The sequence below is a fragment of the Rhizobacter sp. SG703 genome (assembly GCF_012275445.1).
In the GTDB taxonomy this organism is placed as follows: Bacteria; Pseudomonadota; Gammaproteobacteria; order Burkholderiales; family Burkholderiaceae_C; genus Rhizobacter.
This window is the reverse complement of sequence record NZ_JAAZQK010000006.1, coordinates 320,496-376,431: the sequence shown is the minus strand read 5'-3', so window position 1 is coordinate 376,431 and position 55,936 is coordinate 320,496. Positions and strand designations below refer to the sequence as shown.

Annotated in this window: 57 protein-coding genes (2 of these 57 only partly in view); 31 read left to right on the top strand and 26 right to left on the bottom strand. The window is 68.0% G+C overall.

Features of this window, described 5'->3' with window-relative positions:
- On the top strand, positions 1-769 hold the 3' portion of the coding sequence (locus FHT26_RS15030) for an LTA synthase family protein (protein ID WP_168560915.1). The gene continues 632 nt to the left of window position 1, outside the view; 769 of the gene's 1,401 nt are visible here — the last part of the coding sequence; its start codon lies off the left edge, out of view; its stop codon occupies positions 767-769.
- An 18-nt stretch (positions 770-787) separates the two neighbouring features.
- Here the strand turns inward: FHT26_RS15030 and FHT26_RS15025 are convergent, their stop codons facing one another.
- From FHT26_RS15025 to gmd, 14 genes are read right to left on the bottom strand one after another with little or no spacing between them, the layout of a single operon-like run.
- Positions 788-1,891 (bottom strand): MraY family glycosyltransferase, encoded by a 1,104-nt coding sequence (locus FHT26_RS15025; RefSeq protein WP_168560914.1) that lies wholly within the window; start codon positions 1,889-1,891, stop codon positions 788-790.
- Positions 1,888-3,090: a hypothetical protein gene (locus tag FHT26_RS15020; protein ID WP_168560913.1), complete on the bottom strand. Its 1,203-nt coding sequence runs from the start codon at positions 3,088-3,090 to the stop codon at positions 1,888-1,890. The genes FHT26_RS15025 and FHT26_RS15020 overlap by 4 nt, the downstream gene beginning before the upstream one ends.
- Before the next feature lie 13 nt (positions 3,091-3,103).
- Positions 3,104-3,676, bottom strand: coding sequence for a D-sedoheptulose-7-phosphate isomerase (locus FHT26_RS15015; RefSeq protein WP_168560912.1), 573 nt, complete (start codon positions 3,674-3,676; stop codon positions 3,104-3,106).
- Between the two features lie 3 nt (positions 3,677-3,679).
- Entirely contained in the window at positions 3,680-4,666 is a 987-nt protein-coding gene (locus FHT26_RS15010; protein WP_168560911.1) for a GHMP family kinase ATP-binding protein, read from the bottom strand.
- A complete protein-coding gene (locus FHT26_RS15005) occupies positions 4,663-6,588 on the bottom strand; it encodes an HAD-IIIA family hydrolase (protein WP_168560910.1) in 1,926 nt (641 codons plus the stop codon). Before FHT26_RS15005 ends, FHT26_RS15010 begins: the two co-directional genes overlap by 4 nt.
- A complete protein-coding gene (locus FHT26_RS15000; RefSeq protein ID WP_349238153.1) occupies positions 6,585-7,502 on the bottom strand; it encodes a glycosyltransferase family 2 protein in 918 nt (305 codons plus the stop codon). The genes FHT26_RS15005 and FHT26_RS15000 overlap by 4 nt, the downstream gene beginning before the upstream one ends.
- A complete protein-coding gene (locus FHT26_RS14995) occupies positions 7,427-8,371 on the bottom strand; it encodes an NAD-dependent epimerase/dehydratase family protein (RefSeq protein WP_210427402.1) in 945 nt (314 codons plus the stop codon). The genes FHT26_RS15000 and FHT26_RS14995 overlap by 76 nt, the downstream gene beginning before the upstream one ends.
- 52 nt (positions 8,372-8,423) lie before the next feature.
- Complete coding sequence (locus tag FHT26_RS14990; RefSeq protein WP_168560909.1) at positions 8,424-9,329, bottom strand: glycosyltransferase; 906 nt, start codon at positions 9,327-9,329, stop codon at positions 8,424-8,426.
- A gap of 14 nt (positions 9,330-9,343) precedes the next feature.
- The gene (locus FHT26_RS14985; RefSeq protein WP_168560908.1) at positions 9,344-10,579 is read right to left on the bottom strand and encodes a class I SAM-dependent methyltransferase; all 1,236 of its coding nucleotides are present in this window, start codon (positions 10,577-10,579) and stop codon (positions 9,344-9,346) included.
- The gene (locus FHT26_RS14980; RefSeq protein ID WP_168560907.1) at positions 10,576-11,550 is read right to left on the bottom strand and encodes a GDP-mannose 4,6-dehydratase; all 975 of its coding nucleotides are present in this window, start codon (positions 11,548-11,550) and stop codon (positions 10,576-10,578) included. Before FHT26_RS14980 ends, FHT26_RS14985 begins: the two co-directional genes overlap by 4 nt.
- The gene (locus FHT26_RS14975; RefSeq protein WP_168560906.1) at positions 11,547-12,581 is read right to left on the bottom strand and encodes a glycosyltransferase family 2 protein; all 1,035 of its coding nucleotides are present in this window, start codon (positions 12,579-12,581) and stop codon (positions 11,547-11,549) included. The genes FHT26_RS14980 and FHT26_RS14975 overlap by 4 nt, the downstream gene beginning before the upstream one ends.
- An 11-nt stretch (positions 12,582-12,592) precedes the next feature.
- Complete coding sequence (locus tag FHT26_RS29945) at positions 12,593-13,333, bottom strand: acyltransferase (protein ID WP_168560905.1); 741 nt, start codon at positions 13,331-13,333, stop codon at positions 12,593-12,595.
- 12 nt (positions 13,334-13,345) lie between these two features.
- Positions 13,346-14,881 carry a lipopolysaccharide biosynthesis protein gene (locus FHT26_RS14965; protein ID WP_168560904.1) on the bottom strand — a complete coding sequence of 512 codons (1,536 nt, stop codon included), beginning with the start codon at positions 14,879-14,881 and terminating at the stop codon, positions 13,346-13,348.
- A gap of 10 nt (positions 14,882-14,891) precedes the next feature.
- A complete protein-coding gene (gene gmd / locus FHT26_RS14960) occupies positions 14,892-15,977 on the bottom strand; it encodes a GDP-mannose 4,6-dehydratase (RefSeq protein ID WP_168560903.1) in 1,086 nt (361 codons plus the stop codon).
- Between the two features lie 42 nt (positions 15,978-16,019).
- Here gmd and FHT26_RS14955 point away from each other — a divergent pair, with 42 nt between their 5' ends.
- Both FHT26_RS14955 and FHT26_RS14950 read left to right on the top strand, forming a co-directional pair.
- Entirely contained in the window at positions 16,020-16,289 is a 270-nt protein-coding gene (locus FHT26_RS14955; RefSeq protein ID WP_168560902.1) for a hypothetical protein, read from the top strand.
- Between the two features lie 15 nt (positions 16,290-16,304).
- Positions 16,305-17,813: a DEAD/DEAH box helicase gene (locus FHT26_RS14950; protein ID WP_168560901.1), complete on the top strand. Its 1,509-nt coding sequence runs from the start codon at positions 16,305-16,307 to the stop codon at positions 17,811-17,813.
- A 19-nt stretch (positions 17,814-17,832) separates the two neighbouring features.
- On the opposite strand, the gene FHT26_RS14945 is transcribed toward FHT26_RS14950, so the two are convergent.
- Both FHT26_RS14945 and FHT26_RS14940 read right to left on the bottom strand, forming a co-directional pair.
- Positions 17,833-18,591 (bottom strand): SAM-dependent methyltransferase, encoded by a 759-nt coding sequence (locus FHT26_RS14945; RefSeq protein WP_168561037.1) that lies wholly within the window; start codon positions 18,589-18,591, stop codon positions 17,833-17,835.
- A 6-nt stretch (positions 18,592-18,597) separates the two neighbouring features.
- Entirely contained in the window at positions 18,598-19,191 is a 594-nt protein-coding gene (locus tag FHT26_RS14940; protein ID WP_168560900.1) for a Maf family nucleotide pyrophosphatase, read from the bottom strand.
- Positions 19,192-19,232: 41 nt separating this feature from the next.
- Here FHT26_RS14940 and FHT26_RS14935 point away from each other — a divergent pair, with 41 nt between their 5' ends.
- From FHT26_RS14935 to nagZ, 22 genes are all read left to right on the top strand, one after another.
- Positions 19,233-19,778, top strand: a complete 546-nt coding sequence (locus FHT26_RS14935; RefSeq protein ID WP_168560899.1) for a YceD family protein — start codon at positions 19,233-19,235, stop codon at positions 19,776-19,778.
- 163 nt (positions 19,779-19,941) lie between these two features.
- On the top strand, positions 19,942-20,124 hold the full coding sequence (rpmF, locus tag FHT26_RS14930) for a 50S ribosomal protein L32 (protein ID WP_056815814.1): 183 nt from the start codon (positions 19,942-19,944) through the stop codon (positions 20,122-20,124).
- 201 nt (positions 20,125-20,325) lie between these two features.
- Positions 20,326-21,429: a phosphate acyltransferase PlsX gene (gene plsX / locus FHT26_RS14925; protein WP_168560898.1), complete on the top strand. Its 1,104-nt coding sequence runs from the start codon at positions 20,326-20,328 to the stop codon at positions 21,427-21,429.
- Complete coding sequence (locus tag FHT26_RS14920; protein ID WP_168560897.1) at positions 21,426-22,418, top strand: beta-ketoacyl-ACP synthase III; 993 nt, start codon at positions 21,426-21,428, stop codon at positions 22,416-22,418. Before plsX ends, FHT26_RS14920 begins: the two co-directional genes overlap by 4 nt.
- 69 nt (positions 22,419-22,487) lie before the next feature.
- On the top strand, positions 22,488-23,426 hold the full coding sequence (fabD, locus tag FHT26_RS14915) for an ACP S-malonyltransferase (RefSeq protein WP_168560896.1): 939 nt from the start codon (positions 22,488-22,490) through the stop codon (positions 23,424-23,426).
- Positions 23,423-24,184, top strand: a complete 762-nt coding sequence (gene fabG, locus FHT26_RS14910) for a 3-oxoacyl-ACP reductase FabG (protein ID WP_168560895.1) — start codon at positions 23,423-23,425, stop codon at positions 24,182-24,184. Before fabD ends, fabG begins: the two co-directional genes overlap by 4 nt.
- 163 nt (positions 24,185-24,347) lie before the next feature.
- Entirely contained in the window at positions 24,348-24,587 is a 240-nt protein-coding gene (gene acpP, locus FHT26_RS14905) for an acyl carrier protein (protein WP_009552529.1), read from the top strand.
- A gap of 28 nt (positions 24,588-24,615) precedes the next feature.
- Entirely contained in the window at positions 24,616-25,860 is a 1,245-nt protein-coding gene (gene fabF / locus FHT26_RS14900; protein WP_168560894.1) for a beta-ketoacyl-ACP synthase II, read from the top strand.
- A gap of 21 nt (positions 25,861-25,881) precedes the next feature.
- On the top strand, positions 25,882-26,361 hold the full coding sequence (locus FHT26_RS14895; RefSeq protein ID WP_168560893.1) for a hypothetical protein: 480 nt from the start codon (positions 25,882-25,884) through the stop codon (positions 26,359-26,361).
- A 2-nt stretch (positions 26,362-26,363) separates the two neighbouring features.
- A complete protein-coding gene (rpoE, locus tag FHT26_RS14890; protein ID WP_168561036.1) occupies positions 26,364-26,972 on the top strand; it encodes an RNA polymerase sigma factor RpoE in 609 nt (202 codons plus the stop codon).
- A gap of 42 nt (positions 26,973-27,014) precedes the next feature.
- A complete protein-coding gene (locus FHT26_RS14885; protein WP_168560892.1) occupies positions 27,015-27,668 on the top strand; it encodes a sigma-E factor negative regulatory protein in 654 nt (217 codons plus the stop codon).
- 17 nt (positions 27,669-27,685) lie between these two features.
- The gene (locus tag FHT26_RS14880) at positions 27,686-28,705 is read left to right on the top strand and encodes a MucB/RseB C-terminal domain-containing protein (protein WP_246867888.1); all 1,020 of its coding nucleotides are present in this window, start codon (positions 27,686-27,688) and stop codon (positions 28,703-28,705) included.
- 58 nt (positions 28,706-28,763) lie between these two features.
- Entirely contained in the window at positions 28,764-30,239 is a 1,476-nt protein-coding gene (locus FHT26_RS14875; RefSeq protein WP_168560891.1) for a Do family serine endopeptidase, read from the top strand.
- Positions 30,240-30,787: 548 nt separating this feature from the next.
- A complete protein-coding gene (gene lepA / locus FHT26_RS14870) occupies positions 30,788-32,596 on the top strand; it encodes a translation elongation factor 4 (RefSeq protein WP_168560890.1) in 1,809 nt (602 codons plus the stop codon).
- 11 nt (positions 32,597-32,607) lie between these two features.
- Positions 32,608-33,573 carry a signal peptidase I gene (lepB, locus tag FHT26_RS14865; protein WP_168560889.1) on the top strand — a complete coding sequence of 322 codons (966 nt, stop codon included), beginning with the start codon at positions 32,608-32,610 and terminating at the stop codon, positions 33,571-33,573.
- 23 nt (positions 33,574-33,596) lie between these two features.
- Entirely contained in the window at positions 33,597-33,998 is a 402-nt protein-coding gene (locus FHT26_RS14860) for a DUF4845 domain-containing protein (RefSeq protein ID WP_490362790.1), read from the top strand.
- A gap of 58 nt (positions 33,999-34,056) precedes the next feature.
- The gene (rnc, locus tag FHT26_RS14855) at positions 34,057-34,761 is read left to right on the top strand and encodes a ribonuclease III (protein ID WP_168560887.1); all 705 of its coding nucleotides are present in this window, start codon (positions 34,057-34,059) and stop codon (positions 34,759-34,761) included.
- Positions 34,762-34,791: 30 nt separating this feature from the next.
- The gene (era, locus tag FHT26_RS14850) at positions 34,792-35,769 is read left to right on the top strand and encodes a GTPase Era (RefSeq protein ID WP_168560886.1); all 978 of its coding nucleotides are present in this window, start codon (positions 34,792-34,794) and stop codon (positions 35,767-35,769) included.
- 9 nt (positions 35,770-35,778) lie between these two features.
- The gene (gene recO / locus FHT26_RS14845; protein ID WP_168560885.1) at positions 35,779-36,594 is read left to right on the top strand and encodes a DNA repair protein RecO; all 816 of its coding nucleotides are present in this window, start codon (positions 35,779-35,781) and stop codon (positions 36,592-36,594) included.
- A gap of 6 nt (positions 36,595-36,600) precedes the next feature.
- Positions 36,601-37,425 (top strand): pyridoxine 5'-phosphate synthase, encoded by an 825-nt coding sequence (locus FHT26_RS14840; RefSeq protein ID WP_168560884.1) that lies wholly within the window; start codon positions 36,601-36,603, stop codon positions 37,423-37,425.
- The gene (acpS, locus tag FHT26_RS14835; protein WP_168560883.1) at positions 37,422-37,820 is read left to right on the top strand and encodes a holo-ACP synthase; all 399 of its coding nucleotides are present in this window, start codon (positions 37,422-37,424) and stop codon (positions 37,818-37,820) included. The genes FHT26_RS14840 and acpS overlap by 4 nt, the downstream gene beginning before the upstream one ends.
- A 17-nt stretch (positions 37,821-37,837) precedes the next feature.
- Positions 37,838-38,887, top strand: coding sequence for a beta-N-acetylhexosaminidase (gene nagZ, locus FHT26_RS14830; protein WP_168560882.1), 1,050 nt, complete (start codon positions 37,838-37,840; stop codon positions 38,885-38,887).
- Positions 38,888-38,889: 2 nt separating this feature from the next.
- Here nagZ and FHT26_RS14825 read toward each other — a convergent pair whose 3' ends face one another.
- The 3 genes from FHT26_RS14825 to FHT26_RS14815 all read right to left on the bottom strand — a co-directional run bounded on the left by FHT26_RS14825 (position 38,890) and on the right by FHT26_RS14815 (position 43,308).
- The gene (locus FHT26_RS14825; RefSeq protein ID WP_168560881.1) at positions 38,890-39,540 is read right to left on the bottom strand and encodes a methylamine utilization protein; all 651 of its coding nucleotides are present in this window, start codon (positions 39,538-39,540) and stop codon (positions 38,890-38,892) included.
- A gap of 5 nt (positions 39,541-39,545) precedes the next feature.
- Positions 39,546-39,980 carry a nuclear transport factor 2 family protein gene (locus tag FHT26_RS14820; RefSeq protein WP_168560880.1) on the bottom strand — a complete coding sequence of 145 codons (435 nt, stop codon included), beginning with the start codon at positions 39,978-39,980 and terminating at the stop codon, positions 39,546-39,548.
- 163 nt (positions 39,981-40,143) lie between these two features.
- Positions 40,144-43,308 (bottom strand): Rne/Rng family ribonuclease, encoded by a 3,165-nt coding sequence (locus tag FHT26_RS14815; protein ID WP_168560879.1) that lies wholly within the window; start codon positions 43,306-43,308, stop codon positions 40,144-40,146.
- A gap of 685 nt (positions 43,309-43,993) precedes the next feature.
- Here FHT26_RS14815 and FHT26_RS14810 point away from each other — a divergent pair.
- From FHT26_RS14810 to FHT26_RS14795, 4 genes are read left to right on the top strand one after another with little or no spacing between them, the layout of a single operon-like run.
- Positions 43,994-45,007: an RluA family pseudouridine synthase gene (locus FHT26_RS14810; RefSeq protein ID WP_349238152.1), complete on the top strand. Its 1,014-nt coding sequence runs from the start codon at positions 43,994-43,996 to the stop codon at positions 45,005-45,007.
- Positions 45,004-45,666, top strand: coding sequence for an HAD family hydrolase (locus FHT26_RS14805; protein ID WP_168560877.1), 663 nt, complete (start codon positions 45,004-45,006; stop codon positions 45,664-45,666). Before FHT26_RS14810 ends, FHT26_RS14805 begins: the two co-directional genes overlap by 4 nt.
- On the top strand, positions 45,659-46,078 hold the full coding sequence (locus FHT26_RS14800) for a Rieske (2Fe-2S) protein (RefSeq protein ID WP_168560876.1): 420 nt from the start codon (positions 45,659-45,661) through the stop codon (positions 46,076-46,078). The genes FHT26_RS14805 and FHT26_RS14800 overlap by 8 nt, the downstream gene beginning before the upstream one ends.
- Before the next feature lie 23 nt (positions 46,079-46,101).
- Positions 46,102-47,121: a S49 family peptidase gene (locus FHT26_RS14795; RefSeq protein ID WP_168560875.1), complete on the top strand. Its 1,020-nt coding sequence runs from the start codon at positions 46,102-46,104 to the stop codon at positions 47,119-47,121.
- 42 nt (positions 47,122-47,163) lie between these two features.
- Here the strand turns inward: FHT26_RS14795 and ureG are convergent, their stop codons facing one another.
- From ureG to ureE, 7 genes are all read right to left on the bottom strand, one after another.
- Entirely contained in the window at positions 47,164-47,808 is a 645-nt protein-coding gene (ureG, locus tag FHT26_RS14790) for an urease accessory protein UreG (protein ID WP_168560874.1), read from the bottom strand.
- A gap of 64 nt (positions 47,809-47,872) precedes the next feature.
- Positions 47,873-48,166 carry a hypothetical protein gene (locus tag FHT26_RS14785; RefSeq protein WP_168560873.1) on the bottom strand — a complete coding sequence of 98 codons (294 nt, stop codon included), beginning with the start codon at positions 48,164-48,166 and terminating at the stop codon, positions 47,873-47,875.
- A 25-nt stretch (positions 48,167-48,191) separates the two neighbouring features.
- Entirely contained in the window at positions 48,192-49,112 is a 921-nt protein-coding gene (locus FHT26_RS14780; protein ID WP_168560872.1) for a dioxygenase family protein, read from the bottom strand.
- Between the two features lie 130 nt (positions 49,113-49,242).
- Positions 49,243-50,412, bottom strand: coding sequence for an ATP-binding protein (locus FHT26_RS14775; RefSeq protein WP_168560871.1), 1,170 nt, complete (start codon positions 50,410-50,412; stop codon positions 49,243-49,245).
- The gene (locus FHT26_RS14770; protein WP_168560870.1) at positions 50,409-51,113 is read right to left on the bottom strand and encodes a response regulator; all 705 of its coding nucleotides are present in this window, start codon (positions 51,111-51,113) and stop codon (positions 50,409-50,411) included. Before FHT26_RS14770 ends, FHT26_RS14775 begins: the two co-directional genes overlap by 4 nt.
- A gap of 2 nt (positions 51,114-51,115) precedes the next feature.
- Positions 51,116-51,826, bottom strand: a complete 711-nt coding sequence (locus FHT26_RS14765) for an urease accessory protein UreF (protein WP_168560869.1) — start codon at positions 51,824-51,826, stop codon at positions 51,116-51,118.
- Positions 51,827-51,832: 6 nt separating this feature from the next.
- Positions 51,833-52,411, bottom strand: a complete 579-nt coding sequence (gene ureE / locus FHT26_RS14760; protein WP_168560868.1) for an urease accessory protein UreE — start codon at positions 52,409-52,411, stop codon at positions 51,833-51,835.
- A gap of 95 nt (positions 52,412-52,506) precedes the next feature.
- On the opposite strand from ureE, the gene FHT26_RS14755 reads away from it, so the two are divergent.
- Entirely contained in the window at positions 52,507-54,153 is a 1,647-nt protein-coding gene (locus FHT26_RS14755) for a methyl-accepting chemotaxis protein (protein ID WP_168560867.1), read from the top strand.
- Between the two features lie 393 nt (positions 54,154-54,546).
- Positions 54,547-55,936 carry the 5' end (the start) of a di-heme oxidoredictase family protein gene (locus FHT26_RS14750; protein ID WP_168561034.1) on the top strand. The gene runs 1,904 nt beyond the window's last position, so 1,390 of the gene's 3,294 nt are visible here — the first part of the coding sequence; it begins with the start codon at positions 54,547-54,549; the stop codon falls past the right edge of the window.

Genomic DNA, 55,936 nt, shown 5'->3' with positions numbered 1-55,936 from the left:
CGACGCCTGGGCCGCAGCGCATCCGAACCGCAGCATCCTGCTCGTGATGGTCGAGTCGATGGGCCTGCATCGCGACACCGGTGTCCGCGAGTGGTTGCGTGCCGGGCTGGTCGACGCCGGCATGTCGGCACGCTACGAGGTGGTCGAGCGCCAGCTGCCGTTTCGCGGCGCGACGGTTGCCGGCGAACTGCGTGGTCTGTGCGGGCTTGCCGGCGACTACCGCAGTATCACGCCCGAGCTGGCGGGGCGCTGCCTGCCGGCCAGATTGGCCGCGCAGGGCTGGCACAGCGTCGGGCTGCACGGCTTCTCGGGCAACATGTTCGATCGTCGCGACTGGTGGCCGCGCATCGGCCTGCAGCAGATCGAGTTTGGCGAAGAGCTGTCACCGTCGGGGGCCCGGCGCTGCGGCGGCGCCTTTCGCGGGGCCTGCGATACCGACCTCGTGCAACGCGCTGGCACCGAACTTCGGCGCAGCCGGCAGTTCGTCTACCTGTTGACACTCAACAGCCACTTGCCGGTGCCGATCGAAGCAGGCGTGTCGCCTGACGCCCAGGCACGCTGCGACGCAGCGCATACCGGCCGGGATGTCTGCCAGCTGATCGCCATCCAACACGCGCTGCTGCGTAGCCTCCACGATATGCTGCTGGGCCTGGACGACACACCGCTGGTCCTGCTGGTCGGCGACCATGCGCCGCCGTTCGTCGGCACGGCCCTGCGCGATCAGTTCATCGTCGACCGCGTGCCGGCCGTGGTACTGGTTCCGCGCTGAGGCAACGCCCGGCGTGTGTCAGGTGACGCGGCGGAAGATGAGCCACTTGGGCGTCTTGAAGCGCACGATGCGGCTGTAGATCCAGACGTAGAGCACGACGAAGAGCAGCAGGAACCACGACAACACGGCGGTGTCGTTCCACCACAGCAGGCTCGGGATCACCGAGGTCAGGCACAGTAGCCACAGGTAGGGCGAGGTCATCGAGTTGCGGCGCGTCAGGCGCCTGCCCTCCAGGTTGTCGCTCAGCGTCCAGCGGATCAGCCGGCGGTGGATCAGCGTGTGAAGGTGGATGCCGTCGGGCTGTGCCGTCGCCACGCCCCGCACCACCTTGCGCCGGTAGATCGTGAAGATGGTCTCGAAGATCGGATAGGCGCACAGCAGCAGCGGAAAGATCGGCGAGATGGCCGCGTTGCGTCCCAGCAGCAGGATGCTCAGTTCGCCCAGCAGGAAGCCGAGCAGGTAGGCCCCGCCGTCGCCGAGGAAGATGAGTCCGGCGGGGAAGTTCCAGATGAAGAAGCCGAGTACCGCACCGGCGACGATGAGGGTGGAGGTCAGCACGAAGGCATCGTTGACCTGGAACGACACGTAGCTGAGTGCCAGCATCATCATCAGCACGCACATCGATGCGAGTCCGTTGAACCCGTCGATGATGTTGACAGCGTTGGCCACGCCGGTGATCACGAACACCGTCAGCAGAACGGACACCATCGGCAGCCACCGCAGCAGCGGATCCACGACCGGGATGGCCGTGCGCGTGATCACCGCATCGAGCAGCCAGATCGCGAGCGATGCTGACACCGCGGTGGCGATCAGGCGCCGGCGCGGCGAGACGTTCTTGGTCAGGTCCTCGGCGATGCCGGCGGCGAACGCGGGCACGCTGCAGACGATCAGCAGCCACAGCGCACGGGCCACCGGCGAATCGCTCCATTCGGCGATGCCGGCGCCAACCAGCACCGCCAGCATGATGCCGCCGCCGCCGACGCGCGGCACCGGCCGCGTGTGGAATTTCTGCGGTCCGCTCAGGTCGTGGTCGGCCGACAGGTGCCCATGGCGCAGCGACGAGCGCATGATGAACAAGGTGGCGAGCAGGCCTGCGATGAAGCAGCTGGCGAAATAGGTCATGGAGTCGGAGGTGAGGTCGGGACGCGTGTCCGCCGGGGGAACAGGCACACCAGCAGCATCGCCGCGATGATCTGGTTGGTGTCGAGGATGTACGGGTTCGTGATGCCCGACAGCATGTAGAGCCAGAAGATGCGTTGCCCGTCCTTGTTCAGGCATTCGCGTGCGCTGAAGGCGAGGGTGGCGAGGTAGATGGCCGAGCCGAGAACGCCCAGCTGCACGAACAGGTAGAGCGATTGCAGCTCGATGTACTGCGATTCGGAATACGCGCGCTCGCGTCCGTCGGGGAAGCTCGAACCCAGCCCGCTGCCGAACACGAAGCGCGACGACGATTCGCTCCACACCGAGACCGCGACGTCGATCTGGTCGAAGCGCACGCCCATCGACGAATCGTTTGCACCGAACTTCTTGCTGAAGGCGTCCGAGGCGATGTCCCCGGCGACCGCGAGTCCGGCGCAGATCACGACGCCGATCATGACGCGGGCCGCGAGGCTGCGGCGCGCGATTTGCCAGGTGCGCATCAGGATCGCGACCAGCGCGACCACCACGTAGGTGAGGTTGCCGGCGGCCACCAGCCCGAGCAGGGCCACCGCGGTCGCCACGCGGTAGTACAGCCCCTGTCGCCAGCGCCACAGCGACACCAGGAACAGCAGCGGGATCAACGCGTTGCCGATCAACTGGACGCGGTAGTAAAGGCCGTCGAACGAGTAGATGTCGCCCCAGTTCGATTCGAGCACCATCGAGCGGATGGCGCTGGCCGCCTCGATGTCCTGCAGCACGGCGAGGCTCAGCGAAATGGCGACGATGAGCGCGGACTGCATGATCAATGGAACCAGCGCGAGCCGCGCCGAGATCGCCGCTGGTGCCATGTGGAAGGCCAGCAGCGTGCCCACGGTGACGAGCAGGAAGCGAATGGTGTTGGCGAATTCCACCCCGAGCATCAGCGAGGCGAGCAGCGACAGGCTGCCGTAGGCACACATCGGCAGCAACCAAGCCATCGAGCGCTGCCAGCGCAGGCCGAGCACGGCGACCAGCAGCGACCACGGCGCCGCCAACCCTCCCAGCGCGGGCACTTGCGTCTGGCGCGTCACGAGAAAGCTGGCGATGAACAGGCCGAGCGTCATCGCCAGGGCACGGCTACCGCCTGCGCGATCGGCCGATGCCGTCGCGGGCGTCACCTTCTGCTGGCCCAGCGCCATCATCAACCGTGGCCGTTCAATGCTTGATCGACGTGCCGCACAGCGTCTTCATCACCATGTGGCCGAACATCAGGTGCGCGTCTTCGCACAGCTGCATGTCGAAGGACGGGATCAGCACGCAGTGCTGGGCAATCTGTTTGAGCTTGCCCCCGTCGTAGCCGGCGACCGCGAGGGTCTGGCCGCCTGCCTGGTTCGCGTACTCGACCGCCTTCAGCACGTTGGGCGAGTTGCCACTGCCGCTGATGGCCACCAGCAGGTCGCCTTCGTCGAGGATGGCACGCAGCTGCCCGGCGAACACCTCGTCGTAGCTTAGGTCGTTGCCGTAGGCGGTGATCAGCCCGACGTTGTCGGCCAGCGACAGGCCGCGAAAACGCTTGCCGGTCGCCAGGTTCACCATCTTGTTCCAGTCGGTGATGTAGTGCGAGGCGGTCGACGCGCTGCCGCCGTTGCCGCAGGTGATAATCTTTCGGCCGGCGTCGAAGGCCGCCCGGATCACGTCGATGCCGTGCTGGATCGCGGCGGTGTCGAGTTCCTTGGCTAAGCGCGCGTGCGCCGACAGGTAGTTGGAAACCGAGAATTCTGTGCTCATGAATCACTCATAGGGTTGAAAAAAGACGATCTGCGCACCATTGCGATCGAACCTGAACCTGACCGGCTGCAGGCCGGGCAGTGCCGCGGTGATCCGGGCATGGCTGTGTTCGGGGGCATGGAACATCATGAAGCCGCCGTTGCCGGCACCGAGCAACTTGCCCCCGAGCGCCCCATGGGCAATCCCGGTGGCATACCAGTCGTCGATCTGCGGGTCGCTGATGCCAGCGGTCATCTGCGCCTTCAGTCGCCAGTTCTCGTCCAGCAGGCTGCCAATGTTGTCGAGGCGGCCGGACTCGAGCTCGCGCTTGAACTCGAAGGCGAGCTCCACCATGCGCCGCATCAGCACGCGGCGGTCGAGTTCGCGCAGCGCGGCCGATTGCTGGGCCAGCACGGCCGATGCGCTGCGGGTGCGCCCGGTGAACAGCACCAGCGTCGACGCCTCGAGTTCGGCCAGCAGCTGCGGCTTGCAGATCACCGGGTCGACGGAGACCGTCTCGTCGGGATGGAAGCGGATCAAGTTCATCCCGCCGAAGGCGGCGGCGTACTGGTCCTGCTTGCCGATCGGTTCCTTGCAGCGGCCGATCTCGATCTCGCAGGCGAGCCGCGCCAGCTCCTCCTTGGAGGCGTAGCGACCCCGGTAGGCGAACAGCGCATTCAGCAGGCCGACGGTGTAGGTGCTGGACGAACCGAGCCCCGAGCCGTGCGACGGGATGTCGGCCATCGACGCGATCTCGATGCCGCCCGGGATGCCGACCATGTCGAGCGCCTCGCGCACCAGCGGGTGCTGGACGTCCGCCGGCGACGAGACCTCTTCGGTGCGCGTGTAGCTGACGCGGATGCTGCCGTCGAACTTGCGGTTGACGCAGATGTACATGTACTTGTCGATCGACGTCGACAGGACCGCGCCGGTTTCCTCGCGATAGTAGGCGGGCAGGTCGCTGCCGCCGCCGACGAAACTCATGCGAAGGGGCGTCTTGCTGACGATCACGCGGGTGCTCCTGAAGAAATGATGTGCTGTGCGCGTTCGCGCGCGGCGACGACGACGGGCTGTTCGTCGACGGCTCGCGCCACGAGCCGCCGCTCGATTTCTGTGGCGTCCACGCCGCGCCACGCGTAGTCGGCGCGCAGGCGGTCGAGGCGTTGCGGCTCGGGGGTCTCGACGTACAGGCGCAGTTGAGCCAGCTGCAGCAGCGGCTCGGACAGCAGCGCCGTCACCCCTTCGACGATCAGCACGTCGTCCGGGCCGATGGAATGACGCAGCGGATGGCGATGCATGACTCGTGCCTTGCGATCGTGCACCAGCGTGTCCAGCGTGACGCGCTGCGCGGACCGGGCCAGGTCCCCCAGCACCCGCTCGGCTTCGGCCATGTCGTAGCGCTGCAGCACGCCCTGGCCTTCCGGCCGGTCGGCGCCCGGCCGCAGCCAGCTGTCGAGACCGATGACATGGGCGGTGACGCCGAGCGCTGCCAGCAGCTCCTTGAGAACCTGGGCGGCGGAACTCTTGCCGGCATGGGACAGGCCACCGACCAGCACGCTGCGCACACCGCTCGTGCAAGCCGCTGCCAGCGGCGCGAGGCGGCGGCTCATCTGAGCGTGCCCGTGCAGGATCCAGTCGGTGGCCGCGGCCAGGTCCGGGGCGGTGTAGTCAGGGCGCAGCGGCTGCTTATCGTCGCGTCCGGCGTGGCCGGTGCGCACCAGCACCGACCGCAGGCCGGCACGGCGGGCTGCCTCGATATCGGCGGTCGAATCGCCGACCATCCAGGACGTGTTCGAGCCGATGCCCAGCTCGCGGCGTGCCTGCTCGATCAGGCCGATGCTGGGCTTGCGGCACGCGCAGTCGATCTTCAGCGCCGGCACCTCGCTGGCGAAGCCGCGCTCGGGATGGTGCGGGCACACGTAGATGCGGTCCAGGAAGGCGCCGCTCGCGCCGAGCAGCGACTCGAGCTTGGCGTGGATGCGGTCGAGGCCGGCCTCGGTGAGGTCGCCGCGCGCCAGCACCGGCTGATTGGTGACCACCACCGCGAGCCGGCCCGCCCGGTTAATGCGGCGGATCGCCTCCGCGGCGCCAGGCAGCAACTCGAGCTGTGCGGCATCGCGCAGGTGGTCGACCTCGCGGTTGATTGTGCCATCGCGGTCGAGGAACACGGCGCTGCGCAGGGCGCGCGCCGACAGGCGGTCGACCGTGCCGTTGTTGATGTCGCGTTCGATCTTGTCGAGGCGCTCGGGCGTGCCGCAGTCCTTGATGTACTCGGGCGTCACGTGGCCGTACAGCCGCCGGCCGTCCGCCAGCAGGGCCGGGAACAGGTGCTTGGCGATGTCGGACAGGCCCTGCTCTGGGACGTGCCGGGCCAGTCCGTCGCGCTCCATCACGTACAGCGCGGCGTTGACCTGGTTGTGCAGCACCGCGTCCGGCGCGTGCGGGTACGGGAAGATGCCGCGCACGAAGCCGTCGGCCGCGAGGGCGACCAGGTCGGAGTCCTGCGGGTGGTCGTTCGGGTGCAGCACCAGCGTGGCGTCGGCACTGTGCGCGAGGTGGGCGTTCCACAGTGCGCGCAGGTCGACGTCGACGAAGGTGTCGCCATAGAGCACCAGGAAGCGGCTGTCCAGCCGCGGCAGCACGTCGCGCAGTGCGCCGGCGGTGCCCCGCGGCACCGCCTCGATCTCGTAGCCCAGCCGCACGCCCCAGGCCGAGCCGTCGCCGAAATGGTCGATCACCGCCTGCGGGCGGTAGTGCAGCAGCATCACGATGTCGGTGAAGCCATGGGCGCGGCACAGTTCCACCTGGTGCTCCAGCAGCGGCCGGCCGAGCACAGGCACCATGGGCTTGGGCAGGTCGCCGGTGCGCGCGCGCAGGCGCGTGCCCTGGCCGCCGGCCAGGATGACCACCTGGTAGTGCCGGTTTTCGGTCATCGGGGGCTCGCCTTCGCGGATTGCCGGCGCTTGAGCAACAGGCTTCGGAACACGCCTTCCTGCACCGATGCCGGCAGCGTCGACCAGAGCGCGATGCCACAGATGCCGACACTGCGGCGCAGCAGGTGCCGGCCCGCGAAATTGCGGGTGCGCGCCTTAAGGTTGAAACGCCAGTGGTCCTGGTGGCGGCGGGTGTTCTGCTGGCGGTAACGCACCAGCATGTCCGGCAGGTTGCCGAACACCACGCCCGCATTCAGCCAGCGCAGCCAGAGGTCAAGGTCTTCGGAGAAGCGGAAATCGGGATCGTAGGTGCCGTGCCGGCCGGCCAGCTCGCGCCGGAACATCACCGTGGGGTGCGCGATGGTGGTGGTCATGTGCATGCCGCGTGCAATCGCGGCATGCGTGCCGGGATAGTGCCGGAAGGCGAGCGTCGTGCCGTCCTCGTCCATGATCTCGAGCGCGCCACCCACGACGCCGGCCTGCGGATGGGCATCGAGCCAGGCCACCTGGGCGGCCAGGCGCTGCGGCATGCAGACGTCGTCGGAGTCGAAGCGCGCGATGAATTCGCCGCGTGCGCGCGAGATGCCGAGGTTCAGGCTGCGCGCGAGCCCGAGCCGCTCGCTCGGGTGCACGTAGATGAAGCGGGCGTCGCGCTCGCACAGTTGCCGGCAGGCTAGCGCCCGCTGCGCATCGGTGCTTTCATCGATCACTAGGCATTCGAAGTCGGCCAACGTCTGCGCGCGAACGCTGTCGAGGCTGGCACGCACGATCTCCGGTGCTTCGTTGAAGCACGGAACGACCAGGGAAACGCGTGGGTTCGTCGTCATGAGGCCGGCGATCAGACCTGTTCCTGCGTCGCGATCTCGTCGATCGAACGGAGCACGGCGGCGCGGGAGTCCATGGTCGGTTGCCACCCGAGCGCATGCAGCTTGTCGACCGCGTAGCGAAAGCGCGGAACATCGCCGACCCAGCCCTTGTTGCCCTGGCCATAGGCGATCGTCGCCTGCGGCGAAACCCGCGCGCAGACCTGCTCGGCAATCCAGCGCACCGTGACGCCATCGTCGACCGGGCCGATGTTGAGCACATCGCGCACGGTCGTCTGGCGCGCTGTGGCGAACAGCATCGCATCGACGAGGTCCGACACATGCAGGTAGGCTTTCTGCTGCGTGCCGTCGCCCAGCACCTCGAGCCGGGACATGTCCTGCTTGAGCTTGCGCACGAAGTCGAGCAGCACCCCATGGGTGGCCGGCGTGCCGACCACGTTGGGAAAGCGGAAGATGCTGGCGCGTTCGAGGAAGCCTTCGGCGGCGGCCGAGATCTGCGCCTCGGAGGCGAGCTTCATCGCGCCGTAGTTGGAGATGGGCATCAGCGGCCCAAGCGTCTCGGCGATCCGTTGCGATCCCCAGTCGCCGTAGACGGCCGAACTGGAGGCGAACATAAAGCGGCACACGCCGATGCGCTTGCTCAGCTGGAGCAGATGGAAGGTGGTCATGAACGTGTCGCGCAGGTCGACGTTCGCATCCTCGACACCGGCCGGAATGTCCGAGTTGGCGGCGAGGTGCCAGATCTCGTCGACGCCGCGCCCTTTCAGTGCCGACTCGAGCGCCGCGACGCACCCGGTGTGCGACAGGTCCATCTCTATGCACGGCACGCTGTCGGGCAGGTTCGCACGCAGGCCGCGCGAGAAGTTGTCGACGACCAGCAACTCGTGGCCCGCCGCAGCGAGGCGGCGGGCGAGGTTGGGGCCGATGAAGCCGGCACCGCCGGCAAGGAGGATGGTCATGATCAGCAGGGCAGGCGTTGCAGGCGGGTGAAAGGGGGGCGCGACGGAGAGGTCATTGGCTCAGCTTCTCGCGGGCCGCGCCGATGCCGCCGACGCGGCGCAGCGCATCGCCGACGCCACGCCACATCCAGCCGGCCCGTTCCAGGCCGCGGTCGAGCAGGAACGGGTAGGCCAGCGCCTTCAGCGGCAGCAGCCCAGTCAGCCGGACCTTGGCATAGATTGGCACATAGGAGCGCACGCTGAGGCGCAGCGTGTCGCGGAATTGGAAGTAGTGCCGATACGGTGCCGGAACGTGGTACCTGAGCCCGAACAGCTGTCGCTGCGCCAGGCCCAGCCGATGCGGCATAACGACGTCCATGGCGCGCAGGAAGCGCCAGCCGCGCCGGCCCAGCCTCCAGCACCAGTCGAAATCGACGAAGTCGAGGAAGAATTCCTCGGTGAAGAATTCATCGGGCTGCAGCGATCCGACGGGAAACATCATTCCCGATGTTGCCAGGCAGGACACGGGGTGCAAGGACGGCGCAAGCCGCGGCTCCGCGAGCGCGGCTTGTGGATCGCTGTCATCGACGTGGCGCGGGCCGATGCACACCGCCGCATGGGCGTTGGCATCACGGGCCTCGCCGAGCCGCTGCAGCATGTCGCGCAGGAAGGCCTCGCTGGGCGAGCTGTCCTGGTCGAACAGCGCCACCACCTCGAAACCGGCCTCGCGAACTGCCGCGATGCCCAGGTTCAGCGCCGCCCCGAGACCCTTGTTGCACCCGTCCTGCAGGATGCGGACATCCGGGGTCGGTCCCGGCGGATCGAACCGATGCCCACCCGGCGTGTTGTCAACGATGACGAACAGCCCGCATGACGCGCGCGTGTCCGCGAAGCGGGCGAAGAACTGCCCGTCCGGCTTGTAGGTCGTGACGACGACAGCCAGGCGCGAGCGCATCGGCAGGGCAGTGGCGGGGTTCATCGGCGCGGGCGGGCTCAGCAGGCGACCACGTCGAGGCGCGGCAGCGGGAACACCAGGGTCTTGCCCTTGTACTTGCCGTTGCCCAGGAAGAAGGCACGGAAGTGCCAGGGCAGCACGAGCAGGTAGTCCGGGTTGGCGGCCAGCAGGTCCGGCTCGGGAACGATCGGGATGAAGGTGCCGGGCGTGAAGGCGCCGAACTTCTCGGCGTTGACCTCGCCGACCTGGCTGATCAGGCTCGCATCGAGCCCGCAGTACTGCAGCAGCACGTTGCCCTTGGTCGAGGCGCCCAGCACCGCCACCGTCTTGCCGGCGGCGCGGGCCGACAGCACGAAGTCGCGCAGTTCGGTGCGCAGCTGCGCCACGCGCTGCGCGAACTGCTCGTACGGGGCGAGCGTGTCCAGCCCGCGCTCGCGTTCGGCGTCCAGCAGCTGCTGTACGGCCGCGACCGGCGCTACCTTGCCGTCCGCCTTGGCCACGGTCACCGAGAAGCTGCCGCCATTAACGTCGTTGAACTCGACGTCGACGATGCGGAACCCGACCTTGTCGGCCATCCACTGGATCTGCCGCAGCGCGTAGTACTCCAGGTGCTCGTGGCAGGCGGTGTCGTACGAGTTCATCTCGAGCATAGTCGGCATGTAGCTCTGCTCGAAGACCCAGATGCCGTCGTCGGCCAGCACCTCGTGTACCTCGCGCATGAACTGCAGCGGATCCTCGAGGTCGTAGAACATCGAGAACGACGTGACCACGCGGGCCTTGCGGCCGGGGAAGCGCTCTTTCACGAGGCGTCCCGAGAAGAAGTCGGGAATTAGCTGCACGTGCGCCGGGTAGTAGGTGTGGAACTTCACGCCGGTGGGGTCGACGCCGACCAGCGTCAGGTCCTTCGGATAGGCCTGCAGCGTCGTGCTGTCGTTGCTGCCGATGTCGACGACGAGGTCACCGGCCTGCAGGCTCACCGTGCGCATGATGCGCGCCACCTTCTCGTGCAGATGCTTGACCATGCTGGCGTTCAGGCCCGAGCGGTAGCCGTAGTTCAGGCCGTACATCTCGGCTAGGTCGTAGGAGTGCTCGAGCTGGAGCAGGCCACACACCTCGTCGCCGCCGACGCATTTGACGAGTCGCAGTGGGCCTGTCGTGACCTTGGCATCCGTTGACCGCGGGAACACGCCCGTGAGCATCTGCCCGCCGAGGTCGAGCACCAGGTGGAGATGGGTGTTGCCGCAGACGCGGCACTTGCTGATCTTGTTGATCATTGCTGGCTTGCCTTTTCGAGTAACCGATCTTGAATTGTCTTCAGGTCCGAATCCACCATATCGGTCACCATTTGCCGGAAGCTGACGCGCGGCGACCAGTTCAACGAACAGCGGGCACGGGATGCATCGCCGACCAGCGCGACGGCCTCCGGTGCACGCGCAGAGTCCCCGTTCTCGCGAACGAAATCGCGGTAGTCCAGTCCGACGTGGCCGAATGCGATAGCGCACAGCTCCCGCACCGAATGGGTCTGTCCGCTGGCGACCACGTAGTCCTGCGCATGCGGGTGTTGCAGCATGAGCCACATTGCCCGCACATAGTCGCCTGCGAAGCCCCAGTCGCGCCTGGCCTCGAGGCTGCCCAGCGTCAGTTCGGACTCGAGCTGCAGCTTGATGCTGGCGGCTGCGTGCGTCACCTTGCGGGTGACGAACTCCAGACGCCGTCGTGGGCTCTCGTGGTTGAAGAGGATGGCCGAGCAAGCGAACATGCCGTAGCGTTCGCGGTAGATGCGAACCATGGTGTCGGCGTAGAGCTTGGCCGCACCATACGGGCTGCGTGGACGAGGCGGCGTGTCCTCGGACTGCGGTGAGGTCTGCACGTTGCCGAACAGTTCGCTGCTCGATGCCTGGCACAGGCGGATGCGAGGCTCGACATTGCGGATGGCCTCCAGGAGCCTTGCGACGGCCAGTCCGTTGACTTCGCCGAGCCGGATGGCTTCGTCGAACATTCCGGCGCCCGATGACATCGCAGCGAGGTTGTAGACCTCCGCGGGACGATGCTCGCGCAGCAGTTCTTCGAGCGTCGGCGTGTCGGTGACCTCGCAGCTGCGCCACAGCAGCCGCTCGTGCCGGGGGCCGCCTGCGGTGCCACGGCCGAGCCCGACGACCGTGTAGCCTTGGTCGAGCAGCAGTTCCGCCAGATAGCTGCCGTCCTGTCCGCTGACGCCGGTGACAATGGCGGTGCGAGGATTCACCGTAGCCCTCTCAGCGCCGCCGCACGACGGGCCAGCGCAGTGGCGTTCTCGCTGCGCGAAAGGTCATACAACTCCATTTTTGCGGCTTTTCCCGATCGAATGATGTAGTAGAGCGCGCAGAAGAAGTTGGCCGCCTTGGCTGGAAGGCGTGCTATGGCAGCGGCGGAAAGCCGGGAAAGGTGCGTGCCGCAAGGAAGCAGGAACTTGCGGTACTCGGCAGCCGTGTAGCCGCCGATCGCGCGAAACCACAGCAGCCGCTTGATGCTGAGGTAGGGCATGGGTGCAGAGATGGCGGCCCGTGCTGCCTGCGAAAAGTGCTTGAACGACCAGATCAGCGTCGGCCACTTGAACATCCAGATCTCGAAGCTTCTGGCGCTCCACATTGCGTTGCCGAAGCGGATGATAAGCAGCGGGTCTGCGATCGCCTGAACTCGCGTCACCGGCGGATTCTGGAACAGCACACCGATGTGCACAAACAATGTGCCGTAGTACGGTGTGCGTTCCCGCTGGAGCCACCAAGCCCGACGGACCACGACACCGCCGATGAAGGACAAGTAGTCCGCCATTTCGCGGAAGACCGCTTCGCCGGATGGTTCGTCGAAGTGCTTGTCGTGCGATATGCGCAGCAGGCGCGGGCGCAGCTGCGAACTCAGATCCTTGTTGCGCACTTCGGAGTTCACGACGACGACATCAACGTCATCCAGGTGCGCCAGTACGCGGGCGACCGCATCGCCGACCATCAGATCGTCGTCGGTCATCAGCCAGCAATACTCGCCCCGGGCATAGCCAACCGCCTTGTCATAGTCGGCATCGATGCCTGAATTCACCGCCTCACGGATGTAACGCACGCGTGGGTGTCGCTCGCAATACGCGCGCATGATCTGCTCGGTGTGGTCCGGCGACGCACCGTCGACCACGAGCAGCTCGACGGCATCAGTCAACTGGCCGACGATGGAGTCCAGTGTCTGGACAATGAAGTCGCCACGCTTGAACGTGGCGATGCAGATGGACAGTCGAGGAGATGTCGTCATGATCGGAGCCGTCAGATCCAGCCGAAGCGCGGGCTGGCGGACAAGAGCGAAGGGGACAGTCCGGTGCCGCGTGCCGCGAGTTGCGCGCGGTGCTCGGCTTCGGTGGGAAAGTGGTATTCCAGATCTGCAGACCACTGCTCGATCGGTATCCAGCTCTGGCGCACGAAATCGAAGCGCTTGATCACTTTGCACGGGTTGCCGGCGGCCACGCTGAACGGCGGGATATCGCACGTCACGACCGAGCGTGCGCCGATCACGCTGCCGCGGCCGATGCGCACGCCATGCATCACGGTAACCGAGGTGGTCAGCCAGCAGTTCATGCCGAGTTCGATCTCGGCCCCGGCACTTAGCCCGGACGCGATGTAGGGTGTGAGCGGCGAACTGATGTCGTGCCCGCTTCCGAGGAACAGGCAGTCGATGCCCGTGAAGCAGTAGTCGCCGATTAGGATCCGGGGGCCGCAGGAAAAGAAGTTGCGCCGACCGATGTGGCAGAAATCGCCGATCACGATGCGCTCGGTGCTCTCGTCCCGAAAGTTGACATTGAGCCAGCACTGCGCAGAAAGGGTGGAGTTGCTGCCAACCCGCACATTGCGCCACCCCGCCACCTGGACGCTGGGATCGACATAGGAATGTTTGCCGACCCGCTGCCGGCGGAACCGAGAGCGCTGACCCGGCCGGCTGGTCACTAGTCGGTAGAGCGGCCCCCAAACGGACCATGGCAGGCGGGCGAGTAGCTGCTGGCGAATTCCCATGCTCGTCTTCTTCTACTTCCCGATCAAGGGTTCGGCATCAGAGCCGATCGATCCAGTCCCTAAGGCTGACGAAAGGCTTTGGCGGACGACGCCACGCAGGCTGGAAGAGGCAAGCACGGCTATCGTGGCGGCGCAAAGCGACGCCACGACACCCACCACGATGTTCAACGGGTGCGTCAACTGGAGGGCTACTCCGGCCCACAGGGCGATGGCGCCGCACAGTCCCGAGATTCCCAACGGCATTCCGACGTCGCGCAGTAGCCAGCGCGAACGGATCCCCACGAGCAGCCTGCGATGGGTCAGCCAGGCGCCCAGCGCCACATACAGCACATGCAGCACGAGCCACGCGATCGCGCCGCCCAGGGCTCCATGGTGCAGGGCCAGTATGGCGATCAGCGGAACCATGATCACGATCAAGATGCCGTTGATGGCCAGCGGCAGCCGCGTTTCGCCATGGGCCAGCTGCAATGCGTGCGGGATGTGCATCACGCCATGCAAGGCCGAGCCGGCCGCCATCACCGCCACCACCGGTGCAGTGGCGAGCGCGAGTGCGTCATCGCGGGTCCACAGCAGGATGAGGTCGCGGGAGGATACGACCAGGAACATCGCGAGCGGGAACAGGCCGCAGCCAACTGCCTGGGTGCACAACCGGTACAGGCGCAACGTACCGGCGTGGTCGCGCAACGCCGCCAGGCTGGTGAAGCGCGGGTAGAGCGCGTTGAACATCGGCGTTATCAAGACATAGAGGCCGCTGACCACGGTGGCAGCCAGCATGTAGTGGGCGAAGCTGCGCAGATCGAGGATACGGCTGAGCATGACCTTGTCCATTTGCGTGAACACCAAGCCGAGGACGGCAATGCCACCCATGCTGGCCGAGAAGCGCCAGATGCGCCGCAATTCCGGCCAGCTGAAGGCTGCGCCCGGCTCGCGCCCGACGGCATTCCACGCGGCATGGCGCATCAGCATCGCATGGGTGAGGCCGACCGTCACCTGCCAGGCAAAGAAAGCCTCGATGGTGGCCGACACGAGGGCCAGCACCGTCACGGCGCCCACGCCGCCGAGGGTCGCCATCGCGATATTGATGGCACTGGCGGCCGGTATCCGTTGGGCACCGAGCAGGACGCCCTGGTAGAGCCCGATGGGCCAGCGGCACGCAATGACCACGCCGAGCAGGGAGACCGCATGTTGCAGGGTCGCGGGTGACAAGTGTTCGGCCTTCAGCCAGTGGTCGGCGATCGGCAGCGACAGGCCAAGGATCACCACTGCGATCAGGGCTGCGATGAGCCAATAGACCCGCGCCAGGGTGCGCAGCAAGGTGCTCGTGCGGCTGATGTCACCCTCTGCCGAGGCGCGCGACACCTCGCGATTGATGGTGGGCGCCAACCCCATGTCCAGCAGCTGCACTACTGCCTGCAAGGTCGCAAAGAAGCCCACCAGTCCGTAGGCCTCGACGCCCAGGTAGTGCAGATAGAACGGGATGACGGCAAAACCGAGTGCGGCCGACCAGACCGAACCGGCCAGCCCTATCAACACATTGCGGCCCAGCATTGCGCTGCCTTCACTCGTGGGAGGCGTTGCTCTGGTAGCCGTGACGCGTAACGAGTTCATCACGCTGCGCCGAGCGCAGGTCTTCGCGGGCCATCTCCGCCACCAGGTCGGCAAAGCTCACCTTGGGCGACCATCCGAGCTTGGCGCGGGCCTTGGACGGATCACCAAGCAGGGTCTCGACCTCGGTGGGGCGGAAGTAGCGCGGGTCGACGCTGACGATGCAGTTGCCTCGGGAATCAAAGCCCTTCTCGTCGACGCCCTTGCCTTCCCAGCGGATCGCGATGTCGAGCTCGGCGGCGGCCAGATTGACGAACTCACGAACGCTGTACTGCTTGCCGGTTGCGATCACGAAGTCCTCGGGCTCCAGTTGCTGCAGCATCAGCCACTGCGCCTCGACGTAGTCCTTAGCATGGCCCCAGTCACGCTTGGCGTCGAGGTTGCCGAGGTACAGCCGCTCCTGCAGGCCGAGCTTGATGCGAGCCAGGGCGCGGGTGATCTTGCGAGTGACGAAGTTCTCGCCGCGCAGCGGCGACTCGTGGTTGAAGAGGATGCCGTTGCAAGCAAAGATACCGTAGGCCTCGCGGTAGTTGACCGTAATCCAGTAGGCGTACATCTTTGCCACCGCATACGGGGAGCGCGGATAGAACGGCGTCCTCTCCGTCTGTGGAGTCTCCTGCACCTTGCCGTAGAGTTCCGAGGTCGACGCTTGATAGAACTTGGTCTTCTTGTTCAGGCCCACGATGCGGATGGCTTCCAGGATCCGCAGCGTGCCGAGCGCATCTGCGTCGGCTGTGTACTCGGGCACCTCGAACGAGACGGCTACATGACTCTGGGCCGCCAAGTTATAGACCTCGTCCGGTTGTACTTGCTGGACGATACGGATCAGGTTCGACGAGTCCGTCAGGTCGCCATGGTGCAGGAAGAATCGGACACTGGCTTCATGAGGGTCCAGGTAAAGGTGGTCGATGCGGGAGGTATTGAACAAGGACGCCCGGCGCTTCAGTCCATGAACGATATAGCCCTTCGCCAGTAGAAATTCGGCCAGATAGGCTCCGTCCTGCCCAGTGATTCCGGTTATCAAGGCGACTTTTGACATGGACTTGTTCAGTATGGTGAAAGGGCGATGGCGAGCGTTGCGATGAGCGATCCAGCACCCGTGTGGCACAGCCCCGAGGACATTGGCACCTACGCTACCGCTGTGGGTCGGTTGTTCGACAACGCCAAAGAAAATTGTTGGATCGCAAGCGTTCGGGCGGCGTTGAGCGCCGTGCGCGGAACAGACTATTCTACACGCGGGCCAGCGGCTGGCCGCCACGTCTCGCGCTTCCTCACGCGTGGGAAAATTGTTTTCTTTGCGCCGCAAAAGGGCGCCACCGGCAGGCGCTATTTCGAGAAGAACGATAATTGAGGAATGATTGAACATATGACAAGCCCGCAGACCGATCCCGCGTCGAACGATGCAGCAGGCGAAGGTCAGCCGAGTCCTCCGCCCTTGTTCGACAGCGTCGGTCTTGCGCCGAGCCTGCAGCAAGCGGTGGCCGCTCAGGGCTACACCTCGATGACGCCGATCCAGGCCAAGGCGATACCGATCGTGCTGGCCGGTCGCGACGTGATGGGCGCGGCACAGACCGGCACCGGCAAGACGGCGGCATTCTCGCTGCCGTTGTTGCACAAGATGCTCCGGCATGAAAACGCCAGCATGTCGCCGGCCCGGCACCCGGTGCGGGCACTGGTGATCGCGCCCACGCGCGAACTGGCCGACCAGGTGGCGGCCAACATCAAGGGCTATGCGGCGCAGACCAAGCTGCGCGTGGCAGTGGTCTATGGCGGCATCGACATGAAACCGCAGACGCTGGAGCTGAAGGCCGGCGTCGAGGTGCTGGTGGCCACGCCGGGCCGCCTGCTCGACCACATCGAGGCGAAGAACGCGGTGCTGAACCAGGTCGAGTACGTCGTGCTCGACGAAGCCGACCGCATGCTCGACATCGGCTTCCTGCCCGACCTGCAGCGCATCCTGAGCTACCTGCCCAAGCAGCGCCAGACGCTGTTGTTCTCGGCCACCTTCTCGACCGAGATCAAGAAGCTGGCCGAAAGCTACCTGCAGGATCCGATCCTCGTCGAAGTGGCCCGGCCGAACGCCACCGCGTCGACGGTGGAGCAACGCTTCTACAGCGTGTCGTCCGACGACAAGCGCGCCGCCATCCGCAAGATCCTGGTCGAGCGCGAGCTGAAGCAGGCCATCGTGTTCGTCAACTCCAAGCTCGGCTGTGCGCGCCTCGCACGCTCGCTCGAACGCGAAGGACTCAAGACCAATGCGCTGCACGGCGACAAGTCGCAGGACGAGCGCCTGAAGGCGCTCGATGCCTTCAAGCGCGGCGAAGTCGACGTGCTGGTCTGCACCGACGTGGCGGCCCGCGGCCTGGACATCGCCGATCTGCCGGCCGTGTTCAATTTCGACGTGCCCTTCAACGCCGAGGATTACGTGCACCGCATCGGACGCACCGGCCGTGCCGGTGCGTCCGGCCTGGCGGTGACGCTGGTCACCCGCGACGACACCCGCCTGGTCTCCGACATCGAGAAGCTGATCAAGAAAAAGATCGAGATCGAGCCGATCGAGCTGGACGATGCGCGCCCGCGCGTGGCCGACCGCGCCGAGCGGCCGCGACGCAACTGGGATGACGCGCCGGCCGAATCCCGCGAGGCACGCGAACCACGCGAAGCCCGGCCGCAGCGAAGCTACGCGCCGCCGCGTCCGCCGGCCGATCCGTTCTTCGACAAGCCCTACGAGCCCAGCGCCACCGGGGAGCCTGCCTGGGAGAGCAAGGCCGCAGCCGTGCCGGCCGCCGGCGGGCGGCTGTCGCCCAACATCAAGCCGAAGAAGAAGGTCGCGGCGCTGTTCGGCGCCAAGGTCGCACCGCCGCCTCAGGCCTGACGGTCGACCGGTCGGCAGATCACCCGGCCAGCAGCGAGAACACCGCCGGCACGTCGCTCGGCAACTCGGCCGGCTGGCTGCGCCAGCGAGCGACCGTGTCGCTGCGCGTCCAGGCCCCGGCCAGCGTCAGCCCGCAGCTGACCGACAGGCGGGTGTCCGGGTTCAGCGCGGCAAGCAGGGCGGCCAGCAACGACGCATTGCGGTACGGCGTCTCGATCATCAGCTGGGTCTGGCGGAACTTGCGCGACACCGATTCCAGCTCGCGCAAGCGGGCCGTGCGCTGCATCGCGTCGACCGGCACATAGCCGACGAACGCGAAGCTCTGCCCGTTCAGCCCGCTGGCGCCGAGCGCCATCAGCAGCGAACTCGGGCCCGACAACGGCACGACGCGGATCGACAACGCATGCGCTGCGCGCACCAGATCCGAGCCCGGGTCCGCGATGGCCGGCAACCCGGCCTCGGAGATCAGCCCGATGTCGTGTCCGGCGACGGCGGGTGCGAGCAGGGGTTTCAGGTCGGGCGGTGCGCCGGTGTCGCGGCCCTTCGGCGGCCGCGGCAATTCGACGATCGAGATCTCCTGCAGCGCGCGCGCGAGCGGCTCGACCGCATCCACCCGTTTCAGGAAGGCGCGCGTCGTCTTCGCGTTCTCGGCGACCCAGTGGCTCAGGCCCGCGGCGGTGCGCAGCACGCCGGCGGGCAGCACCTCGCGCAGGTCGCTGTCGGCCGAGACGCCGAAGTCCAGCGTGTTCGGCACCAGGAAAAGCCGGCCGGGCGTCATCATCGATCAGGCCGCGAGCGGGTCGATGCCGGCCTGGCGCAGCAACTCGGCCGTGCGGATCAGCGGCAGGCCGATCAACGCCGTCGGATCGTCGGACTCGATCGCGGTCAGCAGCGCGATGCCGAGGCCTTCCGACTTGGCGCTGCCGGCGCAGTCGTACGGCTGCTCTGCGCGCAGGTAATGCTCGATCTCGCCATCCGACAGCTCGCGAAAACGCACCTGCACCGGCACCAGTGCCGAGGCTTCGAAGCCGGTCTGCCGGCACACCACGGCGACGGCGGTCTGGAACACGATCGACTTGCCGCGCATCGAGCGCAGCTGCGCGACTGCGCGCTCGTGGCTGCCGGGCTTGCCGATCGGCGTGCCGTCGAGGTCGGCGACCTGGTCGGAGCCGATCACGACCGCGTCCGGCGCCTGCGCCGCGACCGCGTGGGCCTTTGCGAGGGCCAGCCGCAGGGCCAGCGCGGCCGGTGCTTCGCCGTCCCGCGGCGTTTCATCGACCTCGGGCGAGCGCACCTCGAACGGCAGGCGCAGCCGTTCGAGGAGTTCGCGCCGGTAGCGCGAGGTGGAACCGAGGATCAACGAGGGGCGTGAGGTCATGGCACGGATTCTCCCATCGCGTGCGCCCGTACACTGGGCGGATGAAGTCCCGCGTCAATGATCCCCGTCACCTGGAAGTCGAGGCTTTCGCCCAGGAGTCCGTCCACCTCGAAGGCCGCTGGCCGCAAGACGATCTGGTGCGCCTGAAGCAGAGTGTGCTGCCTGAAAGCCGTGCCGATGTCACCTGGGTCGCCCAGGGCGAGCGTCGCGCGGCGCCCGGCGCCGCCGCCGAGACCTGGCTGCATCTGACGGCCGAAACCACCGTGACCTTGCAGTGCCAGCGCTGCCTGTCGGCGATGACTGCGCCGCTGGCCATCGAGAGTTCGTTCCAGTTCGTCGCCGGCGAAGACGCGGCCGCGGTGCTGGATGCCGACAGCGAGCACGATGTGCTGGCGCTGACCCGCGAGCTGGACCTGCTCACGCTGGTGGAAGACGAACTGCTGCTGGCGCTGCCGATCGTGCCGCGCCACGCGCACTGTCCGCAGCCGCTGGAGGTGCCGGTCTCCGACGAAGAGGTGGCCGCCGAAAAAGAGGCCCATCCGTTCGCCGCGCTGGCCGCCCTGAAGCGCGGACAGCTGCCCAATTGATCCGGGGCTGGGAGGCCATGCTAGAATCGCAGGCTTTTTCGTCAAAGCGTTGATTGCGTTCCCGGATGATCCTGGAGGCTTCAGCGCCATCCGCCTGGCTCCTGAGAGGGTGTGGGGATGTTTACCGAGACCTGCAAGGGCCTCAGGCTCAAGGAGAATTTTCATGGCCGTTCAGCAAAACAAGAAGTCGCCCTCGAAGCGCGGTATGCACCGTGCGCACAATGCCCTGACCAACCCGGGCACGGCGATCGAGCAGACCACCGGTGAAACGCACCTGCGTCACCACATCAGCCCCACCGGTTTCTACCGTGGGCGCAAGGTCCTGAAGACCAAGGCTGACGCCTGAGTCGCTTGTCGCGCAGTTCCGCCTGTTCGCGCACCGTCGCGGTCAAGGCCAGATGCGTGAAACCTGCGAGACCTTGCACCGACCCGGCCTGCGGCCCGACGCAGCGCCGGGCGTTTGTGTTTCTGGCGGCGGCTGCTCCGGCGGTCGCTGCCTGAGTCCGCTGCCGTACCTTTCGCCGCCGCTCCTGTGTCCATGAACCCGATGTCGCCGCCCGCCGCGACCGATGTCATCCGCCTGTCCGTCGACTGCATGGGCGGCGATCACGGTCCTTCCGTCACGCTGCCCGCCTGCCGTGCCTTCCTCGCCGCCCACCCGCTGGCCGAGGTCGTGCTGGTCGGTCGTGCCGAGGCCCTCGCGCCGGCGGCCGGATGGGAGCGCTGCCATGTCGTGGTGGCGACCGAGGTCGTCGAGATGGATGACGCGGTCGAGGTGGCGCTGCGCCGCAAGAAGGATTCGTCGTTGCGCGTTGCGTTGACGCAGCTCAAGTCCGCTGCCGACGGCCAGGCGCCGCGCGCCCATGCCTGCGTGTCCGCCGGCAACACCGGTGCGCTGATGGCTGTCGCGCGCTACCTGCTGAAGACGCTCGAGGGCATCGACCGCCCGGCCATCGCCGCGGTGATGCCCAACCAGAAAGACGGCTACACCACCGTGCTCGATCTCGGTGCCAACGTGGACTGCAGCGCCGAACACCTGCTGCAGTTCGCGGTGATGGGCAGCGCGCTGGTCGCGGCGGTCGACGGCAAGGAAAACCCGAGCGTCGGCCTGCTGAACATCGGCGAGGAAGTCATCAAGGGCAACGAGACGATCAAGCGCGCCGGCGAGTTGCTGCGCGCCGCGGCCGAAGGCGGCCACGTCAACTTCCACGGCAACGTCGAAGGCAACGACATCTTCAAGGGCACGACCGACATCGTCGTCTGCGACGGCTTCGTCGGCAATGTCGCGCTGAAGACCGCCGAAGGCCTCGCGTCGATGCTGTCGAACTTCATCAAGCAGGAATTCACGCGCAACATCTTCACGAAGATGGCCGCGCTGGTGGCGCTGCCGGTGCTGAACCACTTCAAGCACCGGGTCGACCACCGCCGCTACAGCGGCGGCGCGCTGCTCGGCCTGCGCGGCCTGGTGTTCAAGGCGCACGGGTCGTCCGATGCCTATGCGTTCGAGCAGGCCTTGAATCGGGCTTATGATGCGGCCCGCAATCACTTGCTGGATCGGGTGCACGACCGGATTCGCGATTCGCTGCATGCCTTGCCCACCCCTGCAAGTGCAGGCGGTGCAACGCCCGACGGTGCCGCCCTCGCTGCATGACCCAACCTTCTGCGACCCGCTATTCGCGCATCACCGGCACCGGCAGTTACCTGCCGCCGAAGCGCCTGACCAACGAAGCCCTGGCCCTTGAACTGGCCGCCAAGGGTGTCGAGACTTCCGATGAGTGGATCGTCGCGCGCACCGGCATCCGTGCGCGCCACTTCGCCGAGCCCGACGTGCCGTGCAGCGACCTGGCCCTGCCGGCCGCGCGGCATGCGCTCGAGGCGGCCGGCATCGCCGCGTCGCAGATCGACCTGATCATCGTCGCGACCTCGACGCCCGACATGGTCTTCCCGTCGACTGCCACCATCGTGCAGCGCAAGCTCGGCATCGCCGGCTGTGCGGCCTTCGACGTGCAGGCGGTGTGCTCCGGCTTCGTCTATGCGCTGACGGTGGCCGACTCGATGATCCGCACCGGGGCGGCCAGCAAGGCGCTGGTGATCGGCGCGGAGATCTTCTCGCGCCTGCTCGATTTCAACGACCGCACCACCTGCGTGCTGTTCGGCGACGGCGCCGGCGCCGTGGTGCTGGAGGCGAGCGACACGCCCGGCATCCTCTCGAGCGAGCTGCATGCCGACGGCCGCCACGCCGACATCCTCTGCACGCCCGGCACCGTGTCCGGCGGCAAGATCACCGGCGACCCGCTGCTGAAGATGGACGGCCCGGCCGTCTTCAAGCTCGCCGTCGGCGTGCTCGAAGACGTGGCGCGCTCGGTGCTTGCGAAGGCCGGCCGCACCGAGGCCGACATCGACTGGCTGGTCCCGCACCAGGCCAACATCCGCATCATGCAGGGCACGGCCAGGAAGCTGAAGTTGCCGCTGGACAAGCTGATCGCGACGGTGGACGAACACGGCAACACGTCCGCCGCCTCGATCCCGCTGGCACTCGACGTCGCGGTGCGCGCCGGCACGGTGAAACGCGGCGACACCGTGATGCTCGAAGGCGTCGGCGGCGGGTTCACCTGGGGCGCGGTGCTGTTCGACTACTGAGCACGCGCCCAGCAACCGTCCGCGATCTGTCCAGTTTTCTCTTCGTTGCCGCGACTACAAGGCGCTGACATGACTTCGTTCGCATTCGTCTTTCCCGGCCAGGGTTCGCAAGCCGTCGGCATGCTCGACGCCTGGGGCGACCACCCCGCGGTGCGCGACACGCTGGCCGAAGCGTCGAGCGCCCTCGGCGTCGATGTGGGCCAGCTGATCCACGCCGGCCCGAAGGAATCGCTCGACCTGACCGAGAACACCCAGCCGGTGATGCTGACCGCCGGCGTCGCCTGCCTGCGGGCCTGGCTCGCCGAGACCGGGCTGCAGCCTGCGGCGGTGGCGGGTCATTCGCTGGGCGAGTACGCGGCGCTGGTCGCGGCCGGCGTCATCGGCCTGTCCGATGCGTTGCCGCTGGTGCGCTTTCGTGCGCAGGCCATGCAGCAGGCGGTGCCGGTCGGTGCCGGCGGCATGGCGGCCATCCTCGGGCTCGATGCCGATGTCGTGCGCGCCGGTTGCGCCGAAGCCGTGGCGGCGTCCGGCGAGGTCGTCGAGGCCGCCAATTTCAACGACCCGAAGCAGACGGTGATCGCCGGCACCAAGGCCGGGGTCGAATTCGCGTGCAGCCTGCTGAAGGACAAGGGCGCGAAGCGCGCGCTGCCGTTGTCGGTGTCGGCGCCGTTCCATTCGAGCCTGATGCGCCCGGCTGCCGAGCAGTTGAAGGCGCAGCTGGCCGGCCTGGTGCTGAACGCGCCGCGCATCCCGCTCGTCAACAACATCGACGTCGCGGTGCAGGACGATCCCGCTGCGATCCGCGACGCGCTGGTGCGCCAGGCCTTCGGCCCGGTGCGCTGGGTCGAGGTCGTGCAGGCGATCCGTGCGCGCGGCATCCGCCACATCTTCGAGTGCGGGCCGGGCAAGGTCCTGGCCAGCACGATCCGCCGCATCGACGCCGATGCGGTCACGGCCGCGATCCACGATCCGGCCACGCTGCTGGAAGCGAAAGGCCTGCTGGCATGAGTGATTCCCAGAACGCATCGGCGCTGGCCGGGCAGGTCGCGCTGGTGACCGGCGCCTCGCGCGGCATCGGCCGCGCCATCGCGTTGGCGCTGGCAGCCCAGGGCGCCAAGGTCATCGGCACCGCGACGACGCCGGCCGGTGCCGACGCGATCGGCGCGGCGCTGTCGGCCTTTCCCGGCAGCCGCGGCCTGTGCCTGAACGTCAACGACGGCCCCGGCATCGAAGCGGCGATCGACGCCATCGTTAAGGAGCACGGCGGCCTGCAGATCCTCGTCAACAACGCCGGCATCACGCGCGACACCTTGTCGATGCGCATGAAAGACGACGACTGGGACGCGGTGATCGACACCAACCTGAAGGCGGTGTTCCGCGTCAGCCGGGCGGTGATCCGCCCGATGATGAAGCAGCGCTTCGGCCGCATCATCAACATCACCTCGGTCGTCGGTGCGAGCGGCAATGCCGGCCAGGCCAACTACGCGGCCTCGAAGGCCGGGGTGGCCGGCATGACGCGTGCGCTGGCGCGCGAACTCGGCAGCCGCGGCATCACCGTCAACTGCGTTGCGCCGGGCTTCATCCAGACCGACATGACCAGCGAGCTCTCCGAACAGCAGACCGCGTCGCTGATGGCGCAGATCCCGCTGGGTCGACTCGGCCAGGCGAGCGACATCGCGCATGCGGTGAGCTTCCTGGCGTCGGCCCAGGCCGGCTACATCACCGGCACGGAGTTGCATGTCAATGGCGGCATGTTCATGAACTGACGCCATCGACGCCGAACGGCGTCGAACGCATCGACCTCGAACCACCTACCGACCGGAAGGCCCCGACCGGAACCTGGTTTGCAGCGTGATGGCCTGACTTAGAGCCGACACCCTGCAAGCCTTAGAATCTCGGGCTGTTTCAGCAAACCCTCTTGGAGGAGTCATGAGCGATATCGAAGCACGTGTGAAGAAAATCATCGCGGAACAACTGGGCGTTCCGGAAGCCGATGTGTCCAACGAGAAGGCTTTCGTGGCAGACCTGGGCGCTGATTCGCTCGACACCGTGGAACTGGTGATGGCCCTCGAAGACGAGTTCGGCATCGAGATCCCCGACGAAGAAGCCGAGAAGATCACCACCGTGCAGCTGGCGATCGACTACGCCGTCAAGCACCAGAAGGCCTGAGCCTTCGTTCCCAACCGAGCAGCATCGCATGAGCCGTCGCCGCGTCGTCATCACCGGGCTCGGCCTCATCAGTCCCGTGGGCAACACGGTCGCTGAGGGGTGGGCCAACATCGTGGCCGGGCGCTCCGGCATCGCGACCATCACCAAGTTCGATGCGTCGCCGTTCGCCTGCCATTTCGCGGGCGAAGTGAAGGGCTTCAAGGTGGAGGATTACTTCCCCGCCAAGGAAGCCAGGCACATGGACACCTTCATCCACTACGGCCTGGCTGCATCGATGCAGGCGGTGAAGGATGCCGGGCTGCCCACCGGCGACGCGCTGAGCGAAGACGAGGCCGAGCGCATCGGCTGCCTGGTCGGCTCGGGCATCGGCGGCCTGCCGATGATCGAGGAGACGCATGCCGAGCTGGTCGAACGCGGTCCGCGCCGCGTGTCGCCGTTCTTCGTGCCGGCGTCGATCATCAACATGATCTCGGGCCATGTGTCGATCAAGTTCGGTTTCCAGGGACCGAACCTCGCGATCGTCACCGCCTGCACCACCGGCCTGCACTGCATCGGCGAAGCCGGTCGCCTGATCGAGTACGGCGATGCCGACGTGATGATCGCCGGCGGTGCCGAATCGACGGTGTCGCCGCTGGGCATCGGCGGGTTCGCGGCAGCGCGCGCGCTGTCGACGCGCAACGACGATCCGGCCACCGCCTCGCGTCCCTGGGACAAGGACCGCGACGGCTTCGTGCTCGGCGAAGGCGCCGGCGTCGTGGTGCTGGAGGAATACGAACACGCGAAGAAGCGCGGCGCGAAGATCTATGCGGAGCTGGTCGGCTTCGGCATGGGTGCGGATGCCTTCCACATGACGGCGCCGAGTGTCGACGGGCCCAAGCGCTCGATGAAGGCGGCGCTGCGCAATGCGGGTCTCAATGCCGACCAGGTGCAGTACCTGAACGCGCACGGCACGTCAACGCCGCTCGGCGACCTGAACGAGAGCAACGCCATCAAGCTGGCCTACGGCGACCATGCGAAGAAGCTGGTCGTCAGCTCGACCAAGTCGATGACCGGCCACCTGCTGGGTGGCGCCGGCGGCATCGAGTCGGTGTTCACGACGCTCGCGCTGCACCACCAGGTGGCGCCGCCGACGATCAACATCTTCAACCAGGATCCTGAATGCGACCTGGATTACTGCGCCAACACCGCGCGTGACCTGAAGATGGAGTACGCGGTGAAGAACAACTTCGGTTTCGGCGGCACCAACGGCACCTTGGTCTTCAAGCGCGTCTGACCGGTCCGATCCGCGCCCGGCATGCACGCGCCAGCCGAGTTCCAGCTCACCGTGTCCCGCTTCGGCGCCTGGCGCGGCGGCCTCGCCATGTCGGGGCTGCTCGTCTGGAGCTGTGCCATCGCGTGGTGGACGACCACCGAGCGGTCGCTGTCGTCGGCGGCATGCGGCTTTCTGCTGCTGGCCTGCGTGGCCGCCACCGCATCGTTGATGTCCCTCGCCCGGTTGCCGGTTTTCGTGCTGCGCTGGGACGGCGGGCAATGGCACCTGGGCTGGGCCACGGGAGAGCCGTCGGCCGGATCGCTGCAGGTGGCCATCGATGGCGGCCACTGGCTGCTGCTGAAGTTCGTGCCGGATCGCAAGGTGCACCGCTGGCCGGCCTCGCGCTGGCTGCCGGTGCAGCGCCCGGGGCTCGAGCACGACTGGCACCGCCTGCGCAGCACGCTGTTCACGGCACGGCCGACGGCGATGCCTGAGGCCTTCGGCCAGGACGTCCGGCCATGAGCATGACCACGCCGGACGCTGACGCCCCGTTGATCGAGCGCATCAAGCGCGGCGACGTCAAGGCGTTCGAGATGCTGGTCGTCAAGTACCAGCGCCGCATCGAACGGCTGATCGGCCGCATGGTGCGCGACACCGACCTGGTGCAGGACATCGCCCAGGAGACCTTCATCCGCGCCTACCGGGCGATCCCGCAGTTCCGCGGCGAGAGCGCGTTCTACACCTGGCTGTACCGGATCGCGGTCAATGCCGCGAAGAAGGCGCTGGTCGAGATGAAGCGCGACCCGATCGTGACGGAATCCGCACGCGCTTCGCGGGACGAGGACGACGAAACTTCCCGGGTCGAAAATGAACTAACCAACGGCGAAACGCCCGAAGCGCTGCTGGCCTCGAAAGAAATCGCGGCGACAGTGAACGCTTCGATCGATGCGCTGTCTGAAGATCTTCGCCAGGCGATCACGCTGCGCGAAATCGAGGGCCTGAGCTACGAAGAGATTGCCGAAGTGATGAATTGCCCGATCGGCACCGTCAGATCGCGCATTTTCCGTGCGCGCGAGGCGATTGCGCTGAAACTGCGTCCGTTGCTGGACACCCGGGAAGGCGACCGCTGGTGAGGCGGTCGGGTCACGTGCTGAACATGAATGCTGGAGCTGGAAATGTCACAGTCGTCTGAAGGCAGTGCGTCGATGGAGGGCTTGTCGGCCCTGGTCGACGGGGAACTCGGGTCCGATGCGGGCGCGCGTGCGTGCGCGCAGTGGCGAGAGGATCCGCACGCCCGCGCCCAGTGGCATGCCTACGCATTGATCGGCGACGTGATGCGGTCCGAAGACCTGGCGTCGCCGGTCGATCGCGACTGCGCCTTCCTCGCCCGGCTGCGTGCGCGCCTGGCCGACGAGCCGGTGGTGCTGGCGCCGGCCGAGTTGCCGGCACCCGTCGAACTGCCTGCGGTCGCGGTAGCGGCCGGAGGCTCGCGCCGCGGCTGGCGCACGCCGGTGGCGGTGGCCGCCGGTTTCGTCGTGGTGGCCGGTGCGCTGGTCGCCACCTCGGTGCCCGGTTCGCTGCCCTTCGGTGGCAACCCGGCGACCGTCGCCCAATCGGGTGCCGCATCCGCGGTCGCCGTGGTGCCGTCGCCGCTGCGCGCGGTCAGCGTCGCGCAGGACAGCGAGCCGGTGCGGCTGAACGGCCAGCTGATCCGCGATGCACGCCTCGACGAATACCTGTCGGTGCACAAGAAGTTCGGCGGCAGTTCCGCCCCGGGCGTGCCCTCGGGCTTCCTGCGCAACGCCGCAGCCGAAGCCCCCGCCCGCTGACCGAGATATACCGACCCATGCTGCTGCGCCTGTCCGCGTTGATGGTGAGTTGTGCATTCGTCGCCTTTGCCCCGGCCAGCCGGGCGCAGGGCGCGCTGGTCGGCGGCGACCCGCTGATCGAGGCGCGCGAAACCCAGGCCTGGCTGACGCGCATCACCGACGCGGCGAACAAGCGCAACTTCCAGGGCACGGTGGTGGTCAGCGCGGGCGGCACGGTGGCGAGTTCGCGCATTGCGCATTTCTGCGACGGCCGCAACCAGTACGAGCGCATCGACTCGCTCGAAGGCCAGATGCGCAACGTGCTGCGCCAGAACGACGTCGTCCACACGGTGTGGCCGCAAAGCCGCGTCGCGATGGTCGAGCAGCGCGATTCGATGAGCTCGTTCCCGGCGTTGCTGCAGGCCGGTGCACAGCACGTGACCGACTTCTACGAACTCAAGCCGATGGGCGTCGAGCGCGTCGCCGGTCACGAGGCCAACGTGCTGCAGCTGCGCGCCAAGGATGCGCATCGCTTCGGCTACCGCCTGTGGGCCGAGAAGAACACCGGCCTGCTGCTGCGCACCGAGGTTCTGGGCGAACAAGCCGAGGTGCTGGAGTCGTCGGCGTTCTCCGACGTCAGCATCAACGTCAAGCCGCAGGCGGAACTGATCACGCAGCCGCTGCGCAAGCTCGACGGCTACCGCATCGTGCGGCCGCCCGTCACGCCGGCCAAGCTCGAATCCGAGGGCTGGTCGCTGAACCACGGCATTCCCGGCTTCACGCAGGTCAGCTGCGTCAAACGGCCGTTCGACGGTGCACTGCGTATCCGCGGCGCCACCGAGCCGGTGCTGCAGGCGGTCTATTCCGACGGGCTGACCTTCGTGTCGGTCTTCATCGAGCCCTACAACGCCGAACGGCACCAGCGTCCGATGTCGACCCTGATCGGTGCGACCCAGACGATGATGCGCCGGCATGGCGACTGGTGGGTGACCGTGATGGGTGACGTGCCGACCGCGACGCTGCGTGCGTTCGCGGCGGGGCTGGAACGCAAGAAGTAGCCTGCCGGCGTGCGGCTGCACGCGGCGGCCGTGTGGGTGTATCGAGGGGGTGCTCGGCATGCAAGTTGTGATCGATCAACGCCGGTGTGCACCGGAGAACGCGCTGCGGATGCGTGTGGCGGCGGTCGGGCTGGGCGCGATCTTCTGGCTGGCACCGCCAGTCGGTGCGCAAACCGCGGCGCAAACCCCGGTGCAGGCCCCGATGCAGGCACAACTCCCCGCACAGACGCAGCTGCTGCCCGACTTTGCCGACTTGGTCGAGCGCGCCAGCCCGGCCGTCGTCAACATCCGCACCACCGAGCGCGCGACCGATTCGCCGCGCGGGCCGTTCCGCCGCCGTGCACCGGCCGTGCCGCAGCAGCCTGGCGAAGAGGTGCCGCGCGGCGAAGGCTCCGGCTTCATTCTCAGCGCCGATGGGTACGTGATGACCAACGCGCATGTGGTCGAAGGCGCGACCGAGGTCTACGTCACGCTGACCGACAAGCGCGAGTTCAAGGCGAAGATCATCGGCGCCGATGAGCGCACCGATGTCGCGCTGGTGAAGATCGATGCCACCGGCCTGCCGTCGCTGAAGATCGGCGATGCGGGGCGGCTGCGCGTCGGCGAATGGGTGCTCGCGATCGGCTCGCCGTTCGGGCTCGAGAGCACCGTGACCGCCGGCATCGTCAGTGCCAAGCAGCGCGAGACCGGCTCCGATGTGCCGTTCATCCAGACGGACGTGGCGGTGAACCCGGGCAACTCCGGCGGGCCGCTGCTGAACATCCGCGGCGAGGCGGTCGGCATCAACTCGCAGATCCTCAGCCCCGTCGGCAGCTTCGTCGGTATCTCGTTCGCGATCCCGATCGACGAGGCGATGCGGGTGGCCGACCAGCTGAAGGCCACCGGCCGTGTCGTGCGCGGCTACCTCGGCATCCAGCCGATCGACGTGCCGCGCGAACTGGCCGAAGAGTACGGGCTCGCGAAGGGCAAGGCCAAGGGCGCGTTCGTGCGCCAGGTCGTCAGCGGCACGCCGGCCGACAAGGCGGGCATCCAGCCGGGCGACGTCGTGATCAGCGTCAACGGCAGGGTGGTCGACGGTGCTGTCGACCTGCGGCGCACGCTGGGCGCGCTGAAGCCGGGCACCGCGATCACGCTGCAATGCAACCGGCGCGGCAAGCTGCTCGATTTCAAGGCGAGCCTCGCCGAGCTGAATCCGCAGGTCGCTGCTGCGGCGACCGAACGGCCGGAGGCGCCGGTCGAGCCGCGCGCCGCCGGTGCGGCGAAGGTCTGGGGCTTGAGCGTCGCGAACCTCACCGATGCGGAGCGCCAGTCGCTGCGCGGCGCGAACGGCGTGCGCGTGAGCGCGGTGACCGGCGGTGCCGAGGCGGCTGGTCTGAAGGCCGGTGATGTGATCGTGGCGGTCGGCACGGCCGACGTCACCGACGTGAAGCAGTTCGAGACCGTGGTGTCCAGGCTCGACAAGAACAAGTCGTTGCCGGTCACGGTGCTGCGTGGCGACTGGGCGCAGTTCCTGAGGATCCCGGTGCTGAAGTGACAGCGCGGATATCCGACTGCCGGCGCGGGGATTGCCCTGCTTCTTCCGCAATGTGGGATCTGCAGCAAGAACTTCCGGCAAGACAAATTCGAGGCGATTGTCGAAAAGTGAGTGTGCGCACGCATCATCTGGTCAGAGCGTGCCAATTCAGCGTGCTTTTGGCTACAATTCGGCCCTCGCGTCTCGGCTTTATTGCCAATCCGGTCAACGAGTAGCGGCGTCTGAAACTATCCCCAAGCTACCCACAAGGCTTTGTGGATAAGTTGTGGAAAGATTTTGCTGTTGGAGACCTGCAACGACAAGAAATCAAGCAACGGCGCGGTTTCCGGCGGGGTGCTTTTGGCTACAATGAAGGCCCAACAAGCAGTTGCCATACGTTTTGTTGGAAGGCGCGTCAGTTCTTCGACGTGCCTTTTTTTTGTTCACGGCCCGGGTCTTCGACCCATCATGTCGAGCGCGCGTGTCACACGACAACGCACACGTCATGAGCCATCAACGCAGCGGCGCGGCCGTTGCAGCGTCGAACAGCGACGCAGTGGAATCGTTCAATGGATCACATCCGAAATTTTTCCATCATTGCCCACATCGACCACGGCAAGTCGACGCTGGCCGACCGGCTGATCCAGCGTTGCGGCGGGCTGAGTGATCGCGAGATGGAAGCGCAGGTGCTGGACTCGATGGACATCGAGCGCGAGCGCGGCATCACGATCAAGGCGCAGACCGCTGCGCTCACCTACCAGGCGCGCAACGGCAAGACCTACCAGCTCAACCTGATCGACACGCCGGGGCACGTCGACTTCTCGTATGAAGTGAGCCGCTCGCTGTCCGCCTGCGAAGGCGCGCTGCTGGTGGTCGACGCGAGCCAGGGGGTCGAGGCGCAGACCGTCGCCAACTGCTACACCGCGATCGAACTCGGCGTGCACGTGATCCCGGTGCTGAACAAGATGGACCTGCCGCAGGCCGATCCGCAGCGCGCGAAGGACGAGATCGAGGACGTGATCGGCATCGACGCGACCGACGCGATCCCGTGCAGCGCCAAGACCGGCGAGGGCATCGACGACATCCTCGAGGCGGTGATCACCCGCATGCCGCCGCCCCAGGGCAACCCCGATGCGCCGCTGCGCGCGATGATCATCGACTCGTGGTTCGACAACTACGTCGGCGTCGTGATGCTGGTGCGCGTGGTCGACGGCGAGCTGAAGAAGGGCGAGCGCTTCAAGATGATGGCCACCGAGGCCGCCTACGCCGCCGAGCAGCTGGGCGTGTTCACGCCGAAGTCGCTGGCGCGCGATGCGTTGCGCGCCGGCGAGGTCGGCTTCGTGATCGCCGGCATCAAGGAGCTGCAGGCGGCCAAGGTCGGCGACACCATCACGCTCGAGAAGAAGCTGCCGAACAACGCCGGGCCGGCCAGCGAGGCCTTGCCCGGCTTCAAGGAAATCCAGCCGCAGGTGTTCGCAGGCCTCTACCCCACCGAAGCCAGCGAGTACGACCAGCTGCGCGATGCGCTCGAGAAGCTGAAGCTGAACGATTCGTCGCTGCGCTACGAGCCCGAGGTGAGCCAGGCGCTCGGCTTCGGCTTCCGCTGCGGCTTCCTCGGGTTGCTGCACATGGAGATCGTCCAGGAGCGGCTCGAGCGCGAGTTCGACCAGGACCTCATCACCACCGCGCCGAGCGTCGTCTACGAAGTCGAGCTGGGCGACAAGACCGTGATCCAGGTCGAGAACCCGTCGAAGATGCCCGACCTCGGCCGCATCAACGAGATCCGCGAGCCGATCGTGACGGTGCACCTCTACATGCCGCAGGACTACGTCGGCCCGGTGATGACGCTGGCCAACCTGAAGCGCGGCAACCAGATCAACATGGCGTACCACGGCCGCCAGGTCATGCTGACCTATGAAATGCCGCTGGCCGAGATCGTGCTGGACTTCTTCGACAAGCTGAAGTCGGTGTCGCGCGGCTACGCGTCGATGGACTACGAGTTCAAGGAATACCGGGCGGCCGACGTCGTCAAGGTCGACATCCTGCTCAACGGCGACAAGGTCGACGCGCTGTCGATCATCGTGCACCGCACCCAGAGCGCGTACCGCAGCCGCGCGGTGGTGGCCAAGATGCGCGAGCTGATCTCCCGTCAGATGTACGACGTGGCGATCCAGGCCGCCGTCGGGGCCAACATCATTGCGCGTGAGACAATCAAGGCGCTGCGAAAGAACGTTCTCGCCAAGTGTTATGGCGGCGACGTCTCGCGCAAGCGCAAGCTTCTCGAAAAACAAAAGGCCGGCAAGAAACGCATGAAGCAGATCGGCTCCGTCGAGGTGCCCCAGGAAGCGTTTCTCGCCATCCTCCAAGTGGACGATTGATGGGCTCACTGATGGGTTCTCTGACCGGCGTGCTCTACGGCGCCCTGGTGGTGTATCTGGGCGGCTGGTACCTCGGCAAGTGGACGGGCAACTTCTCGCTGCTGCTGTTCATCCTGACGGTGGCGACGCTGGCCTACTGGCTGGCCGAGCGCTTCCACTTCGCGCCGCGCCGCGCGGCGGCGGCCGCCACGCTTGATCGCCAGGATGCCGAACGTCGCGAGCGGCTGACCGCGCAGGGCATCGCAAAGGTCGACGACAACGTCGCCCAGGCCCGCGACACCTTGCTGATGCAGCCGTGGTGGCTCGACTGGACCGCCGGTCTGTTCCCGGTGATCCTCGTCGTGTTCCTGTTGCGCTCGTTCCTGTTCGAGCCGTTCAAGATCCCGTCGGGTTCGATGGTGCCGACGCTGCTGATCGGCGACCTGATCCTGGTGAACAAGTACCACTACGGCATCCGGCTGCCGGTGATCAACAAGAAGATCATCCAGATCAACGACCCGCAGCGCGGCGACGTGATGGTGTTCCGCTACCCCGCCAACCCGAGCATCGACTACATCAAGCGCGTGGTCGGCGTGCCGGGCGACCAGATCGACTACCTGAACCAGCATCTGTACGTGAACGGGAAGCTCGCCGACACGCAGCCGCTGGAACCGTTCTACGACGAGGATGCCGTGCGGTTCGCGCCGCAATACACCGAGAAGCTCGGCCCGGCCACGCACCGGATCCTGGTCGACACCAAGCTGCCGAGTTCGGCCGCGCCGCTGTTCGAGTTTCCCTTCAAGGAAAACTGCCGCTACAGTGCGGAAGGCGTGCGCTGCAAGGTGCCTCCGGGCCACTACTTCATGATGGGCGACAACCGCGACAATTCGCAGGACTCGCGTTTCTGGGGCTTCGTGCCCGACCAGAACATCGTGGGCAAGGCCTTCTTTGTCTGGATGAATTTCGGCAATCTCAAGCGCGTCGGTTCGTTCAATTGAGTGGGAGCAACAGGTAAATGACGATGGAACTTCGGACGATCGAATCTCGCGACCAGGTGCGGCAACCTGTCCACCGGCGCGGGCCGCAACGCGGGGTCACGTTGTTCGGCCTGATGTTCTGGGCCATCCTGATCGGCATCGTCTCGCTCCTCGGCCTGAAGGTGCTGCCGACCCTCAACGAGTACTTCACGATCAAGCGCACGGTCGAGAAGATCGCGATGAGCGGTGCCTCCACCGTGCCTGAAATCCGCACCGCCTTCGATCGCCAGAAGGACATCGAGTACTCGATCGTCTCGATCGGCGGCAAGGACCTGGAGATCACGAAGGTCAACGACAAGGTCGTGATCGCCTTCGCCTACAACAAGGAGATCGAGCTGATGTCGCCGGTCTTCCTGCTGCTCAAGTACGAAGGCCGCTCGCGGTAAGGGTTCGCCCCGACCCGCGCTCTCGCGTCCGCTCTTTCGTCACCAACCGGCTTCGCGCGTGGATGCCCGACTGACCGCCCTGCAGAACCGCCTGGGCTACCGCTTCACCCAGCCGGACCTGCTGACGCGCGCGGTCACGCACCGCAGCTTCGGGGTCGATCACAACGAACGGCTCGAATTCCTCGGCGACGTGGTGCTGAGCCTGGCGATCAGCGACCTGCTGTTCGAGCGCTTCGCCGGCTCCGACGAAGGCGACCTGACCCGCGTGCGGGCGCACCTGGTGCGCGAAGACAGCTTGCACAAGGTCGCACTGCTGATCGGCTTGCCGGAGGTGCTGCGCCTGAGCGATGGCGAAGCACGCGGCGGCGGCGCGCAGCGGCCGTCGATCCTCGCCGACGCACTCGAAGCCGTGATCGGTGCCGCCTACCGCGATGGCGGTTTCGAGGCCGCACAGGCGCTGGTGCAGCGGCTGTTCGGCGAAGTCATCGAGACGACCGATCTGGACAACTGGTCGAAAGACGCGAAGACCGAATTGCAGGAGTGGCTGCAGGCGCGCCGCCTGCCGGTGCCGGCCTACCGCATCGTTGCCACCCGCGGGCAGGCGCACGCGCAGACCTTCGAAGTCGAGTGCGCCGTCCCGGCCCTCGCCCTGACCGAAACCGGCGAGGGCCGCTCGCGCCGCGCCGCCGAGCAGGAAGCCGCGCGCGGCATGCTGGTCGCGCTGAAGGCGAACGACAAGCCCGGCAGCGCGCTGCGTTCCTGACGCCCCCCGACGACCCTCCTGGTTCCCCGCATGATCGACATCCCCGAAACACCTGCCGAAGACGACGGCGACACCGGCACTGGCGACGCCGGCACCGCCGACACCGGCAGCGGCGATTCCGCCGAAGTCACCACCCGTTGCGGGCTGATCGCGATCGTCGGCCGCCCGAACGTCGGCAAGTCGACGCTGCTGAATGCGCTCGTCGGCCAGAAGGTCAGCATCACGTCCGCCAAGGCGCAGACGACGCGCCACCGCATCACCGGCATCCGCACGGTCGACGACACGCAGTTCGTGTTCGTCGACACGCCCGGCTTCCAGACGCGCCACAGCGCGCCGTTGAACCGCACGCTGAACCGCACGGTGCATGGCGTGCTCGGCGATGTCGACCTGGTGCTGTTCGTCGTCGAGGCCGGCCGCTTCGGGCTCGACGACGCGAAGGTGCTGGCGCTGATGCCGGCCGGCAAGCCGGTGATGCTGATCGCCAACAAGCTCGACGCGGTGCACCGCCGCGCCGACCTCGTGCCCTGGCTCAAGGGCATGCAGGACCGCCACGCGTTCGCCGAATTCGTGCCGCTGACCGCCAAGAAGGACAGCGACGTGCAGCGCCTGCTGGGCATCGTGAAACCCTACCTGCCGCAGCAGCCGTGGTTCTACGAAGAAGACGCGCTGACCGATCGCAGCGACAAGTTCCTCGCGAGCGAGATCATCCGCGAGAAGCTGTTCCGCCTGACCGGCGACGAGCTGCCCTACACCTCGACCGTCGTGATCGACAAGTTCGAGGAAGAGGGCGCGCTGCGGCGCATCGCCGCGACCATCATCGTCGAGCGCGATTCGCATAAGGGCATGGTGATCGGCACCGATGGCGAGCGCCTGAAGCGCATCGGCTCCGAGGCACGCCAGGAGCTGGAGCGGCTGATGGACGGCCGCGTGTTCCTCGAACTGTGGGTGAAGGTGCGATCCGGCTGGGCCGACGACGAAGAGCATCTGCGCACCTACGGCTACGAATAGCCGCCGCGCATGGCCACCCGCCCCGCGCGCCCGCCGGCCACGCAGGCGGCTTATGTGCTGCACCGCTACGACTGGAGCGAATCCAGCCTGATCCTCGACCTGTTCACCCGCGAGCAGGGCCGCATCGCGGTGGTCGCGAAGGGCGCCAAGCGACCGTACTCGCAGCTGCGCCCGGTGCTGCTGCCGTTCCAGCGCATCCAGGTGACGCTCGGCAAGCCGCCGCGTGCGTCGGAATCGTCCGGCGGGTCGTTCGGCGGGTCGTCCGGCGAATCGGCCAGCGACGTGCAGACGCTGCGCGGCGCCGAATGGGCCGGCGGCCATGCGATGCTGACCGGCGCGGCGCTGTTCAGCGGCTTCTACCTGAACGAGCTGCTGATGAAGCTGCTCGCCCGCAGCGACGCCCACCCGATGCTGTTCGATGCCTACGCGTTGACGCTCGCGCTGCTGGCATCGACCGACGACGGCGCCGTGCAGACCGCGCTGCGGGCCTTCGAGCTGGCGCTGCTGCAGCAGATCGGCGTGCTGCCCGACCTGAGCTGCGTGACGACGACGCAGGACGAGGTCGATCCCGCCGGCCGCTACCTGCTGCTGCCCGAGCAGGGCGTCGCGACCTCGCGCGGCCGCGAGAACGAACTGGCCGGCCAGACGCTGATCGGCCTGCAGGCCGCGCTGCAGCACGGCAGCCTCGCGGCACTGCAGCAGGCCTGCGCGCCGGCGCTGCAGGAACTGAAGCTGCTGCTGCGCGCGCTGCTTCACTATCATCTGGGCTCATCGGTGCTGCGTACGCGGCAGGTGATGCTCGACGTGCAAGCCTTGGAGCGCTGACACCACATGAACCCTTTCCAGACGAGCGGCGAGGATCCGCACCGCGGCCAGACAGCGTTGTCGGTCAACCTGAACAAGGTCGCGCTGCTGCGCAACACGCGCCACCTCGGCATCCCGAGCGTGACGCGTGCCGCCGAACTCGCGCTGCAGGGCGGCGCGCAGGGCATCACGGTGCACCCGCGGCCGGACGAGCGCCACATCCGGGCCACCGACGTCTACGAACTCGCCGAGCTGCTGCAGGCGACGCCGCACATCGAATACAACATCGAAGGCAACCCGTTCCACAACCTGATGGACTTCGCGCGCGAACTGAAGCGCCGTGGCCTGCCTTTGCACCAGTGCACCTTCGTGCCCGACAGCGTCGAGCAATCGACCTCGGACCACGGCTGGCGCTTCCCGGAAGACGCCGCGCGCCTCGCGCCGCTGGTCGCCGAGGTGCATGCGCTGGGCGTGCGCGTCAGTCTCTTCATGGACCCGCAGCCGCAGGCGATGGCGGCGGTCCGCGCGCTCGGCGCCGACCGCGTCGAGCTCTACACCGAGACCTTCGCCAGCGCACACGGCACGCCGGCCGGCGCGGCGGTGCTGGCCGGCTTCACGGCCACCGCCGAGGCGGCGTTGCGCGCGGGCCTCGGCGTGAACGCCGGCCACGACCTGAACCGCGCCAACCTGGCCGATTTCCTGCGCGCCGTGCCCGGCGTGCAGGAGGTCTCGATCGGCCATGCGCTGGTCGCCGATGCGCTCGAACTCGGCCTGGTCGAGACGGTGCGCGACTACCAGCGCTGCATCCGGATGTCGGCGCAGGTGTCGACCCAGACGGCGTCACCGCGGTGATCTACGGCATCGGCACCGACATCTGCGACGTGCGGCGCATCGCCGCGACCTTCGAGCGGCGCGGCGAGCGCTTCGCCACCAAGGTGCTCGGCCCGCAGGAGCTGGCGGTGTTCCATGCGCGGCGCGCGCGTGTCGAGGCCCGCGGCATCAGCTACCTGGCGACCCGGTTCTCGGCCAAGGAGGCGTTCTCGAAGGCCATCGGCCGCGGCATGCGCATGCCGATGACCTGGCGCGCCTGCGAGATCCTCAACGCGCCGAGCGGCAAGCCCGAGATCGTGCTGCACGGCGAGCTGGCCGCCTGGTTCGCGGCGCGGCACCTGGTCGCGCACGTCAGCGTCACCGACGAGACCGACTATGCGGCGAGCTTCGTCGTCGTCGAAACCCAGCAACCCTGAATGCGGAAAGAACCAGCATGAGCGAACACGCCCCGGTGATCCTCGACATCGCCGGCACGGCCCTGACCGACGACGATCGGCGGCGGCTGCGCCATCCGTTGACCGGCGGGATGATCCTGTTCACCCGCAACTGGATCGACCGCCGCCACCTGACCGAGCTGACCGCCGAGGTCAAGTCGATCCGGCCCGACGTGCTGATCACCGTCGACCACGAAGGCGGCCGCGTTCAGCGCTTCCGCACCGACGGCTTCACGCACCTGCCGGCGATGCGCGAATTCGGCGAGCTGTGGATGCGCGATGCGATGCGCGCCGTCGATGCGGCCACGTCGGCCGGCTACGTGCTCGGCGCCGAGCTGCGGGCCTGCGGCGTGGAACTCAGCTACACGCCGGTGGTCGACCTCGACCATGGGCGCAGCCAGGTCGTCGGCGATCGCGCGTTCCACCGCGACCCGCGCGTCGTCGCGATCCTCGCGCAGGCGCTGGCCATGGGCCTGCTGCGCGCCGGCATGGCCAACTGCGGCAAGCACTTCCCGGCGCACGGCTACGCGGTGGCCGATTCGCATGTGGCCCGCGCCGTCGACGACCGCACGCTGCAGCAGATCCTCGACGAGGATGCGAAGCCCTACGACTGGCTGTCGACCACGCTGACCTGCGTGATGCCGGCGCACGTGACCTTCCCGCTGGTCGATGCAGTGCCGGCCGGTTTCTCGTCGCGCTGGCTGAAGGAGATCCTGCGCGGCCAGCTCGGCTACACCGGCGCGATCTGCTGCGACGACCTCAGCATGGAAGGCGCTCGCGTCGCCGGCAGCGCGCTCGACGCCGGCATCGCCGCGCTGAACGCAGGCTGCGACCTGGTGCTGCTGTGCAACCAGTCGAAGGTCGACGGCGGCCGGCCGGTCGACGTGCTGCTCGACGGCCTGGCGGAGGCGCTCGCGCAGGGTCGCTGGCAGGCCGATGCGAACAGCGAGACGCGCCGGCTGGAGCTGCTGCCGCAGAGCTCGCCGCTGCCGTGGGACGAGCTGATGCACCAGCCGACTTACCAGAACGCACTCGAACGCTTGCCCTGAGTTCAGTAATGCTCGTCGAGCGGCCGGCGCGGCTTGCGCGGCGGCACGACGAGTTCGATGTCGACCCGCCACGCTGCGGCGTCGCGCGCCTTCGTGAGGTCCACCGCCTGGGGCGCCACCGACGCCTTCTGGTACGGGTGCCAGGCGTGCAGCAGGTAGCGGCCCGGCGCCACGGCACCGAGGGCGATGCGCCCCGATGCCTCCGACTTGCCGTACCAGGCCGAGTCGACCACCATCACGTAGGCCTCCATCCAGTCGTGGATGTTGCAGCCGAGCACGACCGGCCCGGGCTTGTCGAACACCACCGGCTCGACGGGCATGCCGCTGTAAAGCTGGATCTCGAAGCTCTTCGCACTCGAGAACGAGTAGACGTGGTGCTTGACCTTGTCGCGGTTCGGAAAATCCACCCGCGTGCCGACCGGCAGCACGCTGACGAACGGCACGAACTCCAGCTTCACCTGGCGAATCTCGGCCCGGCCGGGTGGCGGCCGCCTGGCGGTCGACGCGGCGGCGGGCTCCAGCCACACGACGGCATCGGCGACCGGCGCGCCGCTCGGCGTCCGCACTTCGACGGTCGCGGAGGCGGCCTGCGCCGAGCCGATGGCCAGCAGGCCGATCGCCGCCAGCGCGGCGGCTGTCGCGCGGCGCGGCATCGAGCTCAGGGCGCCGGCGTCAGCACGGCAGTCGGATCGATCTGCCAGACCTCGCTGACGAGCCTGGCGTCGCGGTAGACCAGCACGTGGCGCACGCGCACGGTGGTCTTGCCGGCGTACTCGGCGACGGCTGTCAGCGTCACGCCCTTCGGATTCGCGTTCTGTGTGATCACGCTGCGTTGCAGCGTGCGCGGCTGGTTGTCGTTCGCGGCGGCGAAGCGGGTCCACAGCTGGCGCAATGCATCGGTGCCGCGGTAGCGGCCGTCGAGCGGGCCGCCGACCCAGTCCATCCACGGGTCGTCGCCATAGGCCTGCATCAGTGCGTCGACGTTGCCGGCGGCCACCGCCTTCAGGTGCGCCTCGGCGGCGCGTTCGTCGAGCGGGCCGGCTGCCGCGAAGAAGGGGATGCAGCAGGCGAGCAGCAAGGCGAGTCTCTTCATGGCGAACTCCTGGGACGGCGGCAGAGGCGTCCCAGGAGGATGGCATGCGCCGACCCCGGCGGGCAAGGCACCGGAACGCGCCAGCGGGTGGGGTTCGTGCATATGCCGCGCGGCATGAAAAACGGCGCCCGAAGGCGCCGTCGTTCACGCTGTCGGATCGCGTTCAAGCCATCGGATTGCCGGACTCCGATTCGAACGGCAGCTTGACCTGCGACAGGTCCTTGCGCGTCTCGACCAGCACCAGCGGACCTTCGTCGATCGCGACCGGCGGGCGGGGCTCGCGCGGCACGTGGATCGGCTTCGGCTCGCGGGCCATCGCTTCCTGGACGGCCCGGATCTTCTCGGCATCCGAGTTGACCCATTCGAGCCCGGCCGTCTCGGCGACCGATTGCAGGTCGGCCAGAGGCAGCACGAAGCGTGCGGCCGGCGCAGCGACCGGAGAGGCGACCGGTGCAGCGACCGGCGCCGCCACGGGCGCGGCGACCGGAGCCGCAACGACCGGCGCTGCGGCCACCACCGGAGCGGCGACCGGCTCAGCGGGTGCGGCGACAGGCGCTGCGACGTACGCCTGGACCGGCGGCGTGTAGGCCGGCGCTTCGGCGATCTCCGGGCGGTACACCGGTTCGGCCACCGCAGCGGCCGGGACATCGCCCGAGGCGCCGGCTTCGGCACCTTCGGCCGACGGTGTGCCGCCTTCGGTCTCGTCGCGCCGTTCACGGCGCTGGCGATCCCGGCCGCGGCCACGGCGGCGCCCATCGCGCTCGCCGCCTTCCGGCGTGGCGTCGCCGCCCTCCGGTGCACCGGAGGATTCGGCGTTGTCGGCCTGCTGAGCCGCGGCATCCACCGCCCGCTCGGCGCGGACCGCACCCTCTTCACCTGGCGCGTCGGCGACCTGTTCGGCACCGCCCTCGCTCACGACGGCTTCGCCGTTTCGAGCCTCGTCGCGGTCGCGGCCACCGCGGCCACGGCGACGGCGACGGCCGCCTTCGCGGACCTCGCCGCCTTCGGCGTCGGGACTCGGCACGGTGTCGCTGAAGGCCTGCGCCGGAGCGACGTCGGTCACGGCACCGTCGACCGGCGCATCGGCCGGACGGCGTTCGCGCTCGGGACGCGGACCGCGGCGGCTGCTGTCGCCACGGCCTTCGCCGCGACCTTCTCCTCGTCCTTCACCACGCGGCGGACGCTCGTCCGTGCGCGGCGTCGCGACCGCAGCGCCGGCGTCGACGCCGGCAGCCACTTCGTCGACCCGCTCGGCCCGCTCGCCGCGGCGGCCACCGCGCTCGTTGCGCTCGCCCCGTTCCGGGCGTTCGCCGCGTCCTTCCGGGCGGCCCTCGGCGCGCGGCTCACCGCGGCCTTCGCCTCGCCCTTCACCACGCCCTTCGCCGCGTCCGCCTTCGGGGCGGCCCTCGCCACGGTTGCGATCACCGCCGCGCTCGCCGCGGCGCCCATCGCGCTTGCCGTCGCGTTCGCCACGGCCGTTGCCGCGGCCATTGCCTCGATCGCCACGCTCGCCGCGGCCATCGCGCTTCGCGCCGGCCTCGCCGGTCGCTGCCGGGGCCTTCACCGCTGGTGCGACCTCCGGCTCGCCGGCGCCGAACAGGCGCTTGACCCAGCCGAAGAAGCCACCGCCTGCCGGCGTCGGGGTCGCGACCGGTGCCGGCGCGGGTGCGGCGGCCACCGGTGCCGCGACCGGTGCGGGCGCGGGCTTCGGCGGCACGATCGGTGCCGGCGTTTCCGGCAGGATGCCCTTGATGACCGGCTCCTGTTTCGGCTTGGCCTTCTCGCGACGCGTGATGCCGACCTCGTCGTCCGGCTCCTCGATCATCGAGTAGCTGACCTGCAGGTTCTCCAGGCGCGGGTCGTCGTGGCGCAGGCGCTCGAGCTTGTAGTTCGGCGTGTCCAGGTGCTTGTTCGGCACCAGCAGCACGGTGATGCGCTGCTTCAGTTCGATCTTCGTGATCTCGGTGCGCTTCTCGTTCAGCAGGAACGAGGTCACCTCCACCGGCACCTGCACGTGCACGGCGGCGGTGTTGTCCTTCATCGACTCTTCCTGGACCATGCGCAGGATCTGCAGCGCGCTGGACTCGGTGTCGCGGATGTGGCCGGTGCCGTTGCAACGCGGGCAGGTGATGTGGCTGCCTTCGCTCAGCGCCGGGCGCAGGCGCTGGCGGCTCAGTTCGAGCAGGCCGAACTTGCTGATCGAGCTGAACTGCACGCGGGCGCGGTCCTGGCGCAGCGCATCGCGCAGCCGGGTCTCGACCTCGCGGCGGTTCTTCGACTCTTCCATGTCGATGAAGTCGACGACGATCAGGCCACCCAGGTCGCGCAGCCGCATCTGGCGCGCGATCTCGTCGGCGGCTTCCAGGTTGGTGCGGGTCGCGGTTTCCTCGATGTCGCTGCCGCGCGTCGAGCGGGCCGAGTTGACGTCGACCGACACCAGCGCCTCGGTGTGGTCGATCACGATCGCGCCGCCCGACGGCAGGTTCACCGTGCGCGAGAACGCGGTCTCGATCTGGTGCTCGATCTGGAAGCGCGAGAACAGCGGGGCGTCGTCGCGATAGCGCTTCACACGTGCGGCCGATTCCGGCATCACGTGGTTCATGAACTGCATCGCCTGGTCGTAGATGTCGTCGGTGTCGATCAGGATCTCGCCGACATCCGACGTGAAGTAGTCGCGGATCGCGCGGATCACCAGCGACGATTCCTGGTAGATCAGGAACGCGCCCTTGCCGCCCTGCGATGCGCCGTCGATGGCGCTCCACAGCTTCAGCATGTAGTTCAGGTCCCACTGCAGCTCGACGGCGCTGCGGCCGATGCCGGCGGTGCGGGCGATCAGGCTCATGCCCTTCGGGTACTCGAGCTGGTCGAGGTTTTCCTTCAGCTCCTCGCGCTCCTCGCCCTCGATGCGCCGGCTCACGCCGCCGCCGCGCGGGTTGTTGGGCATCAGCACGAGGTAGCGTCCGGCCAGCGAGACGAAGGTGGTCAGGGCCGCGCCCTTGTTGCCGCGCTCTTCCTTCTCGACCTGGACCAGCAGCTGGTCGCCTTCGCGGATCGCGTCCTGGATGCGCGCGTTGCGCACGTCGGCGCCGTCGCGGAAGTAGTTCTTCGAGATTTCCTTGAACGGCAGGAAGCCGTGGCGGTCTTCGCCGTAGTCGACGAAGCAGGCTTCGAGAGACGGCTCGACGCGCGTGACGACGGCCTTGTAGATGTTGCCCTTGCGTTGCTCGCGGCCTTCGATCTCGGTCTCGAAATCGAGCAGCTTCTGGCCGTCGACGATCGCGAGGCGACGCTCTTCGGGCTGCGTCGCATTGATCAGCATGCGTTTCATGTGCGCTCCTTCGCCACCGCCGCGCTGTGTTATGCGCGAGCGGCAGCCATTCAACATGCCGCCTCTGAAACCTCAGGGGCGACTCATCGATGCACGAGAAACGTGGATGAACCGGAAGGAATCGCCCTGGACTGCGTTGACGCGGGATCGATCAGTGGATCGGCCGGTCAGGCAGCGTTGGCGCATGCGAGACAGTGGGCGTTGCGGGGCGCGAGGCCGGTGTTCGAGGCACGACCCCGGCACGGCCGGCCAGCGCAGACCCGCAGGCACGAGGCCGGGTTGCGGTGCGCAAGGCACACGGTGGGCAGTGGTGGAGGGTGGGAGCCGGGAGCATGTTCCGCAATGACTACTGGGCGCGGGAAGGAGGCTGAAGACGCGGTCGCCGCCGGTAAGCGAGGACCCTGCTTCGATGTCTCCTGCCTGGAAACCTTTTTGACAGGGGTTCGTTCTTTGTTTCTCTGCCATGCCGGGCTGTGTGCCGCCTCGTCGCGTGGGGACGGGGCCTGACTGCGGGCCGGGCATGTTGCATCACCTGTTGGCCGGGCCCTCGGGCTCGGCCGCCACCGCCGTCGCAAGCGCGGGTTCAACGCCATCGACGTTAAACTCAGATAAATCAAACACTTACGACAACAACGTGGTGCAACGCATTATAGGGGCCAAAGCAGGTCGGCCGGCAAGCACCGCGGTGGGGGCTCCGGCCGGGGCGGCTGCGCCGGCCGTCCAGCAGGTCGAGGTCGATGAAGGCTCCGAGGGCCAGCGGCTCGACAATTTCCTGATCAAGCTGCTGAAGGGCGTGCCCAAGACCCACGTCTATCGCGTGATCCGCTCCGGCGAGGTGCGCGTCAACAAGGGCCGGGCCGCCGCCGATACCCGCCTGGCGATCGGCGACCTGGTGCGCGTGCCGCCGGTGCGCACGGCCGATCCGTCGGCGGTGCCGCCCGCGCCGGCGCGCGAATTCCCGGTGGTGTTCGAGGACGAGCACCTGATCGCAATCAACAAGCCGGCCGGCGTCGCGGTGCACGGCGGCAGCGGCGTCAGCTCGGGCGTCATCGAGCAGCTGCGCCAGGCGCGGCCGACCGCCCGCTTCCTCGAACTGGTGCACCGGCTCGACAAGGAGACCTCCGGCCTGCTGCTGATCGCGAAGAAGCGCTCGGCGCTGGTCGCGTTGCAGGAGCAGTTCCGCAGCCGCGAGACCGGCAAGACCTATGCGGCGCTGGTGGTCGGCGCCTGGCCGGCGTCGCGCAAGGTCATCGACGTGGCCCTGCACAAGTTCCTGACCGGCGAAGGCGAACGCCGCGTGCGGGCCGTCCTTCGACAAGCTCAGGATGATCGGGCCCTTCGACAGGCTCAGGGTGACCGGGAGCCCGAGGGCCGCCGCTCGATCACGCTGGTGCGCATCGCGCAGGCCTATGCCGGCTTCACGCTGCTCGACGTGACCATCAAGACCGGCCGCACGCACCAGATCCGCGTCCACCTGGCGCACGAGGGCCACCCGATCGCCGGCGACGAGAAGTACGGCGATTTCGCGGTCAACAAGGCGCTGGCGCGCGGCGAGGCGGTGAAAGGCGTGCGCTTCGAGCGGATGTTCCTGCACGCGCGGCGGCTGCGCTTCGAGCACCCCGCCAGCGGCGAGGCCATCGAACTCGAGGCGCCGTTGCCGGCAGAATGCAGTTCGTTCCTCCAGACCCTGCCGTCATGAACCGTCCTCGCCAGTTCGATCTGATCGCCTTCGATTGGGACGGCACGCTGTTCGACTCGACCACGCTGATCGCCCGCTGCATCCAGGCGGCCTGCGCCGACGTGGGCACCGTGGTCCCGAGCGACGAAGCCGCCAGCTACGTGATCGGGCTCGGCCTGGCCGAGGCGCTGCAGCATGCCGCGCCGGGCCTGACCCGCGAGCAGTACCCGGCGCTGGCCGACCGCTACCGCCACCACTATTTCGCACGCCAGCACGAGATCGTGCTGTTCCCCGGCACGCTGGAGATGCTGGCTGCGCTGAAGGCCCGCAACCACTGGCTGGGCGTCGCCACCGGCAAGTCGCGCCGCGGGCTCGACGAAGCGCTGCGCAGCGCCGACCTGCTGCGCCATTTCGACGCCACCCGCACCGCCGACGAGACCGCGTCGAAGCCGCACCCGCAGATGCTGCACGAGCTGATGGCCGAGTTCGGCGTCGAGCCCGAACGCACGCTGATGATCGGCGACACCACGCACGACCTGCAGATGGCGATGAACGCCGGCGTCGCCAGCGTCGGCGTCAGCTACGGCGCGCATGCGCCGGAGGCCTTCGACAGCTTGGCGCCGCGCTTCGTCGCGCATTCGGTGCCCGAGTTGGGCGAGTGGCTGAGGCAACATGGCTGATCCGCTGCTGCCGCCGTCGCTGATGCCCGCGCCGGCCGAACGGCGCCACCTGTGCGCCGCGACGCAGCTGGTCGAGAAGGGCAGTGCGCTGGTGTTCGACGTGCTGCAGTACCGCGAGCCCACGCGGGCCTTCGCGCTGCGCTTCGACGGCCGCGTCGTCGCCTACCTGAACCGCTGCGTGCACGTGCCGACCGAGATGGACTGGCAGCCCGGCGAGTTCCTCGACAGCGGGCGCGAGTTCATCCTGTGCTCGATCCACGGCGCGGCCTACGACCCGCTGAACGGCCGCTGCGTCGCCGGCCCGTGTGGCCGCGGCAAGCTCACGGAATTGCGCGTCGAGGAAGAGGCCGGCGAGGTCTATTGGTATCCTTCGCGCGACGTCCAACCCGCCTTCGCAGACCGAGAGTCCTGAACGAAGGCCGCCGAAAGCCCTGCATGAATCCGCACGACGAGTTGCCCTCGCCCGACGCTGCCGCGCCTGTTCCTTCTCCTGCGCTGCCCGCGGCGCCGGCTCCCGTTGCCGCGGCCGCCCGGCCGTCGATGGAAGAGACCGTCGACGAACTGGCCCGCGCCTTCTTCAAGGACCGTCGCACCGATCGCCGCTGGAAGCTGTTCTTCCGCTGGAGCTGGCTGCTGCTGTTCGCGGTGATCGCGTGGGCGCTGGTGACAGCGCGCAACCATGCGGCCACGCCGAGCGGGCCGCACACCGCGCTGGTCGAGGTGCGCGGCGAGATCGCCTCCGACACCGAGGCGAGCGCCGAGCTGCTGGTCGGCGCGCTGAAGAACGCGTTCGAAGACGAAGGCGCGCAGGCCATCGTGCTGCGCATCAACTCGCCGGGCGGCAGCCCGGTGCAGGCCGGCATCATCAACGACGAGATCCGCCGGCTGAAGGCCAAGCACCAGAAGAAGGTGTATGCGGTGGTCGAGGAAACCTGCGCGTCGGGCGCGTACTACATCGCGGTCGCAGCCGACGAGATCTACGCCGACAAGGCCTCGATCGTCGGCTCGATCGGCGTGCTGATGGACGGCTTCGGCTTCACCGGCGCGATGGAGAAGCTGGGCGTCGAGCGCCGGCTGCAGACCGCAGGCGAGAACAAGGGCATCGGCGATCCGTTCTCGCCGGTCAGCGAGAAGCAGCGGGCCTACACGCAGGCGATGCTCGACCAGATCCACCAGCAGTTCATCGGCGTCGTGAAGGAAGGCCGCGGCAAGCGGCTGAAGATCGGTCCCGACACCTTCAGCGGCCTGTTCTGGAACGGCCAGCAGGCGCTGGAGATGGGCCTGATCGACCACCTCGGCAACCTCGACATGGTGGCGCGCGACGTGGTGAAGGCCGAAGAGGTGATCGACTACACGCCGCGCGACAACGTCGCCGAGCGGCTGGCCAAGCGCTTCGGCGCGTCGATCGGGGCGGGTGCGGTGCGCGCGCTGCAGAGCACGCTGAATTTGCGCTGAGGGTCGCGCCTCCGATGCGCTGCGCCCGGATCGGCATCCGGGCTACACCAGCATGCCGCGCTTCTCGATGAAGGCGACCACCTCGGCAAGGCCGGCGTGGGTCTTCAGGTTGCTCATCACATAGGGCCGGCTCGGCCGCATGCGTTTCGTGTCGGCCTCCATCACCGACAGGTCGGCGCCGACATGGGGTGCGAGGTCGGTCTTGTTGATCACGAACAGGTCGCTCTTCGTGATGCCGGGGCCGCCCTTGCGCGGGATCTTCTCGCCGGCCGCGACGTCGATCACGTAGATCGTCAGGTCGCTCAGTTCGGGACTGAAGGTGGCCGCCAGGTTGTCGCCGCCGGACTCGATGAACACGATGTCGGCATCCGGGAACTTGCCGAGCATGCGGTCGACCGCTTCGAGGTTGATCGACGCGTCTTCGCGGATCGCGGTGTGCGGGCAGCCGCCGGTCTCGACGCCCATGATGCGCTCGGCCTCCAGCGCGCCGGCCACCGTCAGCAGGCGCTGGTCTTCCTTGGTGTAGATGTCGTTCGTGACGACCACCAGGTCGTAGCGTGCGCGCATCGTCTTGCACAGCATCTCGACCAGCGTGGTCTTGCCGGAACCGACCGGGCCGCCGACGCCGACGCGCAGCGGCGGCAGTTTCTTCGTGCGGTGGGGAATGCTGTGCAGTGCGGCGCTCATCGGGGCAGGCTCGGTTCGTTCGGGGGACGAACCGAGTGTAGTGCCCGTCGCGGGCGCCGTGCGTTCAGCCCTTCTTGGCGGGCGGCTTGCCCCCGCCCTGGCCGCCTGCCGGGCGCAGCGCCAGCACGTCGCCGATCTTCTGGCAGGTGCCGGTGATGGTTTCGCCGTTGCGGCCGGCGAAGCTCGCGGTGGCGCCTTCGGCCTTGCCGTTGCAGGCCGCGATCGCCTCGGGCGGCGGTGCGGGCGGCTTGCCGCCTTGCGGCGGCGTCGGGTCGGCGGCGAAGCCGGCCAGCGGGAGCGCCAGCAGCACGGTGGCCGCGGCGGCGGTGATGGTGATGGTGCTTCTGAGGGTCGTCATGTCGCTGTCTCCTTCGTGTGGTGATTCATGCCGCGATGCCGACGGTCAGCGCGGCGGTGTAGCCGGCCGCGACGCTGCCGCTCAGCGTGGCCATCTGCAGCGTGGTGCCGTCGCTGAACACGTTGTCGGTCGCGAAGCTCATCTGGTTCAGGTGGGTCACGCTCGCGCTGTAGCCGCTGGCGGAGCTGTAGATGGTGCTGCAGTCGGCGACCGGGAAGGCCATCTGCGAGGTCTTGATCTTGCTGGTCGACGAGGTTGCGGTGGCGAGGCTGCGGTACACCTCGAAATGGATGTGCGGCATGCGGCCCGAATAGCAGCCGGGGAACACCGTGCTGAACGTGACCTGGCCGTTGGCATCGGTCTCTTGCACGCCGCGCAGGTAGTTCTGGTCCGTGACGCCCGACGAGTACATCGAGTAGCGGCCCTCGCGGTCGCAGTGCCACAGGTAGATGGCATGGCCCGACAGGTCGGCGCAGCTGGCGTTGGTGTCGACCAGCGTCAGCGTGACCGTCAGCGTGACGCCGGCCGCCGTGCCGAGGCTGGCGGGCAGGCTCGGGCGGATGTCGCTGCGCACGATGCCGCTGACACCCAGCACGTTGGCGATGCTGCCGTTCACGGTGTTCGAGCCGTCGCCGGGGTACGGGCCGGCGGTTTCCTCGGGGATCACCGAGCACGATGCCGAGGTGCCGGAGTCGGAAGATCCACCGGAACCATCCGACCCGCTGGAGCTGGAGGAGCTGCTGGAGTCGGTGCTTGCGGCACTGCCACCACCACCGCAGCCGAGCAACGACGCCGCGCCGACACCGGCCAGCCAGGTCAGCGCGCGGCGGCGCTGCATGACCTGCAGGTCGTGGACGAGGCCGAAGTCGTGCTCGTCGGGCTGTCCGAGGGACTGGCATGAGGCGTGGACGAGGTCGGGTTGACGATCGCGATGGAGGTTCGGCATGGCAGTGGCACGAGGCGGTGGCTGTGGAACTGCCCATGCTCGCGGCCGGCTGTATCGCGAATATCGATGCTTTGTATCAACTTGGACACGGTCCATTTGAACTGTGTCTGGAGGCGCGGACGCGAGCTGTTCAGGCGCTTGGCAGCAGCAGCCGGGCCCGCAGCCCGCCGTCGGGCCGGTTCGACAGGCTCAGGCGGCCGCCGAGCCGCTCGGCCAGGTCGCGGGCGATGTACAGGCCGAGCCCGTTGCCACCGCTGGTGCTGTTGCCGACCTCCCCATGGCGTGCGCCGTCGACCCGGTAGAACGGCCGGAACACGGCTTCCAGCTGGTCTTCGGGGATGCCGGGGCCGCGGTCGTCGACGCGCAGTTCCAGTTCGCCGGGAGACCCGAGCAGGCTCAGTTCGGCCGAACCGGCATGGCGCAGCGCGTTGCCGATCAGGTTGCCGAGGATCCGGCCGAGCGCTTCCGGCTGCGCGAGGACCACCGCGTCGCCGGCGCTGTCGTCGGCGATGCGCACCGCCAGTCCTTGCTCGACCCGGTCGTCGACCTGCGCCTGCAGCAGCGCGCGCAGGTCGACGCGCTGGTGCGCCTGCGGCGCATGTTGGTCGCGGACCATCGCCAGCACGCTGCCGATCAGCGCATCCATCTCCCGCAGGTCGGCGATGCAGCGCTCGGTCTGCGTGCCGGGCTCCATCGTCTCGAGCCGCAGGCGCAGCCGGGCCAGCGGCGTGCGCAGGTCGTGCGAGATCGCGGCCATCAGCAGGCCTTGCGCATCGAACTGCTGGTGCAGGCGCTGCGCCATCGTGTTGAAGACCTGCGCGGCCTGGCGCACCTCGCGCGTGCCTTCGTGCTCGTCGAGCGTCGGCGCCGGCCGGCGTTGTGCGATGGCCTGGCCGAGCGAGCGCGACGCGTCGGCGAGCCGGCGCATCGGCTGCGACAGCCACTGCGCGCCCCACCAGGCGGCGCCGCCGATCACGAGGAAGCGCACCAGGTAGTCGAGCCACAGCGCGCGCAGCGGCGGCGAGCCGCCGGGCTGCCGGTCGGGCGGCGGTCTGCCCCGTCCGCCGTCGGGCAGCACCCCGGGCGGCAGCGACGACAGCGGCGGCACACCCATGCCGTCCGGCCCGGGCCCCGGTGCCGGCACGCGCATCGGTCGCGCCTCGCCCAGGCCATCGGCGAGGCTGCGCACCGCCGCAAAGCTGAGGAAGTGACTCGCCACCAGCGCGACCCACATCAGCAGCATCAGGCGCTTGAACAGCGTGTCGCCGAACAGCCGCCGCAAGCGGTGCCGCAGGTTCAAGCGCCCGCCCCGCCGTCGAACAGGTAGCCCTCGCCGCGCACGGTGCGGATCAGCGTCGGCTCGTCGAGCTTCTGGCGCAGCCGCGACACCGTCAGGTCGATGCTGCGGTCGGTCACGTCGGCGCCCGGCGCGCGCGTCAGGTCGAGCAGCTGGTCGCGGCTCAGCACCCGGTTCGGGTGGTCGACGAAGGCCGACAGCAGCCGGAACTCCGCCGACGACAGCGCCACCACCACCTGCTGCGGCGAGGTCAGCTGGCGGCGCAGCCGGTCGAAGGTCCAGCCGGCGAACTGCAGCACGGTCGCGGTCGGCGCCGCGACCGGAGCGGCCCCGGCGCGGCGCAGCACCGCATGGATGCGCGCCACCAGCTCGCGCGGCTCGAAGGGCTTGGGCAGGTAGTCGTCGGCGCCGAGCTCCAGCCCGACGACGCGGCTCGCCGGATCGCCCTGCGCGGTCAGCATGATCACCGGCAGCGGCGCGACCTCGCGCACCCAGCGGAACACGTCGAGTCCGTTGCCGTCGGGCAGCATCAGGTCGAGCAGCAGCACCTTGAACGGGTCGGGGCCGCCCAGGCCCGCGCGCAGCACGCGGCGCAGGCTCGCGGCATCGGCCACCGCGGTCACCCGCATGCCGTAGCGCTGCAGGTAGTCGCTGACGAGCTGGCGCAGGTCGAGGTCGTCGTCGACCAGCAGGGCGTGGATCATCGTCAGGACCGGAACAGCCGCGAGTACTGCGCTTCGTGGCGCGCCGACAGGATCGCGAGCATCGGCGTGAAGGCCTGGCGTTCGCCGTGCGTGGCCGCGATCGCGCGATCGACCGCCGGCGGGATCGCGTCGGCCAGCGCCGCCAGCACGCGCTGGCCGGCGTTCTGCCCGAGCGGCACCGCCTTCAGCGCGGCCTGCACCATGTTCTCCGCCCAGCCGAAGCACAGGCTCAGCAGGGCGTCGCGCAGCGGTGCGCCGGTCTGCGCGGCGGCCAGCGCGAACGACACCGGCCAGGTCGGTGCCGGCTTCAGCGTGACCAGCATCGCGATGCGCGGATCGGCCAGCCCGCGGTTCTTCAGCCACTCGAGCAGCGAGCGGCCCATCTGCTCGGTCTGCAGCCGCATCTCGCTGCTTTCGCGGGTCTGCACGACCCAGTCGTTCAGGTCGCGGATCGCGTCGAGGTCGTCGCGCTGCCAGGCGCCGAAGGCCTTGGCGGCCAGCGCCAGGTCGCTGCGGGCCAGCCCGAGCCGCAGCTGGTCGAGCAGCCAGGCGGCGGCCTGCGCCTCGGTGGCGACGAGCCCGGCATCGACCGCCGATTCCAGCCCTTCGGAATAGCTGAAGCCGCCGACCGGCAGCGCCGGCGAGGCCAGCCACATCAGCTGCAGCAGCGAGGCGGCGCCGGTCGGCGCGGGGGCGCGGCGGACGCGGGGCATCGCGGGTCAGTGGTCGTGGCCGCGGTGATCGTGGCCAGCGTGGCCGGCGTGGCCATGGTCGTGGCCCTCATGCCCGTGGTCATGGTCCCCGTGGTCATGGTGGTCGTGCCCGTGGTGCCCATGCCCGCCGCCGGCCGCATACGCACCGCCCTCGGGTTCGAACGCCGCGGTCGCCGGGTTCACGATCAGGTGCATCTGCCGCAGCATGTCGGCCAGCACATGGTCGGGTTCGAGCTTCAGGTGATCGGGCTTCAGTTCGAGCCGCACATGGCGGTTGCCCAGGTGGTAGGCGGCGCGCAGCAGGTCGAACGGGGTGCCGTGCTGCGTGCAGTGCGTCACGACCAGCACCGGCTGCGGCGCCGCGACGACGCGGATCAGCGAGCCGTCTTCGGCCACCAGCACGTCGCCGCCGCGTGCCGCGGTGCCGCGTGGCAGGAACACGCCGAGCGTGCGGCCCTGCGAGTCGGTGGCGTCGAAGCGGCTCTTCTGGCGCACGTCCCAGTCGAGCTCGACGGAAGCGGCGCGTTTGACGAGGGCAGGGGCCAGTCCATGGCCCTGCGCAAGGAGTTTGTTCACGGTCAGCATGGTGCGAGTGTGGCAGTAAACCCGGGGGGATTCTCGTTCAGGATCCGGGTCGGGCGGCCGATATTCCAACGGATCAGAACCAGCAGGAGACCCCCATGAAACTGCTCCAGGATGTCCGCATCGGCGTGCGCCTCGCCCTCGGATTCGCGAGCGTGCTGCTGCTGTCGTGCGCCACCATCGGCCAGAGCTTCTTCGAGATGTCGCAGCTGCAGGGGCGCTTCGACGACCTGGCCGGCATGACGATGCCGGCGATGAACGGCGTGTCCGAACTGGCCACGGCGGCGCGCGGCATGCGCGGCGCGCAGGAACTGCTGGCCACGCGCTGGAGCGAGTCCGAGCGGGCGACGCAGGCCGACGCCTTCAGGAAGCACCATGCGCGCTTCGTCGAGCAGATGAAGCTGTTGCGCGGCCTGCCGCGGGCCGATGCGATCGAGTCGCAGCTGGCCCCGGTGGACGGCGCGCTGAAAGCCTACGAGACCAGCTCGGCCGAGATCGAACGGCTGCTCGCCAGCAGCGACGATTCCGAGCGCTTCCAGAAGGTCAAGAAGCTGCTCGAAGGCGAGACGCTCGCCGCCTTCACGATGCTGAGCAAGGCGGCCGCCGAACTCACCAAGGTGATCCGCGACGATGCCGACGCCCGCATCGCCGCGGCCAGCACCGGCAACCAGCGCTCGCGCACCGCGATGGCCGTCGGCGGTGCGATCGCGCTCGCGCTCGGCAGCCTGCTGGCGTGGGGCCTGACGACCAGCGTCGTGCGCCCGATGCGCAGCGGCATGGCGGCGCTTCTGCGCATCGCCGGCGGCGACCTGTCGGGCCGCATCGACAGCGAGCGCCGCGACGAGATGGGGCAGCTCATGGCGGCCCTCGCGCAGATGCAGGACAACCTGCGCACCGCCGTCGGCGACATCCGCACGTCGAGCGATTCGGTCTACAGCGCCGCGTCCGAGATCGCGCAGGGCAACCTGTCGCTGTCGGACCGCACCGAGCGGCAGGCCGCCAGCCTGGAAGAGACGGCGTCGTCGATGGAGACGATGTCGGCCACCGTGAAGGAAAGCGCCGGCACCGTGAACCGCGTCGAGGAGATCTCGCGCAGTGCCCGCCAGGCGGCCGGCCGCGGCCAGCAGGTGGTCGGCGACGTGGTCACGACGATGCAGGAAATCCAGCAGTCGAGCGACCGCATCGCGTCGATCATCTCGGTGATCGACGGCATCGCGTTCCAGACCAACATCCTCGCGCTGAATGCCGCGGTGGAAGCGGCACGCGCCGGCGAGCAGGGCCGCGGTTTCGCGGTGGTGGCCGGCGAGGTGCGCAGCCTTGCGCAGCGCAGCGCCGGTGCGGCGCGCGAGATCAAGCAGCTGATCACCGACAGCGCCGAGAAGGTCGGCAGCGGCTCGCGCCACGTGGCCGATGCCGGCCGCGTGATGCAGGACATCCACCAGCAGGTGTCGAGCGTCAACGACCTCGTCGGTGAGATCCGCCGCTCGGCTGCGCAGCAGCACAGCGGCATCGAGCAGGTGACGCAGGCGGTGTCGCTGCTCGACCATTCGACGCAGGAGAACGCGGCGCTGGTCGAAGAGGCATCGGCATCGGCCGAGAGCCTGAAGCTGCAGGCTCAGAAGCTCCTCGAGTCGGTCGCGGCTTTCAAGACCGAGGCCGAGGCCGATGCGGTCGCGCCGGCATCGGTAAAACCTGTGCTTCACGGCCATCCGGCAGCACGCGGCGTCGATCTTGTATCCGCTTGAAACGGCGCTCTCAGACTCTCCGAATAGGTCGCATCGGCAAGGCGTGAGCCGATGTAACCAAGAGCAAGAAGTTTGCAAGCACTTCGTTTGGAACCGATTCCAAGCGGTCAGAAATGACCGATGAACGGTTGCTCTTCGATATCGCTGTCCGATGTGCGCTGACGCGCGGCCTCGCTGGGATGCAAATATTCATCGGCATCCTGAAGAGAGTGTGCGCTCTCTTCGTAAAAACGTGTCCATTCGCACGATCGTGCTTTGACCGCTATCCGACGGTTCCCCTCGGCTTACAGGCTTTCGTGGCGCAGCGTGCAGCATCCAGGCCTTGTTTCTGCCACGTCCTTGGAGGAGAAGCCTGTGAAACACCATGTACTGCGCAGCTTGCGCAACGGTTCGATGCTGGGGCTGCATTGCGCCCTGGCGATCCTGCTGGTCGGATGCGGTTCCGGCGACGGGGGCAGTTCCGCCGCCGCCGACAGCAACAACGCCAGTTCGAGCGACCTCGGCGACCGCTCGCGCCCGATGGCGGTCGGCGATCCGATCGGCGTCGCGCTGACACCCGTCGCGGCCACCGCCAGCGCGGCCGAGCGCGGAGACCTGTCGGCAGCCGCCGCGATCGACCATGACGACAACACCCGCTGGAGCAGCGGCTTCACCGACGACCAGAACCTGACGCTGGACTTCGGCCAGTCGGTGAGCATCACCCGCGTGCGCATCAACTGGGAGCGCGCCCATGCCACCAAGTACCTGCTGCAGGTCTCGAACGACAAGTCGAACTGGGTCACGATCAAGACCGTCGACAACAGCCAGGGCGGCATCGAGGACTGGACCGGCCTGAGCGGCCAGGGCCGCTACCTGCGCGTGCAGGGCGTCACCCGCTCGTCGCAGTACGGCTATTCGATCTTCGAGATCCAGGCCTTCACCGGCACGACCTCGGCACCTGCGCCGGCCCCTGCACCTGCGCCGGCCCCCGCCCCGGCACCGGCGCCCAGCCCCGCGCCTTCACCGGCGCCCGCGCCGAGCCCGGCACCGGCCCCGAGCCCGGCCCCCGCGCCTGCTCCGGCCCCCGCGCCGGCACCTGCCCCGGCTCCCGCGCCCGGCCAGCCCGGCGTCGCGATCAAGCCGGTGACTGCCACCTCGTCGGCCCTTGAGAACGGCGGCATGCCCGCCACCAACACGATCGACGGCAATGCCGGCACGCGCTGGTCGAGCCAGCAGGAAGACGGTGCCTGGATCCAGTGGGACTTCGGCAAGAAGACGCCGATCGGCGCGCTGAAGCTGACCTGGGAGAACTCGTACGGCAAGGAGTACGCACTGCAGGTCTCCGATGACGGCCAGTCCTGGTCGCAGGTGCGCTACGTCAGCGCCGGCAAGGGCGGCACCGAGGCGTTCTACAACCTCGGCATCAACCCGCGTTACGTACGCCTGCAGGGCGTTGCGCGCGGCACGCAGTACGGCTACTCGCTGTGGGAAGTCGAGTTCAAGAGCCCGGGCTCCGACAACACCATGCCGACGCTGGCCACCGCGCCGCTGAAGGCGCCGACCAGCGGCACCGGCATGATGCCGCTGCCGACGCAGGCCGATCCGGTCGAGACGCTGCAGTTCACGCTGGCCGACGGCACCCTGGTCACGCGCTTCGGCATCCGCGGCCTGGCCCGCCATGGCCGCGAGCGCGGCGAAGACTGGAACGAGATCGGCCAGGGCCCGAACGAGACCGTGGATGCCAACGGCAACCCGGTGGACAAGGGTCCGGGCAACTTCCTGACCTTCGTGCCGAACTACTTCA

Excerpts from the sequence above, each read along its gene's own strand:
- FHT26_RS15025 (WP_168560914.1), bottom strand. The coding sequence starts at position 1,891 with ATGACCTATTTCGCCAGCTGCTTCATCGCAGGCCTGCTCGCCACCTTG.
- FHT26_RS15020 (WP_168560913.1), bottom strand. The coding sequence starts at position 3,090 with ATGATGGCGCTGGGCCAGCAGAAGGTGACGCCCGCGACGGCATCGGCC.
- FHT26_RS15015 (WP_168560912.1), bottom strand. The coding sequence starts at position 3,676 with ATGAGCACAGAATTCTCGGTTTCCAACTACCTGTCGGCGCACGCGCGC.
- FHT26_RS15005 (WP_168560910.1), bottom strand. The coding sequence starts at position 6,588 with ATGACCGAAAACCGGCACTACCAGGTGGTCATCCTGGCCGGCGGCCAG.
- FHT26_RS14995 (WP_210427402.1), bottom strand. The coding sequence starts at position 8,371 with ATGACCATCCTCCTTGCCGGCGGTGCCGGCTTCATCGGCCCCAACCTC.
- FHT26_RS14990 (WP_168560909.1), bottom strand. The coding sequence starts at position 9,329 with ATGAACCCCGCCACTGCCCTGCCGATGCGCTCGCGCCTGGCTGTCGTC.
- FHT26_RS14985 (WP_168560908.1), bottom strand. The coding sequence starts at position 10,579 with ATGATCAACAAGATCAGCAAGTGCCGCGTCTGCGGCAACACCCATCTC.
- FHT26_RS14975 (WP_168560906.1), bottom strand. The coding sequence starts at position 12,581 with ATGACGACATCTCCTCGACTGTCCATCTGCATCGCCACGTTCAAGCGT.
- FHT26_RS29945 (WP_168560905.1), bottom strand. The coding sequence starts at position 13,333 with ATGGGAATTCGCCAGCAGCTACTCGCCCGCCTGCCATGGTCCGTTTGG.
- FHT26_RS14965 (WP_168560904.1), bottom strand. The coding sequence starts at position 14,881 with ATGCTGGGCCGCAATGTGTTGATAGGGCTGGCCGGTTCGGTCTGGTCG.
- gmd (WP_168560903.1), bottom strand. The coding sequence starts at position 15,977 with ATGTCAAAAGTCGCCTTGATAACCGGAATCACTGGGCAGGACGGAGCC.
- FHT26_RS14955 (WP_168560902.1), top strand. The coding sequence starts at position 16,020 with ATGAGCGATCCAGCACCCGTGTGGCACAGCCCCGAGGACATTGGCACC.
- FHT26_RS14950 (WP_168560901.1), top strand. The coding sequence starts at position 16,305 with ATGACAAGCCCGCAGACCGATCCCGCGTCGAACGATGCAGCAGGCGAA.
- FHT26_RS14945 (WP_168561037.1), bottom strand. The coding sequence starts at position 18,591 with ATGACGCCCGGCCGGCTTTTCCTGGTGCCGAACACGCTGGACTTCGGC.
- FHT26_RS14940 (WP_168560900.1), bottom strand. The coding sequence starts at position 19,191 with ATGACCTCACGCCCCTCGTTGATCCTCGGTTCCACCTCGCGCTACCGG.
- FHT26_RS14935 (WP_168560899.1), top strand. The coding sequence starts at position 19,233 with ATGAAGTCCCGCGTCAATGATCCCCGTCACCTGGAAGTCGAGGCTTTC.
- rpmF (WP_056815814.1), top strand. The coding sequence starts at position 19,942 with ATGGCCGTTCAGCAAAACAAGAAGTCGCCCTCGAAGCGCGGTATGCAC.
- plsX (WP_168560898.1), top strand. The coding sequence starts at position 20,326 with ATGTCGCCGCCCGCCGCGACCGATGTCATCCGCCTGTCCGTCGACTGC.
- FHT26_RS14920 (WP_168560897.1), top strand. The coding sequence starts at position 21,426 with ATGACCCAACCTTCTGCGACCCGCTATTCGCGCATCACCGGCACCGGC.
- fabD (WP_168560896.1), top strand. The coding sequence starts at position 22,488 with ATGACTTCGTTCGCATTCGTCTTTCCCGGCCAGGGTTCGCAAGCCGTC.
- fabG (WP_168560895.1), top strand. The coding sequence starts at position 23,423 with ATGAGTGATTCCCAGAACGCATCGGCGCTGGCCGGGCAGGTCGCGCTG.
- acpP (WP_009552529.1), top strand. The coding sequence starts at position 24,348 with ATGAGCGATATCGAAGCACGTGTGAAGAAAATCATCGCGGAACAACTG.
- fabF (WP_168560894.1), top strand. The coding sequence starts at position 24,616 with ATGAGCCGTCGCCGCGTCGTCATCACCGGGCTCGGCCTCATCAGTCCC.
- FHT26_RS14895 (WP_168560893.1), top strand. The coding sequence starts at position 25,882 with ATGCACGCGCCAGCCGAGTTCCAGCTCACCGTGTCCCGCTTCGGCGCC.
- rpoE (WP_168561036.1), top strand. The coding sequence starts at position 26,364 with ATGACCACGCCGGACGCTGACGCCCCGTTGATCGAGCGCATCAAGCGC.
- FHT26_RS14885 (WP_168560892.1), top strand. The coding sequence starts at position 27,015 with ATGTCACAGTCGTCTGAAGGCAGTGCGTCGATGGAGGGCTTGTCGGCC.
- FHT26_RS14880 (WP_246867888.1), top strand. The coding sequence starts at position 27,686 with ATGCTGCTGCGCCTGTCCGCGTTGATGGTGAGTTGTGCATTCGTCGCC.
- FHT26_RS14875 (WP_168560891.1), top strand. The coding sequence starts at position 28,764 with ATGCAAGTTGTGATCGATCAACGCCGGTGTGCACCGGAGAACGCGCTG.
- lepA (WP_168560890.1), top strand. The coding sequence starts at position 30,788 with ATGGATCACATCCGAAATTTTTCCATCATTGCCCACATCGACCACGGC.
- lepB (WP_168560889.1), top strand. The coding sequence starts at position 32,608 with ATGGGTTCTCTGACCGGCGTGCTCTACGGCGCCCTGGTGGTGTATCTG.
- FHT26_RS14860 (WP_490362790.1), top strand. The coding sequence starts at position 33,597 with ATGGAACTTCGGACGATCGAATCTCGCGACCAGGTGCGGCAACCTGTC.
- era (WP_168560886.1), top strand. The coding sequence starts at position 34,792 with ATGATCGACATCCCCGAAACACCTGCCGAAGACGACGGCGACACCGGC.
- recO (WP_168560885.1), top strand. The coding sequence starts at position 35,779 with ATGGCCACCCGCCCCGCGCGCCCGCCGGCCACGCAGGCGGCTTATGTG.
- FHT26_RS14840 (WP_168560884.1), top strand. The coding sequence starts at position 36,601 with ATGAACCCTTTCCAGACGAGCGGCGAGGATCCGCACCGCGGCCAGACA.
- nagZ (WP_168560882.1), top strand. The coding sequence starts at position 37,838 with ATGAGCGAACACGCCCCGGTGATCCTCGACATCGCCGGCACGGCCCTG.
- FHT26_RS14825 (WP_168560881.1), bottom strand. The coding sequence starts at position 39,540 with ATGCCGCGCCGCGCGACAGCCGCCGCGCTGGCGGCGATCGGCCTGCTG.
- FHT26_RS14820 (WP_168560880.1), bottom strand. The coding sequence starts at position 39,980 with ATGAAGAGACTCGCCTTGCTGCTCGCCTGCTGCATCCCCTTCTTCGCG.
- FHT26_RS14815 (WP_168560879.1), bottom strand. The coding sequence starts at position 43,308 with ATGAAACGCATGCTGATCAATGCGACGCAGCCCGAAGAGCGTCGCCTC.
- FHT26_RS14805 (WP_168560877.1), top strand. The coding sequence starts at position 45,004 with ATGAACCGTCCTCGCCAGTTCGATCTGATCGCCTTCGATTGGGACGGC.
- FHT26_RS14800 (WP_168560876.1), top strand. The coding sequence starts at position 45,659 with ATGGCTGATCCGCTGCTGCCGCCGTCGCTGATGCCCGCGCCGGCCGAA.
- FHT26_RS14795 (WP_168560875.1), top strand. The coding sequence starts at position 46,102 with ATGAATCCGCACGACGAGTTGCCCTCGCCCGACGCTGCCGCGCCTGTT.
- ureG (WP_168560874.1), bottom strand. The coding sequence starts at position 47,808 with ATGAGCGCCGCACTGCACAGCATTCCCCACCGCACGAAGAAACTGCCG.
- FHT26_RS14785 (WP_168560873.1), bottom strand. The coding sequence starts at position 48,166 with ATGACGACCCTCAGAAGCACCATCACCATCACCGCCGCCGCGGCCACC.
- FHT26_RS14780 (WP_168560872.1), bottom strand. The coding sequence starts at position 49,112 with ATGCCGAACCTCCATCGCGATCGTCAACCCGACCTCGTCCACGCCTCA.
- FHT26_RS14770 (WP_168560870.1), bottom strand. The coding sequence starts at position 51,113 with ATGATCCACGCCCTGCTGGTCGACGACGACCTCGACCTGCGCCAGCTC.
- FHT26_RS14765 (WP_168560869.1), bottom strand. The coding sequence starts at position 51,826 with ATGCCCCGCGTCCGCCGCGCCCCCGCGCCGACCGGCGCCGCCTCGCTG.
- ureE (WP_168560868.1), bottom strand. The coding sequence starts at position 52,411 with ATGCTGACCGTGAACAAACTCCTTGCGCAGGGCCATGGACTGGCCCCT.
- FHT26_RS14755 (WP_168560867.1), top strand. The coding sequence starts at position 52,507 with ATGAAACTGCTCCAGGATGTCCGCATCGGCGTGCGCCTCGCCCTCGGA.